The organism is Emticicia sp. BO119 (genome assembly GCF_013912375.1).
Taxonomy (GTDB): domain Bacteria; phylum Bacteroidota; class Bacteroidia; order Cytophagales; family Spirosomataceae; genus Emticicia.
The window spans coordinates 230687-288357 of the sequence record NZ_JACETV010000006.1 but is presented as its reverse complement, the minus strand read 5'-3'; the positions used below and the strand labels follow the sequence as shown (position 1 = coordinate 288357).

The 57671-nt window shown below is 37.3% G+C and carries 49 protein-coding genes (1 of these 49 cut by a window edge); 27 read left to right on the top strand and 22 right to left on the bottom strand.

Going from position 1 to position 57671, the window contains the following annotated elements:
* Window positions 1-50: 50 nt before the first annotated feature.
* From H1R81_RS19805 to H1R81_RS19795, 3 genes are all read left to right on the top strand, one after another.
* A complete protein-coding gene (locus tag H1R81_RS19805) occupies window positions 51-950 on the top strand; it encodes an AraC family transcriptional regulator (RefSeq protein ID WP_181842474.1) in 900 nt (299 codons plus the stop codon).
* Window positions 951-1020: 70 nt separating this feature from the next.
* A complete protein-coding gene (locus H1R81_RS19800) occupies window positions 1021-2007 on the top strand; it encodes an aldo/keto reductase (protein WP_181842473.1) in 987 nt (328 codons plus the stop codon).
* Between the two features lie 140 nt (window positions 2008-2147).
* Window positions 2148-3752 (top strand): Na+/H+ antiporter, encoded by a 1605-nt coding sequence (locus H1R81_RS19795; RefSeq protein ID WP_181842472.1) that lies wholly within the window; start codon window positions 2148-2150, stop codon window positions 3750-3752.
* A 50-nt stretch (window positions 3753-3802) separates the two neighbouring features.
* Here the strand turns inward: H1R81_RS19795 and H1R81_RS19790 are convergent, their stop codons facing one another.
* On the bottom strand, window positions 3803-4708 hold the full coding sequence (locus tag H1R81_RS19790; RefSeq protein ID WP_181842598.1) for an AraC family transcriptional regulator: 906 nt from the start codon (window positions 4706-4708) through the stop codon (window positions 3803-3805).
* Between the two features lie 184 nt (window positions 4709-4892).
* On the opposite strand from H1R81_RS19790, the gene H1R81_RS19785 reads away from it, so the two are divergent.
* The 3 genes from H1R81_RS19785 to H1R81_RS19775 all read left to right on the top strand — a co-directional run bounded on the left by H1R81_RS19785 (window position 4893) and on the right by H1R81_RS19775 (window position 8580).
* Complete coding sequence (locus H1R81_RS19785; RefSeq protein WP_181842471.1) at window positions 4893-5738, top strand: DUF4440 domain-containing protein; 846 nt, start codon at window positions 4893-4895, stop codon at window positions 5736-5738.
* Between the two features lie 113 nt (window positions 5739-5851).
* Complete coding sequence (locus tag H1R81_RS19780) at window positions 5852-6331, top strand: (2Fe-2S)-binding protein (RefSeq protein ID WP_181842470.1); 480 nt, start codon at window positions 5852-5854, stop codon at window positions 6329-6331.
* A gap of 2 nt (window positions 6332-6333) precedes the next feature.
* A complete protein-coding gene (locus tag H1R81_RS19775; protein WP_181842469.1) occupies window positions 6334-8580 on the top strand; it encodes a xanthine dehydrogenase family protein molybdopterin-binding subunit in 2247 nt (748 codons plus the stop codon).
* A 90-nt stretch (window positions 8581-8670) separates the two neighbouring features.
* Here H1R81_RS19775 and H1R81_RS19770 read toward each other — a convergent pair whose 3' ends face one another.
* From H1R81_RS19770 to H1R81_RS19740, 7 genes are all read right to left on the bottom strand, one after another.
* The gene (locus H1R81_RS19770; RefSeq protein ID WP_181842468.1) at window positions 8671-9489 is read right to left on the bottom strand and encodes an oxygenase MpaB family protein; all 819 of its coding nucleotides are present in this window, start codon (window positions 9487-9489) and stop codon (window positions 8671-8673) included.
* Window positions 9490-9502: 13 nt separating this feature from the next.
* Window positions 9503-9892 (bottom strand): DUF2809 domain-containing protein, encoded by a 390-nt coding sequence (locus H1R81_RS19765; protein WP_181842467.1) that lies wholly within the window; start codon window positions 9890-9892, stop codon window positions 9503-9505.
* A gap of 288 nt (window positions 9893-10180) precedes the next feature.
* Window positions 10181-11266, bottom strand: a complete 1086-nt coding sequence (locus tag H1R81_RS19760) for a hypothetical protein (RefSeq protein WP_181842466.1) — start codon at window positions 11264-11266, stop codon at window positions 10181-10183.
* Complete coding sequence (locus H1R81_RS19755) at window positions 11263-12174, bottom strand: S1 family peptidase (RefSeq protein ID WP_220275266.1); 912 nt, start codon at window positions 12172-12174, stop codon at window positions 11263-11265. Before H1R81_RS19755 ends, H1R81_RS19760 begins: the two co-directional genes overlap by 4 nt.
* 347 nt (window positions 12175-12521) lie before the next feature.
* Window positions 12522-13694, bottom strand: coding sequence for a glycoside hydrolase family 88 protein (locus tag H1R81_RS19750; protein ID WP_181842464.1), 1173 nt, complete (start codon window positions 13692-13694; stop codon window positions 12522-12524).
* A gap of 50 nt (window positions 13695-13744) precedes the next feature.
* Complete coding sequence (gene kduI, locus H1R81_RS19745; RefSeq protein WP_181842463.1) at window positions 13745-14575, bottom strand: 5-dehydro-4-deoxy-D-glucuronate isomerase; 831 nt, start codon at window positions 14573-14575, stop codon at window positions 13745-13747.
* Between the two features lie 192 nt (window positions 14576-14767).
* Entirely contained in the window at window positions 14768-15523 is a 756-nt protein-coding gene (locus H1R81_RS19740) for an SDR family oxidoreductase (RefSeq protein ID WP_181842462.1), read from the bottom strand.
* Between the two features lie 272 nt (window positions 15524-15795).
* Between H1R81_RS19740 and H1R81_RS19735 the strand changes: the two genes are divergently transcribed.
* The gene (locus H1R81_RS19735; RefSeq protein WP_181842461.1) at window positions 15796-16803 is read left to right on the top strand and encodes a LacI family DNA-binding transcriptional regulator; all 1008 of its coding nucleotides are present in this window, start codon (window positions 15796-15798) and stop codon (window positions 16801-16803) included.
* Window positions 16804-16870: 67 nt separating this feature from the next.
* On the opposite strand, the gene H1R81_RS19730 is transcribed toward H1R81_RS19735, so the two are convergent.
* The 3 genes from H1R81_RS19730 to H1R81_RS19720 all read right to left on the bottom strand — a co-directional run bounded on the left by H1R81_RS19730 (window position 16871) and on the right by H1R81_RS19720 (window position 21861).
* Window positions 16871-17431: a hypothetical protein gene (locus tag H1R81_RS19730; RefSeq protein ID WP_181842460.1), complete on the bottom strand. Its 561-nt coding sequence runs from the start codon at window positions 17429-17431 to the stop codon at window positions 16871-16873.
* 113 nt (window positions 17432-17544) lie between these two features.
* Window positions 17545-19935, bottom strand: coding sequence for a TonB-dependent receptor (locus H1R81_RS19725; protein ID WP_181842459.1), 2391 nt, complete (start codon window positions 19933-19935; stop codon window positions 17545-17547).
* Window positions 19936-20148: 213 nt separating this feature from the next.
* Window positions 20149-21861 (bottom strand): capsule assembly Wzi family protein, encoded by a 1713-nt coding sequence (locus H1R81_RS19720; RefSeq protein WP_181842458.1) that lies wholly within the window; start codon window positions 21859-21861, stop codon window positions 20149-20151.
* Window positions 21862-22053: 192 nt separating this feature from the next.
* On the opposite strand from H1R81_RS19720, the gene H1R81_RS19715 reads away from it, so the two are divergent.
* Together H1R81_RS19715 and H1R81_RS19710 are read left to right on the top strand one after the other, a co-directional pair.
* Window positions 22054-23277: a 4-hydroxy-3-methylbut-2-enyl diphosphate reductase gene (locus tag H1R81_RS19715; protein WP_181842457.1), complete on the top strand. Its 1224-nt coding sequence runs from the start codon at window positions 22054-22056 to the stop codon at window positions 23275-23277.
* Window positions 23278-23415: 138 nt separating this feature from the next.
* Entirely contained in the window at window positions 23416-23619 is a 204-nt protein-coding gene (locus tag H1R81_RS19710) for a hypothetical protein (protein ID WP_130019799.1), read from the top strand.
* Between the two features lie 41 nt (window positions 23620-23660).
* Here H1R81_RS19710 and H1R81_RS19705 read toward each other — a convergent pair whose 3' ends face one another.
* Window positions 23661-24434 (bottom strand): RDD family protein, encoded by a 774-nt coding sequence (locus tag H1R81_RS19705; RefSeq protein ID WP_181842456.1) that lies wholly within the window; start codon window positions 24432-24434, stop codon window positions 23661-23663.
* A 104-nt stretch (window positions 24435-24538) separates the two neighbouring features.
* Between H1R81_RS19705 and H1R81_RS19700 the strand changes: the two genes are divergently transcribed.
* From H1R81_RS19700 to H1R81_RS19670, 7 genes are all read left to right on the top strand, one after another.
* Window positions 24539-25540 (top strand): stage II sporulation protein M, encoded by a 1002-nt coding sequence (locus H1R81_RS19700; protein WP_181842455.1) that lies wholly within the window; start codon window positions 24539-24541, stop codon window positions 25538-25540.
* On the top strand, window positions 25506-26237 hold the full coding sequence (locus tag H1R81_RS19695; protein WP_181842454.1) for a hypothetical protein: 732 nt from the start codon (window positions 25506-25508) through the stop codon (window positions 26235-26237). Before H1R81_RS19700 ends, H1R81_RS19695 begins: the two co-directional genes overlap by 35 nt.
* Complete coding sequence (locus tag H1R81_RS19690; protein ID WP_181842453.1) at window positions 26234-27487, top strand: DUF4350 domain-containing protein; 1254 nt, start codon at window positions 26234-26236, stop codon at window positions 27485-27487. Before H1R81_RS19695 ends, H1R81_RS19690 begins: the two co-directional genes overlap by 4 nt.
* A gap of 9 nt (window positions 27488-27496) precedes the next feature.
* Window positions 27497-28480, top strand: coding sequence for a MoxR family ATPase (locus tag H1R81_RS19685; RefSeq protein ID WP_181842452.1), 984 nt, complete (start codon window positions 27497-27499; stop codon window positions 28478-28480).
* A complete protein-coding gene (locus tag H1R81_RS19680) occupies window positions 28480-29814 on the top strand; it encodes a DUF58 domain-containing protein (RefSeq protein WP_181842451.1) in 1335 nt (444 codons plus the stop codon). Before H1R81_RS19685 ends, H1R81_RS19680 begins: the two co-directional genes overlap by 1 nt.
* Before the next feature lie 20 nt (window positions 29815-29834).
* The gene (locus H1R81_RS19675; protein WP_181842450.1) at window positions 29835-30197 is read left to right on the top strand and encodes a DUF805 domain-containing protein; all 363 of its coding nucleotides are present in this window, start codon (window positions 29835-29837) and stop codon (window positions 30195-30197) included.
* Between the two features lie 90 nt (window positions 30198-30287).
* Window positions 30288-30668 carry a DUF805 domain-containing protein gene (locus tag H1R81_RS19670; RefSeq protein ID WP_181842449.1) on the top strand — a complete coding sequence of 127 codons (381 nt, stop codon included), beginning with the start codon at window positions 30288-30290 and terminating at the stop codon, window positions 30666-30668.
* 59 nt (window positions 30669-30727) lie between these two features.
* On the opposite strand, the gene H1R81_RS19665 is transcribed toward H1R81_RS19670, so the two are convergent.
* Window positions 30728-31642: an ROK family protein gene (locus H1R81_RS19665; protein ID WP_181842448.1), complete on the bottom strand. Its 915-nt coding sequence runs from the start codon at window positions 31640-31642 to the stop codon at window positions 30728-30730.
* 146 nt (window positions 31643-31788) lie between these two features.
* Between H1R81_RS19665 and H1R81_RS19660 the strand changes: the two genes are divergently transcribed.
* Complete coding sequence (locus tag H1R81_RS19660) at window positions 31789-32505, top strand: head GIN domain-containing protein (protein WP_181842447.1); 717 nt, start codon at window positions 31789-31791, stop codon at window positions 32503-32505.
* Window positions 32506-32714: 209 nt separating this feature from the next.
* Window positions 32715-35345 carry a valine--tRNA ligase gene (locus H1R81_RS19655; protein ID WP_181842446.1) on the top strand — a complete coding sequence of 877 codons (2631 nt, stop codon included), beginning with the start codon at window positions 32715-32717 and terminating at the stop codon, window positions 35343-35345.
* 67 nt (window positions 35346-35412) lie between these two features.
* On the opposite strand, the gene H1R81_RS19650 is transcribed toward H1R81_RS19655, so the two are convergent.
* A complete protein-coding gene (locus H1R81_RS19650; protein WP_181842445.1) occupies window positions 35413-36933 on the bottom strand; it encodes a magnesium chelatase in 1521 nt (506 codons plus the stop codon).
* Between the two features lie 318 nt (window positions 36934-37251).
* Between H1R81_RS19650 and H1R81_RS19645 the strand changes: the two genes are divergently transcribed.
* Together H1R81_RS19645 and H1R81_RS19640 are read left to right on the top strand one after the other, a co-directional pair.
* Window positions 37252-37821, top strand: coding sequence for an FISUMP domain-containing protein (locus H1R81_RS19645; protein ID WP_181842444.1), 570 nt, complete (start codon window positions 37252-37254; stop codon window positions 37819-37821).
* Window positions 37822-37883: 62 nt separating this feature from the next.
* Window positions 37884-38534, top strand: a complete 651-nt coding sequence (locus tag H1R81_RS19640; protein ID WP_181842443.1) for an ankyrin repeat domain-containing protein — start codon at window positions 37884-37886, stop codon at window positions 38532-38534.
* A 365-nt stretch (window positions 38535-38899) separates the two neighbouring features.
* Here H1R81_RS19640 and H1R81_RS19635 read toward each other — a convergent pair whose 3' ends face one another.
* The 7 genes from H1R81_RS19635 to nagA all read right to left on the bottom strand — a co-directional run bounded on the left by H1R81_RS19635 (window position 38900) and on the right by nagA (window position 44513).
* Window positions 38900-39934 (bottom strand): Ldh family oxidoreductase, encoded by a 1035-nt coding sequence (locus H1R81_RS19635; RefSeq protein WP_181842442.1) that lies wholly within the window; start codon window positions 39932-39934, stop codon window positions 38900-38902.
* Between the two features lie 6 nt (window positions 39935-39940).
* The gene (locus H1R81_RS19630; RefSeq protein ID WP_181842441.1) at window positions 39941-40891 is read right to left on the bottom strand and encodes a sugar phosphate isomerase/epimerase; all 951 of its coding nucleotides are present in this window, start codon (window positions 40889-40891) and stop codon (window positions 39941-39943) included.
* A 198-nt stretch (window positions 40892-41089) separates the two neighbouring features.
* Window positions 41090-41320, bottom strand: a complete 231-nt coding sequence (locus tag H1R81_RS19625) for a DUF2798 domain-containing protein (protein ID WP_181842440.1) — start codon at window positions 41318-41320, stop codon at window positions 41090-41092.
* A gap of 10 nt (window positions 41321-41330) precedes the next feature.
* Entirely contained in the window at window positions 41331-42077 is a 747-nt protein-coding gene (locus H1R81_RS19620; RefSeq protein WP_181842439.1) for an SDR family oxidoreductase, read from the bottom strand.
* Window positions 42078-42091: 14 nt separating this feature from the next.
* Window positions 42092-42586: a PaaI family thioesterase gene (locus H1R81_RS19615; protein ID WP_181842438.1), complete on the bottom strand. Its 495-nt coding sequence runs from the start codon at window positions 42584-42586 to the stop codon at window positions 42092-42094.
* 69 nt (window positions 42587-42655) lie between these two features.
* On the bottom strand, window positions 42656-43243 hold the full coding sequence (locus tag H1R81_RS19610) for a TetR/AcrR family transcriptional regulator (protein ID WP_181842437.1): 588 nt from the start codon (window positions 43241-43243) through the stop codon (window positions 42656-42658).
* Between the two features lie 139 nt (window positions 43244-43382).
* Window positions 43383-44513 carry an N-acetylglucosamine-6-phosphate deacetylase gene (nagA, locus tag H1R81_RS19605; protein WP_181842436.1) on the bottom strand — a complete coding sequence of 377 codons (1131 nt, stop codon included), beginning with the start codon at window positions 44511-44513 and terminating at the stop codon, window positions 43383-43385.
* A gap of 149 nt (window positions 44514-44662) precedes the next feature.
* On the opposite strand from nagA, the gene H1R81_RS19600 reads away from it, so the two are divergent.
* The 3 genes from H1R81_RS19600 (at window position 44663) to H1R81_RS19590 (ending at window position 49750) form a co-directional block, all read left to right on the top strand.
* Window positions 44663-45208 carry a nucleotide exchange factor GrpE gene (locus H1R81_RS19600; protein ID WP_181842435.1) on the top strand — a complete coding sequence of 182 codons (546 nt, stop codon included), beginning with the start codon at window positions 44663-44665 and terminating at the stop codon, window positions 45206-45208.
* Window positions 45209-45431: 223 nt separating this feature from the next.
* Complete coding sequence (gene dnaJ, locus H1R81_RS19595; RefSeq protein ID WP_181842434.1) at window positions 45432-46580, top strand: molecular chaperone DnaJ; 1149 nt, start codon at window positions 45432-45434, stop codon at window positions 46578-46580.
* A 188-nt stretch (window positions 46581-46768) separates the two neighbouring features.
* Complete coding sequence (locus H1R81_RS19590) at window positions 46769-49750, top strand: DUF2723 domain-containing protein (protein WP_181842433.1); 2982 nt, start codon at window positions 46769-46771, stop codon at window positions 49748-49750.
* A gap of 103 nt (window positions 49751-49853) precedes the next feature.
* Here H1R81_RS19590 and H1R81_RS19585 read toward each other — a convergent pair whose 3' ends face one another.
* Complete coding sequence (locus H1R81_RS19585; RefSeq protein WP_181842432.1) at window positions 49854-50621, bottom strand: YdcF family protein; 768 nt, start codon at window positions 50619-50621, stop codon at window positions 49854-49856.
* A 108-nt stretch (window positions 50622-50729) separates the two neighbouring features.
* Between H1R81_RS19585 and H1R81_RS19580 the strand changes: the two genes are divergently transcribed.
* The 4 genes from H1R81_RS19580 to H1R81_RS19565 form a co-directional block, all read left to right on the top strand.
* Entirely contained in the window at window positions 50730-52175 is a 1446-nt protein-coding gene (locus H1R81_RS19580; protein ID WP_181842431.1) for a TlpA family protein disulfide reductase, read from the top strand.
* 217 nt (window positions 52176-52392) lie between these two features.
* Window positions 52393-56157 carry a 7TM diverse intracellular signaling domain-containing protein gene (locus H1R81_RS19575; RefSeq protein ID WP_181842430.1) on the top strand — a complete coding sequence of 1255 codons (3765 nt, stop codon included), beginning with the start codon at window positions 52393-52395 and terminating at the stop codon, window positions 56155-56157.
* Window positions 56158-56248: 91 nt separating this feature from the next.
* Window positions 56249-56887 (top strand): response regulator transcription factor, encoded by a 639-nt coding sequence (locus H1R81_RS19570; protein ID WP_181842429.1) that lies wholly within the window; start codon window positions 56249-56251, stop codon window positions 56885-56887.
* 59 nt (window positions 56888-56946) lie between these two features.
* A protein-coding gene (locus tag H1R81_RS19565; protein ID WP_181842428.1) for a hypothetical protein crosses the window boundary here: on the top strand, window positions 56947-57671 show its 5' portion. The gene runs 31 nt beyond the window's last position; 725 of the gene's 756 nt are visible here — the first part of the coding sequence; its start codon is at window positions 56947-56949; the stop codon falls past the right edge of the window.

Below are 57671 nucleotides of genomic sequence, written 5' to 3'. Positions count from 1 at the left end.
TTGAAAATTACCTGCTTGATAAGGTAATTTTGTACTATAAATTTAAATCTATGGAAAAAGCGGAGACAATTGAAGAAATGTATCAGAGAAAGTTTGAATGGCTTCCTGAGAATATTCGTAATGAAATAGGCCATTTCAATGTTTTCAGGTTAGAACCATTGGTTGAGGGGAAGCCTCAGACAATACCCTATAAACGGCGGGATTATTATAAAATTATGCTGATGATAGGGAATAGCCAGGTGCACTATGCAGATAGAGTGATTGAAGTAAAAAAACAGGCTTTATCGTTTTCTAATCCGCAGATTCCATATAAATGGGAGCATCTGGATAATGTCAGAAGTGGGGCGTATTGTATTTTCAATCAGCATTTTTTTCATCAATTTGGTAATCTCAATCAATATGAGGTTTTTCAGCCGAATGGTACTCATATATTTGAACTGCCTAATGAGCAAACAGAAAAAGTAAGCAATATTTATGAGAGAATGTTTGATGAAATCAATTCTGATTATATTCATAAATATGATGCGCTTCGGAATATGGTATTTGAGTTGTTGCACTTTGCCATGAAAATGCAACCCTCTTCTGTATTTGATAAGCAGGAGATTAATGCCTCGCAACGAATTGCCACCATATTTTTAGAATTGCTCGAGCGCCAATTCCCGATTGATGATGCCCACCCGAATATTCAACTACGAACAGCATCAGATTTCGCGGATCAACTCAATGTTCATGTGAATCATCTGAATAGGGCAGTCAAAGAAATTACACAAAAAACTACTACTCAACTTATTACAGAGCGTATTTTACAGGAATCAAAAATATTGTTGAAACAAAGTAAATGGAATGTATCTGAGATAGCCTTTGCTTTAGGATTTACTGAAGTAACACATTTCAATAATTTCTTCAAGAAGCATGTTCTGCAAAGCCCTGTGAAATTCAGGAATGTTTGATATTCGTAAAATAGCCCGAATTAGTCAATTCAATAAAGTTTATTCAATTTTTACATAATTATTAATAGCTATGCAAAAGCGCAAATTAGGAAATAGTAAACTTGAAGTATCTACCATAGGACTTGGATGTATGGGAATGAGTTTTGGTTATGGCCCTGCAGGTGAAAAAAGTGAAATGATCAGAGTAATTCGGACAGCCGTGGAGCAAGGTGTTACTTTTTTTGATACAGCCGAAGTTTATGGCCCTTTTGTAAATGAAGAACTGGTAGGGGAAGCCTTGGAGCCATTTAAGGGCGAGGTAGTAATTGCTACCAAGTTTGGATTCAATATTCAGAATGGGAAAATGTCTGGTTTAAATAGCCATCCTGATAATATCAGAAAAGTAGCAGAAGAATCCTTAAAAAGGTTGAGAATAGAAGTAATTGACCTTTTTTATCAGCATCGGGTTGACACAAATGTACCTATTGAAGAGGTGGCAGGAACTGTTCTGGATTTGATAAAGGAAGGGAAAGTAAAGCATTTTGGTTTATCAGAAGCAGGAGCAAGTACTATTCGTAAAGCTCATGCGGTGCAGCCTGTTACAGCCTTGCAGAGTGAATACTCACTCTGGACTCGTCAGCATGAGTTAGAAATTATTCCAACTATTGAAGAGTTGGGGATTGGTCTTGTGGCATTCAGTCCATTAGGAAAAGGATTTTTAGCAGGCAAAATTGATGAAACTACCAAGTTTGCTGAAGGAGATATCAGGAATGTGTTGCCAAGATATACTGAAGAAGCGCGTATGGCGAACAAAGCATTACTGGATTTACTACAACAATTTGCTGAAAAAAGAAATGCGACACCTGCCCAAATTGCTTTGGCATGGGTATTGGCACAAAAACCTTGGATTGTCCCGATACCGGGTACAACAAAAATACATCGACTGACTGAAAATAATAAAGCAGCATTTATTCAATTAACAGCAGATGAATTGCAGGAAATTGAAAGTGCTTCAGCCCATATAAAGGTAATTGGTACGCGCTACACCGAAGCTATGGAGAAGTCTACGGGTATATAGGGTAATTTTTCTAAGCCCTGTTAATTATGTAAGCCCGATTTAACCCGCTTATTATTTTTTTATCCATAATATGGCAAATTAGGAAAAAGGAATAAATTTGCTGATATAAGCTTTATTCTGAACTCCTTATATATGAAGTTATGCATGACCAGTTTATTGAGTATGTTTACCTGCTCCTGATTATTCTGGCATTAGTAATGGTAGCTAATAAACTTCGGCTGGCATATCCTATTGTTCTTGTATTAGGGGGCCTGGCAATCAGTTTTTTATCTGTATTTTCTAATGTTACTGTTCATCCTGATTTAATTTTCTTTATTTTCCTGCCTCCTTTATTGTATGAATCTGCGTGGCAGGTATCCTGGAAAGAATTCTGGCGATGGAGACGGGTAATTATGAGTTTTGCCTTTTTAGTAGTGATTATTAACGCCGGAGTTATTGCTGTATTTTCAGTAATACTTATTCCAGGTTTTACCCTGGCCCATGGTTTCCTTTTAGGTGGTATAGTTTCTCCCCCTGATGCCATTTCTTCTTCTACTATCATGCGGCGGCTAAAAGTGCCGAAATCTTTATTAAGCCTTGGTGAAGGTGAAAGTTTGTTGAATGATGCCTCTTCATTAATTATCTTTCGCTTTGCTTTATTGGCTATCCTCACAGGTCAGTTTCACTTTCAGGAAGCAGCCACAAGCTTTTTTTTAGTGGTATTCATGGGGGTAATCATCGGGCTTTTAGTTGGATTAGTTTTTTATGGTATCCATCGATGGCTGCCTACAACTCCGAGTATTGAAATTGTTCTGACGCTTATTACACCTTACTGCATGTACTATTTTGCAGAATATTTTCATTTTTCGGGTGTATTGGCAGTTGTAAGCGGAGGGCTTTTCCTATCAAGCAGGCGGCAGAGAATGCTTTCCTATGCAAGCCGGATTCAAGGCATAAATGTATGGGGTAGCGTGGTTTTTGTTATGAATGGATTGGTTTTTCTTCTCATTGGATTGCAACTCCCCTTTATTGTTGAGCAATTGGGAGAAACCAAATTAAGTGAAGCCATTGGGTATGGTCTGGCTATCTCTTTTGTATTAATTGTGGTTCGGCTTTTATGTGCTTTAGGCGCTTCGGGTTTTTCACACTTGGTGAGTCGTTATATTACGGTAGTCGATGCTAATCCGGGGTGGAGATTGCCATTCATTTTTGGTTGGGCGGGTATGCGTGGGGTAGTGTCTCTGGCTGCTGCACTCTCAATTCCATTACTGACCAACGAAGGTCAGCCGTTTCCTTACCGTAACCTAATTTTATTTGTCACTTTCATTGTCATTCTGATCACTTTGGTTTTACAAGGGCTTACTCTCCCTTGGCTTATCAATAAGGTACATATGGTAGATAAGTTTGCAACCATGTCAGAACATGAGCAGGAAATACTTATTCAAAAGAAAATTTTACAATATTCTATTCAGCATTTAGAAAAAAAATATGAAGAAGACGGGGCTCAGAACAAACAATTGAACGACCTGCTTGAAAAACTGAGAATAGAGCTGAGACTGTTTAACCAGACCTTAGAGGAAACAGATGAAACGCAGGAACATCCCTATAAAAACTATCAGTATGTGTACCTTCAATTATTGGAGCATCAACGGGATCTACTCAATAAAATTAATCTGAAAGCAGAGTTTGACGAAGAGCTTGTCAGGAAATATCATTCGTTAATTGATATTGAAGAGTTTAAAGTAAGGGAGAAGATGCTGGAGTAAAGTCTTAGCGTTGTTAAACGGATGCTTGGACGGTTCTGCAATAACAATTATTATAGGATTAACTCATTTGATATTCTGTATTCTTTTGGAGCCATACCAACATGTTGCTTAAAAAAACGTGAGAAATGTTGTGGATATTTGAAGCCTAATTCATAAGAAATTTCATTCACAGTTTTGTCATTGTCAAATATCTTGTTTTTAGCTATATCCAGTATTTTGTTTTGTATATACTCCTGCGGAGATTTTCCTGTCTCTTTCTTAATTAAATCTCCAAAATAATTGGCTGATAAATGCAATTCATCGGCACAATATGCCACAGATGGTAAGCCAATAGTCTGAGGTTTTTCAGAAGTAAAATAACTATTCAACAATTCTTCAAATTTTTCTAAAATACCTTTATTGGTCTTGTCTCTTGTAAAAAATTGGCGATCATAGAAACGATCGCAATAATTTAAAAACAATTCAATATTAGAGGCAATCAACTTCTTACTGTGCTTGTCAATAGACTGTTGTAATTCAAATTCTATTTTTAAAAAACAATCTAAAACCAACTGCCTTTCACGTTTTGAGAGATGCAACGATTCATTGGTCTGGTAACTGAAAAAGCTATATTCATGAATACTTTTAGCAAGAGGCATTCCATGTAACAAATCAGGGTGAAATGCCAGGCCATGTCCTGTCGGCTGATAATATGCTTTATTTTCTACATCAACAACCTGACCAGGCGAAATAAAAACTAAAGTGCCTTCCTGATAATCATAATAGTTTCGCCCATACTTTAAATCACCGCAATCTACATCCTTTAAAATGATACAATAAATCCCAAAATTCATTCGGGAACCTGTTCTTTGATTAGCTTTTGAAAAATCTAACACGCTCACTAATGGGTGCAACGCTTCATGATTATTAAAAGCATTGTATTCATTTATTGTATTAAAGTTAAATACCTGTTTCATATTTTCCATATTTCCTAAAGCAAATTTATACACTTCAATACTAAACTATAACAATATAAACGGCTCAATCAGTAATAATGGTAGATAATACAGTAATATATATAACATTTAAGACATTGAATACTAAGAAGTTTGTAGCGTATAAAGATGCAAAAGAAATTTTTAATATTTTCAATCGAAATCAATGAAAAAAATACTGTCTTTAGCAATTGTATTATCAGGGTCTATTATAAACCATTCAGTAGCACAGGAGGCTTCTATTTTTCCTGAAGGTGAAATATCAACTACCGATAATCACACAGGAACTATATGGCTTAAAGAATTAAGCGAAGCAGATAATAACTTTAATTATAGTCTGGCTTTTGCCACTTTTGCCCCAAGTGCTAAACTGGACTGGCATTCGCATCCGGCCGGACAAATCTTATTGATTACTAAAGGCACAGGCTATTATCAGGAAAAAGACAAACCTATACAAATAGTTCGTAAAGGAGACGTAATCAAATGTCTTCCGGGTGTAGAGCATTGGCATGGGGCTTCACCGGGCAGTACATTTTCTTATATAGGCGCAACACCTACCCAAAAGGGAAAAACTGTATGGGCAAAGCGAGTAACAGACGAAGAATACAATAGTGTTATGCCTCCTGTTGGGAATAGTAGTAAAAATGAAGAGCAGGAAATTATCACTCTCTCCAAAAACAAATGGCAATGGATGGCTGATAAAAATGTAGAGGCTTTGAAAAAACTATTTGATGGAAAGTCAGTTTTTGTACACATGGGAGGTTCGTGGGGAAAAGATCGGGAAATAGATATTATCAATAGCGGAGGTATTCATTACAAAAAGGCTGATATTCATGAGGTATCTGTTAAAATTATTGACAACACCGCTATTTTATTGAATAGAATTACGCTTTTGGCAGTAGTCGGTGGCAACGAGGTAACCAATCCATTTATGGTAACAGAAGTTTATATTAAGCAAGGTGGAGAATGGAAAATGGGCTCACTTTCATTTACCAGATTGACTACTCCCTGATTTGTTTGATTTTAGTAGCATATTGTTTGAATTGTGTAAGTTTTTCTCAAAATATTCTATTTTATTTACATCTTTTCTCCTGTTAAACTATTGATATTCTACAACATATATTTATGGCAAAATATAATCTGAAAGTTAATGGAAAAAACCATCTGATAGACGTTGACCCTTCAACGCCTATGTTGTGGGTTTTACGCGACCATCTTAATCTGCAAGGCACAAAGTATGGTTGCGGTGTAGCTATGTGTGGCGCTTGTACTGTTCATCTGAATGGTTCAGCCGTTCGTTCATGCCAGTTGCCTGTATCGGCAGTTGGTAAGCAGGCAATTACTACTATTGAGGGTTTATCGGCTAATGCTACTCATCCGGTACAAAAGGCCTGGATTGAGCATGATGTGGCTCAATGTGGTTATTGTCAGGCAGGGCAGATTATGAGCGCTACTTCATTACTGAAAGACAACCCGCACCCTTCAGATGAAGATATTGATGGGTATATGAGTGGCAATATCTGTCGTTGTGGTACATACCTTCGTATCAAGGAGGCTATTAAAACAGCTGCCAAAGCTTCAAAAACTCAACCTCAAAAGAAATGAATATGGAAAATCCAAAGACATATAGCAGACGCTCTTTTCTTAAATCGTCTGCATTGACGAGTGGCGGTTTGATGCTTAGTTTTACATGGCTTTCTGGTTTCAGACCTGCCGATAAAATGGCTGAACTGAATCTGCCTGAACAATGGAATCAAGTGACAGGATATATTCAGATAACGTCAGATAATATGATTAAAATCTTTTGTCCAAATCCGGAGTTCGGGCAGAATGTAATGACTTCACTGCCAATGATAGTGGCTGAGGAATTAGATATAGATTGGAAAAATGTGGTGGTTGAAATGAGTACTCACGATAATGTAAAGTTTGGCTCGCAGTTTACAGGGGGTAGTAATTCGGTAAGAATGTACTGGAAACCCCTTAGAGAAGCCGGCGCAGCTGCCCGGCAAATGCTTTGCCAGGCAGCCGCAGATACATGGGGTGTACCATTAGCTGAAGTTACAACTAAGGCAGGGATATTATCTCATTCAAGTGGCAAATCGGCAAAATATGGTGAAATGGCAAGCAAGGCGGCCACTATTGCTGTACCAAAAGGCATGAAATTAAAAGACCCGAAAGATTTTGCAGTCGTAAGAAATTCAAAGAAAAACGTTGAAGGAGAGAAAATCGTAACGGGTAAGCCCCTTTTCGGGTTAGATTATCGAGTGGATGGTATGCTGATTGCCATGATTCAACATCCACCTGCTTTCGGGCTGAAACTAAAATCTTTTGATGCTTCTCAAACCCTCAAAATGCCTGGTATAAAAGATGTTTTTACATTAAAATTGTATGAGGATGGTTTCCAGCAGGGAGGCTTTGACACCCGTACATTTAACGATTTACTGGTGATTGTAGGAAACACAACCTGGGAGGTAATGAACGCCCGCAAAAAACTAAAAGTAGAGTGGGAGCAGGCTGGAGATGTAAAAGACACTTTAACTGGAAGAGGTGGAAAACGAGAGGTGATTATTCCGGGAAGGCTTGAGTCCAGCTCTAATCAGTTAGAAATGATGCAGGAGCGTGCCAAACAACCTTCTACAGTTTTAAGAAAAGACGGCGACCCTGAAACAGCTTTCAAAAATGCTTCCCAGATTATTGAACGTACCTATAATGCGCCATTTTTAGCCCATAACTGCCTGGAGCCAATAAATTTCTTTGCCCATGTAACCGATGAAGAAGCCTTGCTGGCAGGGCCATTACAAGCACCCGGCTGGACAGAACCTACACTTTCAAAACTATTAAACCTGCCAGCTGACAAAATTGAAATTCAGATGACACGCATGGGTGGTGGCTTTGGGCGTAGAGCTTACGGACAATATCTCTACGAAGCAGCGCTTATATCTAAAAAAGCTAAGGCACCCATTAAGCTGATGTACACTCGTGAAGACGATATGACTTATGGTATTTATCGACCAATGTACACTGCTACCTATCGTGCGGCATTAGATGCCAATAAAAAACTCATTGGGTTTCATGTCATAGGGGGAGGAATTCCTGAAAATCCGGTTCATGCTAATCGTTTTCCGGCTGGAGCTATTGATAATTATTTAGCAGAAGGCTGGGAGATTCCATCAAATATTACCATCGGTGCTTTCCGTGCGCCTCGTTCTAATTTCAACGCGGCAGCCGAACAATCGTTTTTAGATGAAGTAGCTGAAGCAATGGGAAAAGATCCTATTGCGTTGCGTCTTGAATTACTGAATCGTGCCAAAGACAATCCGGTAGGTAAAAATAATGATTATGATGCCAAAAGGTATATTGGTGTTCTTGAACTATTGCGTGAGAAATCAGGCTGGGGTAAACCCGAAAATAGTGGCAGAAAAAGAGGCGTTGCTGCCTATTTCTGTCATGCTTCGTATGCTGGTCATGTGGTGGATATGGTGATGAGAGACGGACAACCCTATGTGGAGCAGGTTTTCAGTGCAGTTGATTGCGGTGTAGTAGTGAATCCTGATGCGGCAATTAATATGGTGCAGGGGGCTGTGGTTGACGGCATTGGCAACTCATTGTATGGAGCTTTGACCCATAAAGATGGTGCTCCCGAGCAGACCAATTTCCACAATTACCGAATCATTCGCCACAATGAAGCACCTAAGAAAATTGAAGTACACTTTGTTGAAAACGATATTGACCCAACAGGTTTAGGCGAACCGCCATTCCCGCCCGTTTTTGGAGCAGTAGCCAATGCGTTGTATAAGACTACCGGTAAGCGATATTATAATCAACCTTTTGCAGTTGATATGACAAAGTCGTAAGAATTTGTCATATCATTTATTTATTCATAAAACAGACAACTCCTGAAAGTTGTCTGTTTTTATTTATCATACTGTACTTAAATAAGCTTTCTATAAGTGTAAGAATTGCATTTCTGTGGTTTTCAATTCTTTATGTATGGGCTTGGGAGAATAGCTATGATTCAAATCATTTATCTGCTCACTATATTCAGCCGGAAGAAGAATGTTTTTAACAAGATTATCTAATTTGAGTTTTCGACTGAATAAATAAAGGTTCAGCAATATTTTACCCTTGAATGAATTGCCGAATTTTAATAATTCAGACACCCTTGCCGGAACAATTAATTTCTGACACTCCAATAAAATCAGGTAACGGGCCGAGCCTAAGTGTTTTTTGTATTGCAGATACAGGTCTGCCGTATAATGGCCATTAATTAAGTCTTCTTGCAGATGTGCTTTACGCGAATATTCCCAGCTTGAATAGTCTTCTGGTAGTTCGCTCAGACCCATTCTCAGGCCAACTCTTTGGAAAACATTGAAAACCTCTTCTTTTTCTTCCGGAGTCAATTTTCTTTCAAGCAGTTCATAAGAGATAATCGCATAATCAATTAACATATACAATACATCTCTATATGCCCAGTCAGGAATACGGGCCCCGCGGCTTTGTTCAACTCCTTGATGAATACTATTGATTTTATCAATTGCTCTGAGCGCATTCTCACTATCAGCAAAAACAATCATCTTTGCATAGCGGACAGTTGAGAAAAGCCTTCCTAATGGGTCAGAAGGGATTTTTCCGGTAAAATATAGCCAGTCTACTGCTTTGTTTAAAGCAAATTCTGCCGCGGAGCCTGCAAAGATGAATAAAATTACATCCGAATTGCTCCATATCTTTCTTACTATTGAGTTTTTGTCAACGAAGTCATTCATATTCTCTCAAAGTTTATATGCTTTGTTTCTGAGGAGATTTTATTCTCCAATATTCTACTAAGAGTATGGTCAGAAAACCTAAAGTATAAGCTATCATATCAACCCATGAAAAGCCCGTGCCCAAAGCAACTGCAACGATCCTGTATTTTTCCCAACCCATATAATGTACAAAATGAAAATATTGTAATGTTTCAATCAGATAACAGAACAAGAGTACTGCTATAGCGGCCTTCACAAAATCAGTATTATAGAAAGTGAAAACAGCACAGTACACCAGAAATACCACCAGATAATCGCCTACAATTGGCCTAATAAAAGAATCGTGCACATATAAGGCAATGAGTACTTCTATAATGAAAAAAACAATAGCTAATAATCCGTACTTAGGTCTGAATATAAACATTTTTGGTATTTAAAAGTACTTTGAAAAACAAAGTTAATTGCTTGATTGAGAATAACAAAATATTTTTCAGTATTTTTTGTTGAACTCTGTACTTGCAATTATTTGAAATAAGCAAGAATACATACCTGTTTAAACTGGAAGTCAATTCCTATAATAGTTGATGAATCAGTTAAAAAGCCTGAACAAATATGTGTTTGTTCAGGCTTTTAGGAAACTTTCATTAATTAAAATTCGACTAAAAATAAGATAGGAAAAGTGGTTTCTTTGTTTAAATCTTATACACTTGATTTATTCTTCTGAATCTTTAGCTTTTTTAAACGGATTTTTGTTAAATCTATATGATAGACTAAAAAATACGTTTGGCATATATCTACCAACATGAAGCTGGTCAAAATTAAGATTTTCCTTTACTCTCTGATTAGCGCTGTATTCTCCTCTTAAAACGGATGATTTAGTAATACTAAGCCCTAAGCTAATTAATACATTCTGTTCTATAACAAGACTTGGTGCTATAAAAGCAGAAATTTCTTCAAGATTGGAGCCTAACCCTGATGTAAAACCAAGAAAAACAGATGAGAGTTCTTTATGTTTAGGATAGTAAGTTATAAATACTGTTGGATAGACATTTAAGCCTGATAGCCCTTTCATCTTTGTTTTTTCAGCAATAAGATAAGTACTACCTGTATCAGCTTTTGAATAATATTCTTTATTACTTGAAAGCCCATTTAATTTAAATGCAAAGCCGTAATTTAATTCCCAATTACCTTTAGTATCTGTGGCTATTTCAAAAGCATCAAATTCTTTTCTCTCAATATTAAGAGCTGGTGTAGCCTCTCTAACAATTTTCAAAGTAATCTTCTCCCCAACTATTAAAAATTTATTTCCACCAGAGTCTAATTCTTCTAAAGAAAACTCTCTTTGTGTTAATCCAGGAATACGTATAAGTTCTTCTTTTATTGTTGCATTTGTTATAATATCTCTTCCACCACAATCAAATATCTTTTTTTCTAATTCACGTAAGTTTGCTCCCAAATCTAATTCTGTGGTGGAAGTATATACCTTTTTGAAAATAATCGCTTCTTGGGCAATCTCACACACATCTTTTGTAGCAGATTGTTTACTTAAAAATTTGTCTAAATCTATTGGAGGTACTCTGGTTGATGTTCTTTCAGCTATGATTGAATATTTAGTAAAAGGTAAAAAATTTATTATCTTAATTTTTATATCTCTTTTATGCGGTACTTTAATTTTAAGTTTTTGTTGACTTTGTGAAAGGTCAATTGTAAGAACGCCAGTGAGGTCGTTAAAACTTTGTCCATTTGCAATAATTGAATTGCAGAGGAGATAGAGAGTAATAAAGAAAAGATTTTTCATTGTAAGTGAAGAAGATTAGTGTCTAATTTTAAAACTGAAAATATTCTATGTATGCTTGATGCTAGTGCATTCTTATGTGTAATAGGATTTCCCTGAATATGCAATCCTACAGCACATTCGCTATCCCTGTCAATCCAGATAGCCCCAGAGTCTCCAAAATCGCTTAGGATAGTATTATTAATACTTTTAATTGTAAATGTTTCTGAGGTAGTTGGAGATATATCATCGATTGTACCTTCAGTAAAACCAGTTGCACAGCCTACTTTAAAAACCTGCATACCAAGACTTGGTGGTATAACCCCCTGAATAGTTATTGGTGTATTACCATTTACTATTTCTTTTTGAAATAAATTTCTTTTGGTATTTAGTAGTATTGTACCTGCATCTAATGGCGTATTAATTGAATGTATTGTTCCAATAAAATCATTGACATTTAACGGATCTAAGGATGGCTGATAAACTTCATCTCCAGTATTTCCTATTTGTCCGCTTTTTAAATTATGGGCTGCTGTCAATCCAATCAAATTCCCTGTTATCAAATCAGTGAAAATACCTCCAAGTGTACCTGCTAATTTTACTATCGGATTAATAATCTGAATACCTCCGCGCAGGTCGGAAAATCTCTGTTGTAAATGGTTAGCCTCATTTACCCATAAACTTTCTATTACATCCGTAGGTATTCCATTTACTGATTTGGGAATAATTTCATCAGGAAAAATTTCTGATTCTGCCCTTTTTTTTGTTACATGCACCCTTATGGCTATTTGTTGGGTATCTGGTATACCATTAATTTCTTTATACCCGATAGCCACATAATTAACACCCCTTATTCTGATTAATTCTTTATAAATAGAATTAAACATTTTCTTGCTTATCTTTTTCATTTTATAAAATGTAATTTTACCCACATGATTTTTAAATTCTAAATCAAATTTGGAAAGAGAAAAAAGATAAGTATAGTTGAATTTATCTATCGGTACCCTTTTTGATTTAACGGTAGCTATTTCTTGTTTTATTATTATTTTACCTTTTGAGAAAGATTATAAGGAATATGCTTTTATTAGCTAAGGATGAAAAAATTGCAGACACAGTAATGCTAAACCAAATTAATAGAAGATAAGAGAGTGATTATATTATTGTTCTGTCGAGATGTATAAATAGAGAGAAAATTTTTTACCTCTTCAGGTACAACACTAACAAAAATGCCCCTGAAAAGGGGCATTTTTGTTAGTGTTGGGTTTTGGAACACTATAGCTTATTTCTTCAATTTCTGATAGCGCAATAAACCTTCTAAGAAATAATAGTCAGCATAAACGAGTGGCACATCAATTTCTGATTTAAGAGGTTTGGCACCGACAGAGTGTTTCAAAATAAAATGATTATTTTCACCTAAGTTGGCTTTATAGGTTGGGCTTGCCAGACTTTCTAACATGGTTTCGGCAGCGGCAAAATAGAGTTTGCTTTTGGCTTTGCTTACATAAGTGCTTAATTCCAGCAGGGCTGAAGCAGTAATTGCACCCGCAGAAGCATCGCGCTCTTCATTCGGGATATTAGGGGCATTAAAATCCCAATATGGAATTTTATCTTTCGGTAAATTAGGATGACTCAGATAATAGTCAGCTATTTTCTCTGCTTGAGCCAAGTACTTTTTGTCTTTGGTTTCTCTATACATATCTGTATAGCCATACAATGCCCATGCCTGACCTCTTGCCCAAGCAGACTCATCGGCATATCCCTGATGTGTCCCTTTCTTCATCACCTCACCGTTTTCGCCATAAGCTATTACATGGTAACTACTCCCATCTGAACGGAAATGGTTCTTTAATGTATTATCGGCATGAGTTACGCTGATATTATAAAATTCTTTATTGCCAGATTCACGCGCTGCCCAGAATAAAAATTCAAGATTCATCATGTTATCGACAATCACAGGATATTTGTAGCCCTTCCAGTTATTCCAGGATTTGATCAAGCCCACTTTAGGGTCAAATCGGGTAGCTAAAGATTTAGCTCCGGTAAGCATAATTTCTTTGTACTTCGGATTTTTGGTCAACCGATAACCATTTCCGAAAGGGCAATACAGCATAAAGCCTAAATCATGCGTACCTGTGTTATACTGCTCTTTTTCAACAGCCATTGTCCATTTGTCGGCGGCCTCTTTCCATTTCTGGTCTTTGGTTTGTTCAAAAATGTACCATAACGAACCGCCAAAAAAACCACTGCACCACCAACTGGTAGGCATATCTCTTGGTGAACCATCAGGATTTGTTGACTGAGGTGTCCTGGTAATATCAGGGTGGCTTTTCAGCATGCCTTCATACTGTTTGGCAGCGAAGGCAAATTCTTTTGTTACATCAATCTTCTTCTGGCCAAGAACGATTGACGTAACAAAAAGCAATAAAATAATCAAATTAGAGGTAAGTCTCATTTTATAAAAAATTGAAAATTAAATAATTGTATGAATAAACAGGTATTGCGTCAGCGTAACTCTGAAATAGGTATGAAGTCCATATCTGAAAAAGATTGGTTTTCGCCTGCCATACCCCAGATAAATGAATAGTTAGAAGTACCGCAACCTGAATGCACCGACCAAGGTGGAGAAATAATTGCCTGATGATTGGCTATCCAGAGATGACGGGTTTCTTGCGGCTGCCCCATCAGGTGTAGCACACCATGATTTTCAGGCACATCAAAATAACAATAGGCTTCCATACGGCGGTCGTGGGTATGTGATGGCATGGTGTTCCAGACACTACCCGTTTGCAATACTGTCAAGCCCATTACCAATTGACAACTTCTGATACCATCTAAATGAATATATTTATAAATTATCCTTTGGTTGGCTGTTTCTACTGCTCCCATACTTGCAGGAGAAGCTTCTTCTTTGGTCATTAATCGGGTAGGATAGACGGCATGTGCAGGAGCTGAAAGGATAAAATATTTTGCAGGGTTATGAGTGTCAACGCTTTCAAAAACTACTTTCTGGGCACCTCTGCCAATATACAAACAGTCTAACTTATTAATGTTGAAGGTTTCGTCACCAACTGTAATTTTGCCATTGCCTGCCACATTGATAATTCCGATTTCTCTTCTTTCCAAAAAGTAATCAGACTTCAGCTCATCATAATTACCCAACGCTATTGACTCATTTTTAGGCATAATACCTCCTAAAATCATACGGTCATAGTGAGAGTAAACAATATGGACCTGGTCTGGTGTGAAAAGCGTCTCTACAAGAAAATTGCTTCTCAACTCGGTCGTATTCATACCCGCAGTTTCCTTAGGGCTACTTTCATATCTTGCTTGCATATCTTTAATAATTTAATGATTGAGTGAGTGATTTAGTGATTATGTCTTGAATTTTGATTTAGCTGATTGACCTGATTATCATGAAAGGTGTTTGACTATATACAACTGATTATGAAGGTGTTCTTATAATCAGCGAAATTATTTAATCAGTTAAATCATAATTCAGAACCAATTTCACAATCACTTAAAAAATTACCTTCCCATCCAACCGCCATCTACGGTTAAGACTGTGCCATGTACATAATCCGCAGCTGAAGAGGCTAAGAATATTGCAGGACCTTTGAAGTCTTCAGGCTCACCCCATCGTCCGGCTGGAATACGGGCTAATATGGAGGTACTTCTGTCAGGGTCATTTCTTAATGCTTCCGTATTATCTGTGGCAATATAACCGGGTGCAATGGCATTGACATTAACGCCTTTTGATGCCCATTCATTGGCTAAAGCTTTTACTAAACTTCCAATGGCTCCCTTACTGGCGGCGTATCCAGGTACGTTAATGCCTCCCTGAAATGTCAATAATGAGGCAGTAAAAATAATTTTTCCCGATTTTTTCTCTATCATTCTTGCACCGATTTCCCGGGCTAAAATAAATTGAGAATCCAGGTTAATTGTCATTACTTTATCCCAGTACTCATCAGGGTGTTCGGCGGCGGGTTTTCGCATGATAATACCGGCATTGTTAATAAGAATATCAATAGCAGGGAAGTCTGTCTTTACCTGTTTAATAAAGGCATAAAGACTCTCACGGTTTCCGAAATCAGCCTGATAAGCCTTGAAATTTCTTCCTAATCCCTTGACGGCTATCTCAACGGAGCTATTTTCTAATTCGATACTGGCAGATACACCGATAATATCTGCTCCAGCTTCTGCAAGCCCAATGGCAATAGCCCTACCTATGCCTTTATTGCAGCCTGTTACAAGTGCAATTTTGCCTGAAAGATTAAACATTTTAGGAGTATGATAGAATTATTCTAAGATAAAGCTTTTGATTCAACTTATATAATCAGTCAAATATACCTACGAAGATGCAAATTGAACATAGGAAGAAACAAATAAATAATTGACTTTATTTATGCAATCGTTGTCGGGAACGTTACCAAAAGAGCTTAAGGATATTATTGATAAAGATAATTTTAATATCTTTGATTGTGGGCTATACCTATAGCTACTTGTGTATTTTGCACGGAGCAAAATAAAATTGTATTTTACTTGTACTTATCTTGGAAGCTATAACAATAAAAGATATTGCCAAAGCACTTAATCTCTCTACTTCTACGGTTTCGAGAGCCTTAAGAAACAGCTATGAGATTAATCCCGAAACAAAAAAACTTGTTCTTGAATATGCCGAGAAAACGAATTACCATCCGAATCCGATTGCTTTAAGTCTAAAGGAGAACAGGAGTAAAGCAATAGGTGTAATTGTGCCAGAAATAGCTAATAATTTTTTTTCACAGGCCATTAATGGGATTGAGGCAGTAGCTTACAATAGAGGTTACCATGTAGTGATTTTTCAGAGCCATGAGTCCTGTGAGCGGGAGCGTAGCAATATCCAGCATTTAGTAGGGCGTAAAGTAGATGGTGTGCTGATTTCTCTATCAGGTGAAACTACTGATGTGAGCCATTTGCAGGAAATACAGAACAAAGGAGTACCATTGGTGATTTTCGACCGGATTTCTAATAAGATTGAAGCTAATGAAGTAATTGCTGATAATTTTCAGGGAGCGTTTCAGGCAACTGAACATCTGATACTATCTGGTAGAAAGAAAATTGCCCATATTACTAGTCCCTCGCTGCTTTATACAACCAAAGAAAGATTGGAGGGCTACAAAGCAGCGCTCGAAAAACATGGAATACCCTTTGATGAGGATTTAGTGCACTATTGCGGATTTGCACCGGAAGAAGCCCGGCAAGTGATTTTTGAATTATTAGATAAGCAAAAGCCTGATGCCATTTTTACTGCCAGCGACCGCCTTGCCTTAGATAGTTTTGCAGCCGTAAAGGCCAAAGGCATCAATATCCCTGAGCAAGTGGCTTTTATAGGTTTTACTAATTTACAGGTAGCCCATTTGTTAGACCCACCTTTAAGCACCGTTGTACAGCCTGCTTTTGAAATAGGCAGAACAGCCGCAGAAATGTTGTTGAATACTATTGAGAATAAGCAAAGTATTACTGCAGTAAAGACAATAAAGATTCCTACAGAGGTAAATCTGCGTACTTCATCCAACTAAAAATCCACAAACCAAAGGCTCGTGGATTTATTGACCTAAACTAAACTTTAAGAGTAAAACTTAAATATTATTGAATATTGACATTAAAATCTAAGTTTACGTCATCGCTTCCGGGTATTGGAGTACCATCTTTCACTTCTTTCCCGTTCACAGGTGGTTGATGCCGCAATTGTACTTTTAATTTACCTGTTCCTGTGGCTCCGGTTTGTAAAGTTCCGGTCAAGCCAATCGGGAAATTACGCGCGTCTTTGTCGCCGTAGGTATAAGTGAACAGGCTTGCCGGCGAAGGTGTAAAAACAAATAAATGCTCATCACTTTCCTCTTTTACTTCTTCTGTAATACTTTCCGAAGGGTTTTTTGATTCGTCTAATAACTCAACCGTAAGTGTATAACTTGTATTGGGTTTAAGACTGATATTATCGAATTTAGTTGGGGCATTCCCTCCATCACCATCAGGGTCATTGAATACAAATGTCTGCGTGGTTCCTCCAGAAGTAAAATTTAATTTAACAGTAGTAATGGTTTCGTTTTCTTCTTCTACATCTACCGAAGTATCTTTACAAGCTACCAACGAAAACAATAGCGCAAAAGCAAAGAGACCGGAAATGGTGATACGATTTTTTTGCATGGGTTTTATATTTAATGATGAATCTGTATTTGCAACAACGATGCAAATATAAATCTATATTTTTGATTGTGCAACAATATTGCAAAAATAATATTTAACCAAAAACAATTATTTTAGAGCGAATATTTAGCTCTTATTACAAAATTTCTACCGATTTCGTCAGCAAAATACCTGAATCGATTCAGGTAATCCCGATAAGAAGTGTTCAGTAAGTTGTTTACTGTCAAGGATATATATATACCATTCCGGTTATTAAACTTTAGTTGTTGAGTAAAAGCAGCCGACCAGAGCATATATGCTGATGGAGGAGGTGCGAAGTCGCCACCGTATTGATTGAATATAATTTCGTCTGTAGGAATTTCACTGAAAATTACTTTTGTTGGCACACGGCTTTGTCTGGCTACATACAAATTAGTGAGCGAAATTCCACTCTTTTTCCATTCATAGCGAAGGGTATTTTCCCAGCGATTCGGTGGAATCATGATTAATGGTTGTGTATGGGTAATATCCTGCGCTTGTAGATAAGATAATTTAGAATTTAGAGAAATATGCTTATGAATCTGAAAATTACCACTTAAGTCTATTCCCCTGAAACGTGCATTAGTTTGTGCATACCAAAACTCTGGGAATGCTCCACGGATAGTAAGTGTTGGCCGCCCTGTTGGAGACAGGAAGATAAAATTACGGATATAATTATTATACAGATGTAATTCAAGCTGAAACAGCTTGGTAATATAATTAGCAGTAAACGACAAATTGGTAGCTACCTCGGCATTCAGATTTTCATCGCCTTTTTCATAACTGGCTGCACCATGATGCACGCCATCGCTATATAATTCGTTGACAGTAGGAGCCCGCCAGGCCGAACTAAGATTAAACAGGAAATTCAATTGTGAGTTAGGTCTGAAATTCAAACCAAAAGTACCAGTAAAATTTTCATTCTGCTTTTTGCTTTCTACTTTAGCCTGCTGCCCTCTTGGAATTCTATACACATCTAAGTTACGGAAATCATAACGAAGCCCCCCCTCAACTTCCCATTGATTTTTAACGATTCTTTCAATCAGAAATACACCTCCAGTCAGATTCTGAAAATTAGGGATTAATACAGTTGAAGAGCGTGGTTCCCGTAAAGTGCCAGTTGTCAGATTCTGCTGAAAATTAGTGTTGATCCCCACTGAGCCTGTCAGTAATTTAAACAGGGGCTTGTGTTCAAAGAGTAATTCTCCGGTGTAGGTGGTCAGTTGAAAAAGCTGAATTAGGTTTTTATCTCCTCTCAGAATATCCACTTCTTTTCTGTAGTTGTACTGTCTTCCCAAAGTAAGCGACAGCTTACCGCTCTTTAGCTGATGAGTAGATTTTAGTTTCATCAAATTATGTTGTACGTCCTGATAAGGTCTCCCAATAGTATAAGTGAATTTTTCTGGTGTATAGATATTCAATGGGCTGCCACGTTTAATCGCTTCTATCAGATCTGTTACATTACCGATATGTGAGCCTGCGAATACACCAATCTGGGTATTAAACTGACTGAAGAAAATCTCTGACTGCCAGTTACGTCTTTTATAATCTGCACTTACCGAAAAATTGATTTCAGATACACCCGTATTGGATAACCTGTAATCTGGTGTAGAAATATCACCGCCTCTCTTAAAAGTACCTTGTACCCGATACCCAAACGACTGCGGAACAGCAGCTTTTTTCGGGCGAATCCCGCCTTCGAATATACCTGAGGTTACAATCTGGTTACCATTAGTAAAATATACTGTATTTATCTCACCACTCATTCTGGTGGAATCTGGTAGGGCTTCAGGTTCAAGCATGATAACGCCTGCTATGGCATCAGAGCCATACCGTACACCTGCTGCCCCTTTTAGTACTGTAATTTTCTTGGCTACAAACGGGTCAATTTCGGGGGCATGTTCGCTACCCCATTGTTGTCCTTCCTGCCGTACCCCATTATTCATAATCAATACACGGTTCGAGTGCATACCGTGAATAACAGGTTTGGCTATAGAGCTACCTGTCTGGAGTGTAGTTACACCTGATATTTGTTTCAAAGTTTCACCTAAAGATTGCCCTCTGTTCTGGTCAAGCGCAGCATTCTCTAATACATTTTTGGTTTGAGTCAGGTTATCAATCTTTTCTGCTTTAATATCTATATTGGCTAAGTGTAACTCACCTTCAGAAAGTTTAATTTCCTGCTCGGCCTCATGTAAAAGTTTAATAGTATAGGTTTTTTCCTGATAGCCAACAATCCGACCTACAACAGTATAAGTTCCCTGACAAAGATTAGCAATATGATAATGTCCGTTAATATCGGTGATAGTACCTTTATTTTGCTCTTTAACAAAAACTACTGCCCCAACGATGGGTTCTTTGGTAGTGTTGTCTAACACTACACCATGTATAAAGCAATCACAGTGGACACCCGGTGTTTCTTCTTTTGTTTGCGCAAAAGAGGATAAATATAGAAAATAAATAAATATAAGAAGGCTTTTCTTCATTGGGTCAATCATACTATTATTTGATTGCACTATTATAAATGCAACTATATTGCAAAATTAAAAAAAAAGATGAAGAAGCCGTGAAAATAAGATTAAAAGTAGATGAAAACGATAAGAATGTATTTAAAAACCAAGATTAGACCTGCAATTGAAAGTCTATCCTAAAAAACTTATCTTATTCATGAATAAAGAATAGCGCATTTGAAATAGGCTTTAAAACAATAGCTGTTTTTTGCCTATATTCCATCTGATTCCTAATGAAAATATATTACTTGAGGTATTTTCGGAAGTTTCAGGATAATCTACTTTTCTGTTCTGGAAACTGGTGTCTATAAATAGGTTATGTCCTAACATATAAGATGCTCCTATTTCGATATTCTGAATATTTGCTTCATTACCCTGCCCAATAAAATTATTGTAATCGTATGGGCGAAGCAGATTGTAATTGCGCTGAATGTTTCCTCCCCAGTTAATAAAATTATAATCCTCGCCATGCCGGGCCATCATAAAATTATAATTCAAAGTCAGTCTTGGTGAAGGCTGATACCGGGCAATAAACAAAAATTCACGAAAATTAGAGCCTAATGGGTGAGCTAAGGGCAAATTATAGTGTACAAAATTACTGTAAGACGAATTATGGCTATAGGTATATGGCCGGGCTAAGTTATATTCAGTCAGCAAATCAAGGTTTTTAACGCCTAAAGCGTCAACATAGCGGAGGCCGATCTGGGTAGCATATTTAGTAGCCCACCAGCCTTTTCTTTTAAAATGCTTGAAGTTAAATTCGTCTAAAACCAGTTGTCCGTATAGGGAGAAGCGGCGCAGAAAATTATACTTAAAATCGGCTCCAACAATAGAATTATCTACGCTACCTAAGTGCCCTTCTACATAACGGTAAAAAATAACAGGATTCAGATAATTAATGTCAAATCCAACTTTACGTTGCCCGAATACCACCGTTTCAAACAGACCTATGTTGAGGTTTTTGGTAACATTAGCACTCAGATGGTGAAAAGTAAAGTATTTTGGTGGTATTTGCTCTGTACCGTCTTTGGCAACAGGAACTTGTTTGTTAACAGCTTGTGCAAATATATTGATATACTGAAACCTGCCGACTTGCGTAATTGCTTTCAGATGCAGGTAAGGTGCTGAGAAATCAGATAGAATCAAAGACCGAATGCCTGAGCCTATAAAGTTTTTATCATGCCCAAATTGTAAAGTAAGATTTTTTAAAGCCCTGAATGTAATATAACCTCTTGCAGAAAAAAAATCGGTTATCATACGGGTTGAATCACTGTCAACGATTTTGGTGAAGCCCTCATATGGGAAACCATTATATAGTCTGGAGTAATTCCTGACGTATTTTGGATACGAAATCTGGTTTTCAGTAAGCATTGAGTAGAATCCTAATTTTTTATTAAGATTGCCTCTGATTTCTATACCACGTGTATTAGTAAACGGGGCATTTTTTGTCAGATTATCTCCACCAATACCAAACTGAAAAATGGGACTGATATGGATATCAAAATCTTCGTTGTTGAAGTAATAAAAGTCTGATTTCTTTTGAAGGAAGTATTTGAAGAGTGGTTTTTTTGTATTGTTCTGAGTAATTTTACCTTTGCTCATTCCATCAGGGTAGCTATCCTGAAGCCATTCCCAACTATCATTTTGCAGGTAATTGATATTAAAATAATCAACTTTCGAAAGTTTTGCTGTTGAGTCGTTTTCTAAGGCGACAGTAAGACTTAATAAATCTTTACGGCCGACGGGCTTAACATTGCTATAAAATTTATTTGAAAGTTTTCCGCTTTTTATTTCATAGCGTTCGATAAAATGCAAATAGTCGTTATTCAGCGGAGTAAACGTACTTTGTGCCGAAGAACTAAAACAAATTACTCCCAAGAGAAAAATAAAACTCAAACGCATTAAAATATGTTCTTTTATATAGCGGATGCTATCTGGTGCGAAAATACGTATAATTCCTTATTTTATCTTACAGATATTGTAAATTTGTGTAATTAATAGGCAGAGCAGGTATATATTTGGCACACTATATGATTAACAATTTATGCCGTTTTTTGTTCAGTCAAATTGATTATTAAAATAATTATAATTTTTATGAAATCATTTGTTATTCCGGAGATTTATAAGAGTACTATCATCAGTAAAATAAAGGAAATTCGTCGGGCAAAAGATCGGCTAAAGAAAGATTTTGAGCCTACACTAATAGATTTGGGGCCTGTAAGTTTCTTGATTGCGCGTCATTTCGGTTTTTGCTATGGAGTAGAGAATGCAGTTGAAATTGCTTATAAAACGGTTAATGAGAATCCAGATAAGCGTATCTTCTTGTTAAGTGAAATGATTCATAATCCTGATGTAAATGCTGATTTGTTATCGCAAGGTGTGAAATTTCTAATGGATACAAAAGGGAATCAATTGATTGACTGGAATGAGCTAAACCCTGATGATGTAGTAATTGTACCTGCCTTTGGGACTACCTTAGAAATTCAGCAACAATTAGAGTCATTGCAGATTGACCCGTATAAATATGATACGACTTGCCCCTTTGTAGAGAAAGTATGGAACCGGGCTACGCAGATAGGAGAGAGGGGATATAGCATTGTAGTGCATGGCAAACCCAAGCACGAAGAAACCAGAGCAACTTTCTCGCACAGCAAAGAAAATGCGCCGACCGTTGTAGTGAACGATATGAAAGAAGCAGAACGCTTGGCTAAATATATAACCAAGGTGTTGCCCGGTAAACAGTTTTATCTGGATTTTGCAGGACAATATTCAAAAGGTTTTGATCCTGAAAAAGATTTGACTCGTATTGGCGTTGTAAATCAGACAACGATGTTAGCTTCAGATACGCAGGCTATTGCTGACTATCTAAAACAGGTAATGACTACTTATTTTCAGTTACAGCCACAAGAAGTTGAAAAGCACTTTGCCAATACTCGTGATACCCTTTGCTATGCTACTAACGATAATCAGGAAGCAACCTACGCCTTGCTCAAAAACGAAGCTGATTTTGCTGTAGTGGTAGGCGGTTATAATAGTTCTAATACTTCGCATCTTGTTGAGTTATGTGAAGAAAAACTTCCGACTTTTTTTATTCAGTCGCAAGATAAAATTTTAGACAAGAACTTAATTCAGCATTATGACCTTCATAATAAACAGGAACTAACAACCAACTTTATTCCTGAACAAGAAAAGACAACTATTATGCTTACCTGTGGTGCTTCATGCCCTGATGCAGTGATGGAGGCAGTAATGCTAAAGATTTCATCTTTTTTTAATATTAAAAAAGAAATAAGTGAAGCAATTGAGGCGTTAGAATAATATAAAATGTAAATATTACTGAGTTTAATTGAACTATTTTTAATAAAAAATTAAACTTTTTATTGACTTTAATAAAAAAAAATTTAGTAAATTTACATTTATCTAATCGCTATAACCATTCTAACCAACTAATGATTTATGAAAATGTTAGATTACGTGAAAGTGATCCTGGAAAAAGTAAGTTTTGAAAGTAGTTTGTTTGAAAAAGAATTAAAAAAAGCATTAAAACTATTGTCTTTCCGAGAAGTACGTGAATTGAAAAAATGGTGTTACGAAAAATTTGGAAGTATTTATCGGGGAATTCTGAACAAAACTTTCCGACGGACACAGTTAAGTGTATAGAAAAAATCCTCTCAGCCCACTGAGAGGATTTTTTAATGTATCTACTTTACCTCATTTATTGCATAGTAATTATAATCATTCAGCAATTGTTTCAGAAAATCATAGTTATTATCAGTGCTTTCAATTTTCAGTAGATTCTTTATGTGCTTTGCAAGCTTGTTGGCGATTTCAGGGTTCAACGTTTCACTTCCTCTTTCTAATAGAAATTTTATCTGATTGATGTCTTTGTCGGACAGCCTCATAATTTCAGGATACTTTGGCTCATACCCTTTATTTTTTGTAGCATAAGCATAAATTGTATCTTCAATGTAAATTTCTTTTTGCCTTGTATTTATCACAACGGTGTTGGCAGCCATATCGCCAAAGCGTTGGTGCTTTTCTGTAAGGATAATCAATAGCCCTCCTATAAGTGGACTAAAAAGTGCAAAAAAGTAAAATGACACATGAATAAATACGAATAACCAGATCAGCCAGGTATCTGCCCCTAAAAACAACCATCGCACAGCACACTGATAGATAGACGGATAATTGCCATCAATGCCCACCACTCTGATTTTTAAAAAATATTTTCCTAAAGACTGTCCTTTATTGAGCCACTCAAAGAAAAATGAATAGAAGATAAGCGGCAGATAGATAAAAAATGAGAGCAATACCGAACTACCCCCAAAAGTAATACTTGTAGCAGAAGAAACAATTACCAGGTACAGGCACTTGATTATCCAGTCGATTAAATAGGCACCAAAGCGTGTACCAACATGGGCTAATTCAAATTTGAGGTCAATATTCAGATAAGTCGGGACAAAAATTGCTTTCATTTTACAATGCTTTAGTTGCCGGATAAAATTAATTTTTTATTTTCAAAAATATAAATTATCAAATATATTTTCTAATTTGCTTCACCGAGGTTTCAAATAATGCTATGCGAGAAAGTAATTTTATTGATAAAAATAATAAGCGATGGGAAGAGATTGAAAATGATCTTAAAACAGATCCTGATGAGATTTCATCCGATTTTATCGATTTAATGAATGATTTGTCTTATGCTCAGACACATTATCCTCATAGCAAAATTAACGAGTATGTAAACTCTCTTTCATCAAGGGTTTATAAGAAGATATTTCTACAGCAAAAGCAAGATAAGAATCCTTTTTATCATTTCTGGATAAAAGACTTTCCTGCCGCAATTGGCCATAATAGAAAAGTGCTCTGGATAGCTACTGCAATTTTTTTTACATTCTGTATTTTAGGTTATATCTGCTCTTTTATTGATACAGATTTCATTGAGGGTATTCTTGGGAAGGATTATGTAAGAATGACCGAAGAAAATATTAAAAATGGAGAGCCATTTGGGGTATATGATTCAAAATCGCCTTTAGAGATGTTTTTATCAATTTTTTCCAATAATCTTCGGGTAGGCCTCATTCTCTTTATCTCAGGTATATGTTTAGGTATTGGCAGTTTTTATTTTACATTTTCGAATGGAGTGATGGTAGGTGCTTTTCTATCACTTTTTATTCAGAATAACCTTGGCACTGATGCCATATTTGTGATTATGCTGCATGGGACTTTTGAACTGATGGGTCTAATACTTGAATGTATGGCAGGGTTTATACTGGGTTTGAGTTTTCTGTTTCCGGGTACATTAACCCGAAAACAAGCTTTCAGAAAAGGTTTATCAGAAAGCGCAAAAATCTATATCGGAACTATTCCCTTCACTACTATAGCTGCGCTGATAGAGAGCTACGTAACTTATCTCGGAAAGCAAGGCTTTCAGAACAATAATATTTTAATCATGCTGTTTTTGTCGCTGATTTTTATAGGAAGTTGGCTCGTGGTTATCTGGTACTTTTTTATTTATTCTAAAAAGCTGACTGAAAATTATACTTATGAAAAATACCTTGAAGACATTGTTCATAAATAAAATAATTATATCAGGGTTTATTTTCCTGTTTTCAAGTACAATGTCTTTTGCTGATAAGGGGGCGTTATCAAAGAGCCACGTTGATTCATTGAAAAAAAGTGAAGAAAAACTATGGTATGTAGATAAATTTAAAAGCGAAAAAAAAACAATACCAAAGAAAATACCAACACAGCAACCCAAAATTGGTAATTTAAGTAAGATTTTTGAAATAATTGCTTCTGTTTTTCAAGTCTTGGTCTGGGTTATTATAGGTTTAGCTATTCTGGGTGCTTGCTATCTTCTTATTAAGAATCTGAAAGGTTTTAGGTTTAAAACTAATCCTGAAATTCGGGTTACTACCAGTGAGATGCTAACAGGAGAATCTGATATTAAGGCGGTCAATGTTGTCGATTTAAGTAGTCAGATAGAAAAATGTATCCTGGATAAAAATTATCGGCTTGCTACAAGGTACTACTACTTATGGGTAATGAAAATGCTGAATGAATCTCATCTGATAGAATTTAATATCGATAAAACCAATCAGGATTATACACGTGAACTAAGCAAAAGAGATATTTTTTCAAAAGAGAGACTGGGGTTGTTTATTGAATGCACGAATTATTATGAATATTTATGGTTTGGGAATTTTGCTGTTTCTGAACCGGCATTTCTGAAAATTGAAAAAACTTTTAAAGATTTTCTGACTAAAAAAGCATGAAAGGTAGATCAATTATAGTTGGGGCTATACTGATAATAATAGTAACTTTCTTAGTCCTTATTCTGAATAAATTATTGAATTTGGATAAAAAATTCGATAAGTCTTTCACAGTAAGCCGTTATTCATATAAACCGTATGACTCCAAGTTCTTTTTTGATGAACTCAAGCAGAATGCAGGAGGAGGGTTCAAGGAAAACAATGTCAGTTTTGAATTAACCGGTTTAGGCTTGGGTGAGACAGTTAATACAACTTATATGATTGTGTCTCCCAATTTTTATCCTAAAAGTCTTGCTATCAATCATTTAAAAGCTTTTGCCAGTAAAGGGAACAATGTCTTTATATGTGCTTTCGGTTTTACTACCGAACTGATAGATTCGCTATACAATTCTACTCGAGTTAATAAAATGAATGGGGCATTTCCTCCTTTTTTAGCTGAAAACCGTTGGAGTATTAAGTGGAATGAAGAAGATAGCACTCAGACACAATATCATTTATGGGGACATAAGCCTGTTACAGCGATATTAGATTCTATTTATCTGCCCGGTAATGATCTGATAACAGATATAGATACACTTATTACGGATGATAAGAACAATGTGCAATTGCTTGAGATTGAATGTGGATATGGTCATATATTTCTTTGTAACAATCCGATATTGGTGAGTAATTATTTTCTGCTTTATCAGGATAATTATACGCTTTTTAATAAAATAGCAGATAAGATAAATCTTGCAGAAAATAATATTATTTGGGACGATTATTACCGGAAGGTAAATAGTGCTGATGATGCTTCATCGACAGATATTGGAAAGAGCGAAGTGTTTAGGGTAATCTTCGAAAATCCACCATTAGTGTGGGCTTTTTATACTTTCTTGATTGGTATAGGCTTATTTTTATTGATTTATTATAGAAGAATCCAGCAACCAATTCCAATTTATAGTACCCCTAAAAATAATAGTGAGGCCTACATTACAGTTGTAAGCGGTTTATATTGGCAGCAACAGAATCATAAATCTATTGCTGATAAGGTTATTACCCAGTTTTTTGAATACCTGGTACATAACTTTCATATCCATGCCAAAGATTTTCAGGAATCGGAATTGGAAAAAATAAGCCTGAAAACAGGAAGGAGTTTACAGGATATTCATGAGATTTTTGATGAAATTAGCCTTATTAAATCGCAGGAAGAAATTACGAAACAAAGCCTAATGAATCTATATCAAAGAATTAACTCATTTTACAAAGCATAAACATTATCGATGGAAAACGAAGAAGAAATCTTTAAAAATAGAATAGACCTTGAATTGGTTACCAAAGCTGTGAGTGATATTAAACACGAGCTTAATCAGATCGTTTTTGGGCAGGATGAGGTAATAGACCTGATATTAATAGGGATATTGAGTGATGGACACATATTAATAGAAGGAGTACCAGGGGTGGCTAAAACCATGTTGAGCAAACTATTGGGTAAAGTATTAGACATTTCATTTAAGCGGATTCAGTTTACACCTGATTTAATGCCTTCTGATGTATTAGGTACTTCTGTTTTTAATCCGAAAACATTAGATTTTGAGTATAAGCGAGGACCTGTTTTTGGCAATATTGTACTGATAGACGAAATTAACAGAGCTCCGGCAAAAACACAGGCAGCTTTATTTGAGTTGATGGAAGAGCGTCAGATAACTATTGATGGTAATACATATCTGATGGATATGCCTTTTATTGTACTGGCAACACAGAACCCCATTGAACAGGAAGGCACCTACCGGCTACCCGAAGCACAATTAGATCGCTTCCTTTTCAAAGTGAACATCGGATATCCGTCGGCTGATGATGAAGTGTTAATGCTGAAACGTTTCAATTATGAAACCTATAAAGATGTGGTTGAAAACCTGCAACCAGTTTTAAGCATCAGGCTTTTAAAAGAACTTCGTCAGATTGTCAGACAAGTAATTATCGAAGATCATATACTCAAATACATTACTTTACTTATACAGGCAACGCGAAATTATAAATTACTTGAGTTGGGGGCTTCTCCTCGTGCTTCAATTGCTCTTATGTTGGCTTCTAAGGCAAAGGCAGCTTTATCTGGCAGAGATTTTGTGACTCCCGAAGATGTAAAAAGTATGGCAAAACCGACGTTACGGCACAGGATTATTCTGACCCCTGATGCCGAAATGGAAGGAGTAAATGAAGATGAAGTACTTGACAACCTATTTTCAAAAGTAGAGATTCCACGGTGATGAATTTCTTTAAATCGTTTTATCTGACCCCGAGAGCATTTTTTGTCCTTGGAATCTGCATTGCACTATTTTGTATTGGGCTGGTGCTTGATCTTAGTTTTACATTGGGTAAGTTATTGCTGTTTATACTTTTTTTAATTGTACTAATTGAAAGTATTCTGCTTTACAGTATATCAGAGCTGATTAGTAGCGTAAGAATTTTACCTAACAGACTAAGCAATGGAGACGAAAATCAGATTGAGTTGCAAATCAGAAATAATTCGGCAATAGATTTATCTTTGACTATCTATGAAGATTTACCAGATTTATTACAATTGCGTATCTGGAAGCTTGTAATTCTATTAAAAAAAGCAATAAGTCAGAAGGTTATATATAAAATAAAACCCACTCAGAGAGGAATTTATACCTGGCAAAACACAAATATCTTATGTAGCGTTTCGTTTCTGAGGTTTGTGGCTCGGAGAATGATTTTTGAAAGTATTACTTCTGTCAGTTGTTATCCATCTTTTGAGCAGTTTAAAAAATTGCCTATTAATGCCTTGACCAATAATTTTTCGCAGATTAGTACAACCAATATACGCAAAATAGGTCAGAGCCTTGAATTTGAGCAGATAAAAGATTATGTAAACGGCGATAATTACCGACACATCAACTGGAAAGCAAGCGCCAAACAGGGGCGCCTGATGCTGAATCAATATCAGGCTGAAAGAAGCCAGGATATTTACATGGTGCTGGATATGGGGCGAAGCATGAAAATGCCTTTTAATCGGCAAACATTGTTAGACTATGCCATTAATGGCACCATAGCCTTAACCAAATCAATCTTAGATGTAAAAGATAAGGCCGGATTAATTACTTTTTCATCGAAAAACTGTGCTTATCTGTCAGCAAGAAGTGATTATAAACAGTTTGGCATTATAAATGATATGCTATATAATCTCACCACCGATTTCCTTGAGTCTGATTTTGAAAGATTATATAAATTTGTTCGTTTTAAAGTAAGGCAGAGAAGTTTGTTAATCATATTTACAAACTTTGACTCAATTAATAGCCTGAAACGAAATTTGCAATATCTGAAGGCTATTGCAAAGTATCATCTTGTTTTAGTAGTCTTTTTTGAAAATTCAGAAATTGTTGAGTTGGTCAATCAACCGGTAAACAACCTTCGAGAGGTTTATTCAAATACAATAGGCAAACATTTTTTGAGCCAGAATGAGTTGATACTGAAAGAGTTGGTTAAATCAGGTATTCAGGGTTTAATATCCCAACCGCACCTGCTTAGTATTGAAGCTATTAATAAGTACTTACAGATTAAAAGAAGGCAGATGATTTAATTATTTAAACTCATATCAATATGTTCCAAGCACCTTTTTCATTTGATGGCAGAATACGCAGGACAGAATATGGGCTATCCTATGTTGTCTATATGGTTGTTATCTTTTTTATTGCATTGATTTTACCCAATACAGGAGCAGAGATCATAACCTTGATTTTATATATTCCATTGGTTTGGTTCATGCTTGCACAAGGAGCAAAACGCTGCCACGATGTAGGTAATAGCGGCTGGTATCAGATTATTCCTTTCTATTTTCTTTGGTTACTTTTTCAAGATGGCGAAGCAGGTGAAAATGGCTATGGCTTAAATCCGAAAGGTATAGGGAATGAAGCCAGCTACGATGATCAGATTGATGAAATCGGGAAATCTTTAGAGTCATAATATAAATAAGAGTGTTTCAATAGGGTAGGCATTTTCTTGATCAGAATCTGTAGGTATCAAAATAATTTTTAAAGCTGGGTTACTAATTTCATGTTTAAAGCACCTTTTTCTTTTAGCGGCCGGATCCGAAGAACAGAATATGGCCTTTCCTGTATTATTCTTTGTGCTGTGAATTTCTTCTGCAATCTGATAATCTTATTTGGATTGGGGTCAAAGGGCAACGAATGGCTTGTAATATTCATTATTCTTTATATTCCTATGTGGTGGTTTAGCCTGGCTCAGGGAGCTAAACGGTGCCATGACCTGGATAGAAGTGGCTGGTATCAGATAATACCTTTTTATGTGCTTTGGATGCTTTTTCAGGATGGAGAAGTAGGTGAAAATGAATATGGTTTAAACCCAAAAGGTATTAGAAATGACAATAGTTATGATGAGCAAATTAGTCAAATCGGGAAATCGTTAAAATCATAAATTAAACGGGGGTGTCGCTCCACAGACGACTCCCTCGTTTAATACTTATAAAATCGATGTTAATATCCCCTTACTAATTCGGCTGCTCCAAATACCCCCGCACTATCACCCAATTTAGGTTTTAAGAAAGGTGTTTCTACTACCCGGCTATTAAATATATAATTCTTTAATTCTTCCGGTCCTTCGGTATATACTTCGTCAATATTACCTACACCACCACCAACCACAATGGCATCAGGGTCTATTACATTGGTAATATAAGAAATAGCCTTACCAAATGATTTGGTTAAATATTTGACTGTCGCAGTGGCATGAGGGTCATTACCCTCTTTAAAATTCTGGTAAATTTCTTTCATGGTCAAAGTCTTACCACTTAATTTCTCATAATAACGTTGTAAGGACGGGCCTGAAAAAACGGTTTCGTTACATCCTCTTTTACCGCAATAACATTCATAGCCATCGTCTTCCAATACATTATGTCCCCATTCGCCACCAATGCCATGTCTGCCATTGAGCACTTGTCCATTAATTACCACACCTCCGCCAACACCAGTGCCTAATATAATGCCAAATACTACCTTAGCATCAGGCACTACATCTTTCACGATGCCCATAGTTGCTTCTGCCAAAGCAAAACAGTTGGCATCGTTAGCAATCTCAATCGGCACCCCAATGGCTCTTTCAATATCTTCTTTCATGCGTTGTCCATTCATGCAGGTAGTATTGCAGTTTTTCATTGTCTGGGTACTGGGGTCTAATGCTCCCGGTGTACTAAAACCTACCGCTACAGGCGATAGTTTTGTTTCTTCTTTAATCATATCAATCAATCTAGCAATCTGACTGATAATATGCTCATAACCTTTAACGGCTTCGGTAGGAATTCTTTTTCGTAATAATACTTCGTTTGTATTGGCATTCATTACAACGCCTTCTATTTTGGTACCGCCCAGGTCTACACCCCAAAGTGTTTTCATTTTTTATATTGCTTAGATAAGGGAAAAACATCACTGAATTGTCTTTAACAAGTCATTAACACTTTACCAGACAACTTTATGCAAACATATAGCATCTAATAGTTAAAGACAAAAAAAACTTAGAAAAAGCTAAAATCGCAACTAAAATGAAACGTACACTAATCTTTGTTAGCATAATCCTGTTGGGAGTGGTAGGATTATTATCTTGTAATATTTATGAAGAAACAGGAAATGGCATCATAGAAACCGAATACCGTCGTGCAGGCTATTTCAATCGCATTGAACTGGATTTTGGTGCTGAGGTAATCCTTACCCAGGGTCCTGCCAGAGATATTCAGATAGAAGCAGAGGGTAATATTATTCCTCGTATTATCACCCGTATCAGTGGTAATACATTAATTCTGGATGCGAACGGAGGTTTTTATACCAATAAAAAAATCAAAATCTGGATTCAGACCCCTGATATTTATAGTATTGATGTCGCAAGCAGTGGAAGGATAATCAGCGATAACAAAATCTATGGTAAAAGCATTGATTTGCGATTATCAGGTAGTGGCTTGATTGATGCTGCTTTAGATATGAAAAATGATGTGAATGCACAAATAAGTGGCTCAGGCTTGATTTACATGGAGGGAGATGCAAAAAATGCCGTCTATACCATGACCGGAAGTGGGAAAATTGAATCTTTTGGCCTGCATGTCGATAATTCTGATGTCGATATCGATGGTTCTGGCCGTTGCGAAACTACAGCTTATTATAATCTTGATGTATATATTACAGGTAGCGGAACAGTTTGGTTTAAAGGCGATCCAAGAATCAGCCGTAAAATTTCAGGCTCAGGCAGAATTATTGATGCCAACTAAACAATAGATTTTAAATATTCAACCCTGACTCAACCTGCAGGTCTGGCTAACAGATTTGCAGGTTTTTTATATACGTACCAAGCACAAATTCGGCAAAAAAAACGTAATTTTGCACTCCTTTTAGCAATGAAAGAGAGGAAACTGAGATAGTCGTACAACTATCGTGAAATACACAAACTAAGTTCGTTCACTACGAACACCAGATAAGTATGATAAGCAAGAACTACAATCCGAAAGAAATCGAAGACAAGTGGTATCAGTATTGGACTGATAACAAGTACTTTAAGTCGACACCGAATCCTGACAAAGAGCCATATTGCATCGTGATTCCACCGCCTAACGTCACAGGCGTCTTACATATGGGACATATGCTGAACAATACTATACAAGACGTATTGACCCGTAAGGCCAGAATGGAAGGAAAAGAGGCGTTGTGGGTGCCAGGTACTGACCATGCTTCTATTGCTACGGAGGCCAAGGTGGTTGCTATGCTGAAAGAAAAAGGAATCAATAAAAGTGACCTTTCTCGTGAAGAATTTTTGAAATATTGTTGGGAATGGACAGAGAAATATGGCGGAATCATCTTGCAACAGTTACGTAAATTAGGTGCATCCTGCGATTGGGATCGTACGCGTTTTACGATGGAGCCTAATTTATATGATGCCGTAATTGAGGTTTTTGTTGATTTATATAATAAAGGTGAGATTTACCGTGGATACAGAATGGTAAACTGGGACCCTCAGGCCAAAACTACGGTTTCGGATGAGGAAGTTATCATGAAAGATATTCAGCAGAAACTGGTATATATCCGTTATGATGGAGATGAAGGAAGCGTAACGATTGCAACCGTTCGCCCCGAAACCATCATGGCTGACTCGGCGATTTGTGTAAACCCAACTGATGAGCGTTATCAGGATTTAATTGGTAAGACAGTTAGAATCCCGCTTATCAACCGTGAAGTAAAGATTATTGCCGATGATTATGTAACGGTAGATTTTGGTACAGGTGCCTTGAAAGTAACACCTGCGCATGACCAGAACGACTATGCTTTGGGTCAAAAACATGGCTTAGCCGTGATTGATATTCTGACAGACGAGGGCAAACTGAATGAAAAAGCCCGGATTCTGGTAGGAGAAGACCGATTCGTAGCACGTAAGAAAATTATCAAAATGCTTGAAGAATCGGGCAATCTGGTAAAGGTAGAAGACTATAAATCAAACGTTGGTACATCAGAGCGTACGGGTGCGGTAATTGAGCCAAAAGTGTCTTTGCAGTGGTTTTTGAAAATGAAAGATTTATCAGAACCTGCTTTGAAAAACGTAATGGACGATACCATTCAGTTTATTCCGCCAAAATTCAAAAATACCTACAAGTATTGGATGGAGAACGTAAGAGACTGGAATATCAGCCGCCAGCTTTGGTGGGGACATCGTATTCCGGCTTACTATATGCCAGATGGTACCTGCATTGTAGCAGTCAATAAAAAAGAAGCATTAAAAATTGCCCGCAATAAATACCAGCTCTTTGCGCTAAGTGAGCATGATTTAACGCAAGATGAAGACGTATTAGATACATGGTTTAGTTCTTGGCTATGGCCTATGTCGGTTTTTGATGAGTTCAAAAATCCTGATAATGAGGATATTAAATATTACTATCCGACTAATGACCTGGTGACAGCTCCTGAAATTTTGTTCTTCTGGGTAGCACGCATGATTATTGCCGGATATGAGTATAAAGGCACTTATCCGTTCAAAAATGTGTATCTGACCGGTATTGTAAGAGATAAACAAGGCCGTAAGATGTCAAAATCTCTAGGTAATTCTCCAGACCCGTTAGTTTTAATTGAGCAATATGGCGCTGATAGTGTTCGTACGGGTATGTTATTCAGTTCACCTGCCGGAAACGATTTATTATATGATGAAAAGTTGATTGAACAAGGCAGAAACTTTAATAATAAAATCTGGAATGCTTTCAGATTAGTAGAAGGATGGGAGGTTTCAGAAACTGAGACTCAGAGCCCGGCTTCTGCTAAGGCGATTCAATGGTTTCAGTCAAAATTTAATAAATTATTAGCTGAAACGCTTGACCATTACAGTAAATTCAGAATGTCAGATGCGCTAATGAGTACCTATAACCTTATCTGGGATGATTTCTGCGCGCAATATCTTGAAATGATTAAGCCTGCCTATGTAGATGGGAAAAGTTTACCTATGGATAAGCAAACATACGAGGCTACGCTTGAAATATTTGATGCGTTAATGCGATTGGCTCATCCTTGGATGCCATTTATTACAGAAGAAATCTGGCAGAATATCAAAACAAGAGAAGCTAACGATTCAATATGTATTGCGCCATTCCCAACGGTAGGAGCAATTGAGGAGGAAATTTTAGGTGATTTTGAGATTTTATCTGAAATCATATCAAACGTTCGTAATACTCGCAATGCCAAACAGATTTCACCTAAAGAAGCCTTGCCTTTAGCCATTAAAACAAATAATAAAACACGTTATGAGGCACTGGCAGGATTGATTCAGAAATTGGCAAATATCTCAGGCATACAATACGTAGAGGATAAAGCCGAAGGTATCAGTTTTGTCATTAAAGGTGATGAGTTTACAATTGATTTAGGGTCTAATATTGATATAGAAACCGAAAAAGCCAATCTTACTAAAGAACTGGACTATACACTAGGTTTCAAAAAATCAACGGAGGCAAAATTGAGCAATGAGCGTTTTGTACAAAACGCCAAGCCTGAAATTATAGAAAAGGAGCGCCAGAAATTAGCCGATGCAGAAGCTAAAATCAAAGCTTTGGAAGAGGCTTTAGCAAAGTTGGGGTAATTTTAAAGCAGAATTATAAATAAAACAGGCTCATATTCATGAGCCTGTTTTATTTATGGATTAATTATCAAAACCGCTTAAAATCATCTTCATCCTCATCATCAAATTTCATCTTATTCGGGTCAAACATACTATCTAACAGGTCTTTGAATTGCAAGCCTGTGTCCAAAGCCTGTTTGCTGATTAATGAATATTCCGCTAAGCCATGCAAGGCAAATTCCATCATGAAAAGTTTATCATTTTCGTTCAGTCTTGGATGGAAGTTTTCTACTAATTCATCTAAACCGTCAATGGTTTTCAATCTTGCTTTATATTCACGGTCAGTAAGGTCATTTAGGAAATCAATCACATTGCCCTCCCCAAACCAGGTTGATACCTGCTGGAAAGGATTTTTACCCGATTTCTTTTTCTTTAATGTTTCTGGGTTCGGGAAATACTTTAAAAACTCTGTGCGCATCGCTTTGCCAATCAAGCTCTGCGCTACATAAACCGGGCCTTCAACTTCTCCCTCATATACCAGCTCAATTTTACCATTAATGGCTGCTATCGCCCCATAAATATCAGATACACGCGCATTTACATTTTTCTCACCATTAATCAATGAACGTCTTTCTGCTGAACTCAGGAGATTTTCGTAAGCCGAAATTGTCATACGAGCCGAAACCCCACTTTTGGCATCTACGTATTCACTTTGGCGGGCTTCTACGGCGATTTGCTCAATCATGTCTTTCAGTATGTCGTTGACAGCAATTTTCTTTTGCTCAGTTTTAATGATAGCTTCCTGTTCGGTAATTCTACGTCCTGTCTCAATTGATTTAGGATAGTGTGTCACAATCTGGCTATCAATACGGTCTTTCAGAGGTGTAACAATACTACCACGATTAGTATAATCTTCCGGGTTAGCTGTAAATACAAATTGAATATCCAATGGGATTCTCAATTTAAATCCACGAATCTGAATATCGCCCTCTTGCAGAATATTGAATAGAGAAACCTGAATGCGTGCCTGTAAATCGGGTAATTCGTTAATAACAAAAATACAACGGTGCGAGCGTGGAATCATACCAAAGTGAATAACACGTTCGTCAGAATACGGAAGTTTTAAAGTAGCTGCTTTAATCGGATCAACATCCCCAATTAAATCGGCAATGGATACATCAGGGGTAGCTAATTTCTCGTTGTAGCGTTCTGAACGTGGTAACCAGCTAACAGGGGTGTTATCGCCCTTTTCTGCAATCATATCTTTCGCAAAACGTGAGAGTGGTTCTAATGGATCATCATTCAATTCAGAGCCTTCAACCACAGCCACGTATTCATCTAATAGATTTACCATCAGACGGGCTATACGTGTTTTGGCTTGTCCACGAAGCCCTAACAGATTGATGTGGTGCATAGACAAAATCGCTTTTTCCACTTCGGGAATCACAGTGTCTTCGTAGCCCCAAATGCCCGGAAATACTACTTCTTTATTTTTAAGTTTCTCTATTAAGTTGTCGCGAAGTTCTTGTTTAATAGATTTCGGGTTATAATTACTGACTTTCAGTTCACCCAGGGTTTTGATCTTTAATAAGTTTTTGTCGAATCCCATAATGCGTTTGCTGCTAATTTTCTTTAGTTTAAGATTAGAAATCTGCCACAGGTATCAATACCCTGTCAGAAGTTTGTCATTCACAAGATAAAATTTAAAAATACTCGTAATAGAATAACGGATTTAGATAAGAAATGGTTTGTCTATAGATTTCATTTCAATAAAATAACTTATATGGCTAAAACAACCTTAAGCACAAATTATTCATATCTTAATCAATTTTGTAGTACTATCCAGTTCGTTTTTAAGTATTTCAGAGGGTATATTATAGTTTTATTCTGGATAGCTTCTGAGTGATAATTATGCTAATTTTATAAAATGAAAAAGTGCATTTATTTCTTGTTTTTTGTAGTTATCTTTTTAGCTATACCTAATCAAAGTGAAGCGCAGCTATTTGAAAAAATGTCTCATAATAATAGGTGGACAATAAAAAACCTGAACGCGGATATTCCGGGTTCTTATTGCTACAATGACTCTTCGATTTATTATCAAAAATATGGCAGACTTTATCCCTATAAAGCTGCGCAAAGTGTGTGTGTTTCATTAGGCGAAGGCTGGCATTTACCATTAACTGATGAATGGCACATTTTATTGAATCACTATAATGGCGAATTTAAGGAATCCGCAAGTACAGGAAAAGAGTCCTTTGAAAAACTATTAAGGAAACAAAAACCAAACTTTGGAATGACGCTCGCAGGCAATAGAAATATTGACGTAACTTATAGCAGAATAGAGGGTCACGGCTTTTACTGGACTTTGACAGAATTTAATAGTGACAATGCCAGCTTCCTTAATTTTGCTAATGGTAGAAAAGTACTTTTTTTACAACCTGATATGAAAAAAATCGGGGCGATTTCAGTGAGATGTGTCAAGAAAGCTCAATGGTAGGTAATAATAGCATTCTCTCAATTCTATTAAAGTAAAAGATCAAAAAATCTATTAGAAATACGATGGGAAATTTAGATGGAAAAATGCTCGACGCAGCTTTAAATGGTGATTTAGCTACCGTTGAAAAGTTAGTGTCAGAGGGTGCAGATATAAATTTTAAGAATCAATGGGGTACCACTGCGGTCTTTTCGGCTGCATGGGAGGGCAACATAGAGGCATTGGATTTATTTTACAGTTTAGGAGCGGATATTACATTCGAGCAGACTAATCTTCTATGTAATGCCGCTTTTAATGGGAAAATTGAGTCAGTAAAATGGTTATTGGAAAAAGGAGAAAAAGCGGATTTTGCTTTTGCCAATACAGGCGAAAACGCCCTGCATTATACGATCTGCAAAACAAGTGAAATGGAGGAAAGAACTGAAATTGTAAGACTATTGATAGCTGCTGGAACAGATGTCAATAAAAGAACCATAGCAGGAAGCGAAGATGGCCTCTGCTTTATGCGAGATGTGCGCCTTAGAGGGGAAACTCCTTTGCATAGGGCAGCAGCCTACGCTAATCTTGATATTGTAAAAATGCTTATTAATGCAGGTGCAGATATAACCGTAAAGGATACTAACGGAGATTCGCCTATTGCGTGGGGAAGCTGGCATTTGAGAGACTCGGACTTGCTACGGTTATTGGTTTATGACGGAGTGGCTTATATTCATTAACAGCAAATTCTTTAACAAAAAAAGGTCAGTTCTAACAGGAGTAGAACTGGACCTTATATGAATGCATAGGAATTATTTTAGCTGCATTGCCCTAAAATGACCCATAAAATAATGAAAACGATAATGGTGCCAAAGCAACCGCCTCCTAATTTCTTTGCGCCATAACCGGCCAATAATCCTCGCAGTAAATTGTTCATATTTTAATCAATTTTGTGGTTTATAATATCATGTATATACGACAGAAAAAATCAGACCTATAAGCTTTTTTCTATTAATGGGGTATTACCTCCACAAATTGTATATCATAAATTGAAATTGATTTTTTTTCGGGTTTTTTGTGGAACAAATTCCCGATTGTGATGATATTAATCGAAATTAAGCCCGTATTTCTTACCTAATTGACGCAAAGATTCTTCGGTTTCTGGAAGTAAGTCAAGACCTTTTATCAATTGTTTTTGCTTTAATTCCAAACCCCTTGCACCGGGCATTCTTACTGGTTTTTCAGGGTTAACAGGTTCTGAATTGAGACATTGGTTTTTTAAATATTCAGTTTCTCTTTTAAATGCTTCTTCTCCTGAAAACCCCAGTGGACTGATAACCTGTAAATATACTGAAGCACCCCACAATGTCGGTATATCAGACCTGCCATGCCCACCCAGGGCACTTGTAAGCGCCTCTACCATCAAACCTAAACCAAAACCTTTGTAACCGCTATCTAAACCACCCAGAGGAAGTATTGATCCTGGGGGGGTGTCAAAAAAAACGGAAGGGTTATTACTTATATTCCCCTGATTATCTAAGAGCCAGTTATGAGGGAGTTTCTCCTCATGACGATGCGAACGAGCTACCAGACCATTAGAAGTAGCAGACATACTTACATCAATCATGATAGGGTCTGTGTCTGTCGGGATGCCTACTGCGAGAGGATCCGGGCTATAAGTAGGGGTGAGCCCACCGAAGGGTGCAACTGTTTTGTTTCTTGGGTCTGAGCAGGCCAGTAAAATCATAAATCCTTGTCGGGCTACTTTCTCTAAATAAGCAGCCAGACAGGCAATATGGTGAGATTTTTGTATGGTAACAATACCTGTTCCGTATTGTGATGCTCTTTTGCAGGCTTCTTCAATGGCTTTATTGACTAACCAAGGGCCAGGCAGATAGTTGCCGTCTAAAGCCAAAACTGCTCCCATATCGTTGAGCAATTTAGCTTCGCCCGATTTAGTCATCATATCTTTTTCTAACTCATCCACATAAGCAGGCAATAACTGAAGACCATGCGTGCGATGTCCCAACAGTTCTCCTTCTAATAATATATCGGCTGTATGAAAAGCTTTATCTTCATCTAAACCCGCTCTCTGTAGTATATTCTGGCTGAACTGTAAAAGTGACTGCGAATCTTTCATACCTGATTAAGCAATAGCTTTAGCTACAGATGCTTTCATTTTTTCGATACCCAATTTAGCTGCCACCAAAGCATCCATTTTCCAGTATTCTTTATTAAATATTTCCAGCGACAATACAATGGGGGTCTTCTTATTGTGCAATTCTTTTAATATCTGAGTAATTGGGGCAATACCATCACCCGGTAATATACGGTCACCGTCATTAATGGTTTCTCTTGGGGGTACTCCCGGATAATCATTCATATGGAACATCTGAATGGATGAGCCACTTGCGGTTTTTAAGCTATTGAAACTGGAGCCTCCTTTATGTAAATGATATACATCTGTTAATACACACGCTTTAGGGTGGCCACTTTCAGAAGCAGCAAATAAGACTTCTCCTACCAAGTGGAGATTAGTAGAAAATCCCCACATCTCTAATTGAGGTGTTACACCAAAATTATCACTCACCTCCAATAATTTACCATATCTTTCGGCTACTGCCTGTAAATCGAGCACCTTACCTGTAGTCGCTCCAAAGGGAGGAGCGGCTATACGCTTACAACCGATTTCAGCCAGCATAGCCATTTCTCTTTTGTTTTGCTCTAAAGCTTTTTCGCGTTCTGAGGCATCGTCGACAATCCATTTAGAAAAACCAATGGCATCTTCAATCGTAATGCCTAAGTCAGCGGCTTTTTTCTTTACATCTTTCAGATTACCACCCTGCTGTACAAATTTTTCTACAGTATTTACCCATACTTCAATGGCATCATAACCTGCCCTGGCTGCTGTTTCTATTTCTCCCATCAAGCCAAGGTTTTGTTCTCTGATGGTACTGGTATTCAAACTGAATTTGAAATTATGTGCAACTTTTTTCTCCGAACCTGCCATTGCATCAGGTAAGCCCAAGCTTAAACCTGCTCCTACGGTCAATGAGCTTTTCAGTAAGTTTCTTCGAGAGATAGCATTTGTTTCCATTGGTAGTCTTTAATAAGTATAATATGATTGAATGATAGTGGGGTAAAGATAAGGCTATAAGATTGAGTTTTCAAGCAAATTGATTTTTAATGTAATCATAGAAGTGTAAAACAGACAATTGTTAAAAGTAGAAAGCTTAGAAACAATAAGGCACGAATATTTTATATCCGTGCCTCACCCGCAAAAATGGGATACCTGTTATTCATCAATCAATGCTTTTTCCGGGAAAGTCGTATTGACAAAGACCTGTACTTTTGGCCCAATGATCAGGATACAAGGGATTACTACTGCATAAGAGGTAGCCCAAGATCTTAACCAGATGCTCAGAAACTTTTCTACAAAACCTATATTGATACTAATGAGAGTAAAGGAAATGATTCCTGTAGTGATAATGCCCATAATTAATGCAAAGGCTATTCTTTGTTTCATAGCTGTATCATTAAGCTTGTAAAGTAGGATTCATAGCATATAAGGCATCAGTCGGCGAGCTATGGAATAGCTTGTAAAATTCGGCCGTACGACCCACGTGGATTTCGTAAGTTTCAGTTTCAAAAGATTTCAATAAGTCTTCTGCTACAACTGCTGGAGAAATTCCATTTGCCCCTCCAATCACCTGTGAGAAACCAGTATTCACTAACGGAGGCATTAATTCAAATACTTTGACAGGTGTTTTAGCCAGATACAATCTTAACGATTGCGTATAAGAGTGTAATGCAGCCTTACTTGCACCATAAGTAGACAAGATATGATTTGGGGCAAATGCTACAATTGATGACACATTCACGATAGCTGCTTCTTCCTGCTTTTGGAGCAGAGGCAAAAGCTTTTCATTCAATCTGATGATTGACAGGTAATTTGTAAGCATTTCAGTTTGTGCTTTTTCAAACGTACGGTCAGTCTCCAATAAGTTGTTCAAAAAGGCACTTCCTGCATTATTGATTATCACATTCAACCTCGGGAAATCAGCATAAAGTATTTTTACGAGTGTCTCTACATCTTCTTCTTTGCTTACATCTCCTGCCAAGGGAGTTACATTTTGCAGTTTCGCGGCCGCTTTGGTTAAGCGTTCTTCATCTCTGCCTACTATAATTACATGATTGCCTTGTTTGCTAAAAAGTTGGGCTATTTCAAAGCCGATTCCAGCGCTTCCTCCTGTTACAAGGATAGTATTCTGTGTTGTTTTCATTTTTATTCTTTGGTTTAGTATTTCAAAATCAGACAAGTGCTTACACCATGTGCGTAAATTGTATTGTCATTGTCGATTAGCTGAGCTTCTACAAGGGCGGTGCGTCCACCTGCATGGATGATTTTGCCTACAGCATGAAGTTCTTCTATTTGGGTTGTCACAACTTTCAGGAAATTCACTTTTAATTCTAAGGTTGTGTATCCGGTGCCTGCTTCAAGAATAGAGTGTAGGGTGCAACCCATTGCAGAATCAAGAATGGCAGAAATAACACCCCCATGAACGCTGCCTATTGGATTATAATGAAATTCCTGAGGTTGAAACGAGAAAATGACTTTCCCTTTTTCTAAGTGTGAGGGCTTGAAATCAAGGGTATGGAGCAGAGGAGGGAAAGCAATTCTGCCTTCGTTCATGGCCTGTAAATAGTCTATGCCTGATAGTTTCAGGGCTTGTCTGGCAGCTTCTAAAGGTTGTGTCCAAGTAAATGTTCTTTCTCGCTTGTCTGTTTTCATAAATTTATACCGATTGGTATTTTTTTGTTAAAAAAAATAGTATATGTTCACTTATCATTTCAACATATACTAAACTAAATCCTTTATAATTTTTTCAACTGATTTCATCACGGCTTTCCTGTAGTTCAGCTTGCCGGTCAGTTTGGTAATCATGATTCCGCCCTCTATCATGGCAATCATGGTTAAAGCGGTTTGTTCCGCATTTGTCTCTGGTCTGAATTCCTTTGCATCAATGCCTTTTTGTATTAATGAAATCAGCTTGTTTTTCCAGCCATTAATGGCATTTGCCGCCTTTTCTTTTAAGGCAGGGTGTGTATCATCAGCTTCAATCGCAGTATTCAGAATAGGGCATCCGCCTATTGGAAAAGGGTATTTTAAGAAATTTTCATAGACATTGGCATAAACCAGGAGCTTATCCTGAAAAGTTTTCTGTTTTCTGATTTCCTGACTGATAATTTCCTCTACGCATTGCAGGTTATAATCAAAAGCGGCTAAGGCTACGTCATCTTTATTAGTGAAATTGCCATAAATGCTACCCTTGGTTAAGCCTGTGGCATCAGTAATGTCATTCAATGAAGTACCAGCATAGCCTTTTATATTAAAGATAGGGGCTGTTTTTTCAATAATAAATTCTCTTGTCCTTGCTGCTTTACTCATATCAGTATCAGATTGGCAGTGCCAAATTATACCATTCGGTATAATTTGGCAAGTTTTTTTTATTGTTTTTTATCAGAAAAAATGAGGTTTTTACATGAACAAAACGTTTTGTTAGTGTAATTTATTGATTGTCAGGCAATTATGAAATGAGTAAGGGTTCAAAATGATGTAATGCCTCATCAAAAACTACAAACTTCGCCGGAAAGCCAATGGCAATCTGCCCGATGCTTTGTTCCATGCCTACTGCCTGTGCAGCGCGAATCGTTGCCATTTTAATTGCCTCTTCCGTGCTGATACCCACTTGCTGAACAGCATTTCTCAACCCGTCAGCCATTGAGATAGCTGCACCTGCCAGATTACCTTCCGAGTTGCGGTACTGCCCATCTTTCAGATAAGCATCAAACTCTTCCCATTGAAAGTGCGTTACTTTATCTCCCACAAAAAGAGCATCAGAAATCAGGAATAATTTGTCTTTTTTAATTTTGTAGGCAATACGTGCCGCAGCATAGTCGCAATGGAAACCATCCATAATAATAGGGGCATAAACTTCAGCATTATCAAAAGTAGCACCTACTACTCCTGGCTCACGGTGTCCCATCTGGGTCATGGCATTATAAAGGTGTGTACATAAGGTAATACCCTTCCGGTAAGCATATTGGGCTTGCTTATAAGTGGCATTAGAATGTCCTAAGGAAAGTTTGATGCCACTTTCCAACAATAAATCCAATTGTTCCTCAGTAAAGTTTTCGGCAGCAATCGTCATGATTTTTATTACATTTTTGCCGTATCTGATAATCTCTTCTAATTCGGCATTGGTAGGTTTTCTGACGTAAGCGGCTAAATGCGCACCCCTTTTGGCTAAGTTCAGAAAAGGCCCTTCCAGGTGCATACCCAATACCCCTGAATCCGGGTTTTTCTGCATATAATTTTTGGTCACTTCTATGCCTTTCAGAATATTTTCTAAGGGAGAAGTTATCAGGCAGGGCAATACATGAGTAGTACCTAAAGCTAAGCTCGATTCATAAATATCCTGGATAGTTTCTTCCGTAGGGTATTGAGTAAAATAATATTTTTCTCCACCATTGATGTGTGTGTCAATAAAACCTGCGGCAATGTGTTTGCCTGCTAAATCTATGGTGCGTGTATTTTCATGGCTGAAATTCTCAATAGGTTCTATGGCTTTGATCTTGCCGTTTTCAATAATAATAGTATGATTTTCGAGGATTTGTGTGCCTGTATGAATTGTGGCATGGGCAATAGCTGTCTGCATAGGAGGATTAATGCTGAATTTTTTGGCAAGTTATAAAAAAACTGTCTGAAAGCAGGGTCTTATATGAGATATAATTCTGCCATCTTGTCAGTAAATTTCGGATTGGCAAAAAAATTGACGAATTTTGCAAAAACAAAATTGTTTGAAAAATGGCAGAGAATAAAGAAGGACAAGAAATAACAGACGAACAAGTAGAAAATTTGGCAGAAGAAACAGTTGCAGAAGGTGCAGAAACGGCTGAGGCAGAAGACAAAGTAGCTCAACTGGAGGCTCAGGTGGCCGAAGCAAAAGATAAATACTTACGCTTGTATGCTGAATTTGAAAATTTCCGTCGACGCACAGCTAAAGAAAAAATTGAAACGATTCAGAATGCCTCAGAAGGTTTGATAAAAGAATTGATTCCGGTAATTGATGATTTTGAACGTGCCAACAAGTCTTTTGAAAGTGTAACCGAGGTTGAACCTTTAAAAGAGGGTATCGCTTTGATATTTCATAAACTACAGAAAACTCTGTCGGCTAAAGGATTGAAACCGATGGAGTCGAAAGACACAGATTTTGATGTGGAATTGCATGAGTGTATTACGCAGTTTGCTGCCGGAGACGACAAAAAGGGGAAAGTGATTGATGAGGTAGAGAAAGGGTATTTTCTGAACGATAAAGTAATTCGCTACGCAAAGGTAGTAGTGGGGAGTTAAGATATAAGATTTAATAGATATGAGTATGTTCGAAAAGCAAAGGCTTCAAGATTATATTTTACAAATTAAAACCCCATCCCTAACCCTTCCCCAACAGTAGGGAAGGGGATTAAAGTCCCTCTCCCCACTGTTGGGGAGAGGGATTTAGGGTGTGGGGTTTTTCAAAGTTTTTTTGGAGCAAAAACTTTTAAAACACCCTCATGCGCATTTATACACAATCATTATGGCACAAAAAAAAGATTATTACGAAGTATTAGGGGTAAGCAAAACTGCTACAGAAGATGAGTTGAAAAAAGCCTATCGGAAGTTAGCTATTCAATATCACCCTGATAAAAATCCGGGAGATAAAGCGGCAGAAGAGAAGTTTAAGGAGATAGCTGAAGCCTACGGAGTATTATCAGATGCCGAAAAACGCCAACGCTACGACCAGTTCGGTCATCAGGGTATGGGTGGTGCCAGCGGATTTGGTGGTGCCGGAGTGAATATGGAAGATATTTTCAGTAGTGTATTTGGTGACGACAGTCCGTTTGGCAGTTTCTTTGGTGGTGGTGGCAGACGCGGTAGTGGGGGCCAACCTGTGCGTAAAGGTTCAGACCTTCGTATCAAGCTGAAACTGGATCTGGAAGAGATAGCCAATGGTGTAGAGAAAAAGATAAAAGTAAAACGCTATGTATCTTGTAATGCCTGTACAGGGAATGGCTCAAAAAATGGTAATTCTCAAAAGACTTGTCAGACCTGTAATGGGTCAGGGCAGATCCGTAAGGTGGTAAGTACCATGCTTGGGCAAATGGTTTCTACCAGCACCTGTCATACCTGTCAGGGAGAGGGTAAGGTGATTGTTGACCGTTGTGAAGTTTGTTTTGGTGAAGGCCGTGTATTGAATGAAGATTTAATTTCTATCAAAATTCCGGCAGGGGTAGGTGAGGGTATGCAATTATCGATGACTGGCAAAGGGAACGTACCCACCCGTGGGGGAGTAGCCGGAGACTTACTGATAGTGATTGAGGAAGAAGAACACCCGGAACTGAAACGTGACGGGAATAATATCATTTATGATCTGAAGCTGAACTTTGCGGATGCTGTATTAGGTAAAGAAGCCGAAATACCAACCATTGGCGGCAGAGTAAAAATCAGTATCAAAGCAGGTACGCAACCAGGCGAAATCCTGCGCCTGAAAGGCAAAGGTTTAAAAGAAGTAAACAGCTATAGCACTGGCGATCAGTTGGTACACGTAAATATTTATACGCCAACCAGCGTAAATAGTGAAGAAAAGGCAATCTTAGAAAAGCTCCGCGAAGCACCAAACTTCCAGCCAAGAGCCACCAAAAGCGATAAAAGTATATTTGATCGGATGAAAGATTTCTTTCATTGAGATATAAGACGAATTAACCCTCCTGAACCCAGGAGGGTTTTTTGTTGTCTCATTTCTGGCATTTAACATAATTTAAAGTCAAATTTTTCTAAACTCTGCCCTAAATTCTCTATTTTTGAGCCATCGTTCTGATTTGGGAATCGAATTCACCCCCTGAACTAAGCATTTATACATTTACTCACTATCAAATGAACAATTTTAAAAGGCTCAATAATATCGTTGGGTGGGCAGTATTTGCCATTTCATTGATTTCTTACACACTAACTGTTGAACCTACGGCAAGTTTCTGGGATTGCGGCGAGTTTATTGCCTGTGCCTACAAACTACAAGTTCCTCACCCTGCCGGAGCGCCCTTTTTCTTATTAATCGGCCGTATGGCTTCTCTGTTAGCCGGAAGCGACGTAACCAAAGTGGCATTGATGATAAATATGGTGTCGGTTATTTCGAGTGCGTTCACCATTCTTTTTATGTTCTGGACAATCTCATTGCTGGCAAGGAAGGTATTTGGTAAAAAAGGGGCAGAACTCAACTCAACAGAAACCATCTTGGTATTAGGCGCAAGTGCAGTGGGTTCGTTGGTATATGCCTTCTCTGACTCTTTCTGGTTTTCGGCAGTTGAAGCAGAGGTATATGGTATGTCATCATTCTTTACAGCTATTGTAGTGTGGGCGGCGTTCCGTTGGGAGTTAATCGAAGATGAATCAGATGCCAACCGCTGGCTGATATTTATTGCCTATTTAGTAGGCCTTTCTATCGGAGTTCACTTATTAAATCTGGTTACGATTCCTGCTTTAGCCTTAATTTATTATTATAAAAAGACCAAAAAAGTGTCATGGAAAGGTGGTATTGTTGCCTTTTTGATAGGTATGGTAGTACTGGGTATTATTAATGTAGGGGTTATTACCGGTATTCCGTCATTGGCTTTTGGCTTTGAAAAACTCTTTGTGAATACCTTTGGCCTGCCATTCAGTTCGGGTAGTTTGTTCTTTGTGATCTTGTTAATTGGTAGTTTAACTTATGCGATTTTCTATACCAATAAAAAAGGTATGGTGGTTGCCAATACGGCTTTAGTCGCATTTGCCTTTATCCTGATTGGGTATTCGAGCTATACCATTGCCCTGATCCGTTCAAATTATAATCCGCCCATTAACGAAAATAACCCGAGTAATGTATTGAACTACGTTTCGTATCTGAAACGTGAACAATATGGTAGCCGCCCTTTGTTATACGGTCCTGTATTTACTGGCAAATTAGAGTCTATCGAAAACGGTGACCCAATTTACAAAGTCGGTAAAGATAAGTATGAGATATATGACCATAAACCGAATTATATCTGGGGGGCGAACAGCGAAAGTTTATTGCCACGTATGTGGAGCACTGATGCCAATCATCAGGCAGTGTACAGACAGGAAATGGGATTGTCGCCCGAACAAAAACCTACGTTGATTACCAATGTAATGTATATGTTTAAGCGTCAGTTGGGGTATATGTACTGGCGCTATTTTACCTGGAATTTCTGGGGGCGCTCGAGTGATATTGAAGGTGCAGGGCCAACTAATATTTTTGAGACAAAGAATAGTTTACCTCCAGCTGTGAAAGAAAATCGTGGTAGGACCAACTTCTATGGCTTGCCTGTTATTTTAGGAATTCTGGGTTTACTCTACCACTATTTCCGTCGTGAGCGTGATGCGCTGGTGCTCCTTTTATTATTTATTTTTACCGGGGTTGCCTTAGTAGTATTTCTGAACGCACCACCAATTGAGCCACGTGAGCGTGATTACATCTACGTTGGTTCGTTTTATATCTGGGCTATCTGGATTGGTCTGGGAGTGATGGGTTTGTTTGACTATGCATTGAAGTTTATAAAAAATACACAGGTAAGAGCCATTTCTGCGACTGCTATCGGTTTAGTAGTGCCGCTTATTATGCTTCCGCAGGCATGGAGAGGGCATGACCGTTCGAACCGTTATCATCAGGTTGATTTTGCCAAAAACCTGTTGAACTCTTGTGCTAAAGATGCCATTCTGTTTACAGGTGGTGATAACGATACTTTCCCACTCTGGTATGTGCAAGAAGTGGAGGGCTTCCGCACAGATGTACGTGTTTGTAACCTGAGTTTATTAGGCACAGACTGGTATTGTGAGCAAATGAAACGCAAAACGTATGAGTCTGACCCACTACCGATCAGTTTCTCAACCGATCAGTTGTTAAGTGGTATCAATGATCAGATTCCTTATGTTGAGCGTTTGCAACAACCAATTAACCTGAAAGAGTTTCTGGAGTTAGTAAAGAAAAATGACCCCGCTATTCAGATTCCACTAACCACAGGCGAAAGCATAAACTCATTGCCATCAGACAGTCTGTTTCTGACCTACAATGTAGAAGATATAAAGAAAATGGGCTTTGTAGGAAAACAATACGAGCCTTATCTGACAGGGCAGATGGTATGGAACATCGGCAAACGTGATTTATTGAAAAACGATTTGATGCAACTGGAAATGATTGCCCAGAATAACTGGAAAAGACCTATCTATTTTGCAGGTACTCTGGCAACCGATAACTATCTGAACCTGAGAGATTATATGCAACTGGAAGGCTATGCCTATCGATTGATGCCGTTCAGATTATCTCCGGGTGATGATGGCTTTGTAAATACAGATGTAATGTATGATAATATGCTTAAGAAGATGTCATGGCGTGAAATGAATAATCCAAAGGTATATTATGATTCAGAAACTTACCTGAAAGTGCCTGTTATTACAGCCCGTCTGGCTTTCTTGCGCTTGACCGACCAGTTGGTAAGAGAAGATAAAAAAGTAAAAGCAAAAGAGGTATTAGATTATGCAAACAAGGTTTTGCCGGATAATACCATTCCGTATGATCAGCTATGTACAAACTATGTTATGTATTATTTTGAAGTTGGAGATAATAAAAAGGCGATGGAAATAGCAGAGGTTATGACCAAACGCGCTGATGCTAATTTAGCTTATTTTACAGAAAAAGCGCAAAGAACGAGTGCAGAATGGATGCCTGATAATGTACAACAGTATATCGAGATTAACCTGCGTAATCTACAGATTCTGGCTAATGTATGTAACCGTAACGGGCAAGCAGAAGCCGCCAAGCGTTATGAAGCTATTTATAATAAATATTATTCAAAATTGAGCTGATTTATTGAATGAATAGTCCTGAAGAAACGATACAGGATTAATAATATTTGGAATCAGATTATTAAGCAGTAGTAATTAAATAATTGCTGCTGCTTTTTTGTTTTTATATCCAGCCAAATACCCAATAAGTTATATAACCGATTATTTCACGCAATGTTAACTGTAGATAGCCTATTGCATGACCACTTGGGAGAAAATAAGTGAGTACCCATTGCCGCTCAGACGACACGTAATTTGCACCGTATGGAGTAAGCTTAACACCCACTTTTTTAAAACAACCGATAGCTCTTCTCAGATGAAAGCCAGAGGTAATGAGAATATAACTTTGATCAGGGAATTGTTTTTTTAAGATTTTTGAAGTATTTACTGCGTTTTCGTGAGTATTGGTTGAACGATCTTCTAAATAAATGTCTTTTCTGGTTACTCCGTTTAGAATTAAATACCGGGCAATCTGATCTATTTCCCGTGTGGTGGTTTTGCGGAGGATAGGGACATCTCCACCGCTGATAAGTATTTTTTTTATTTTACCAAGCTTGTAGAGTTGTAATGTTTGTCCGATTCTGTCGCTTGTACCTGTTAAATATATATTTTCGGCAGGTTGTCTGGTGGTATTAATGGTATTGCCTGTCAGGATAATACCAATATCATGTGGCTTAACTGTTGAAATAGCCGTTGGGGGGATTTCCCACAACAATAAAATTTCGTTGACCAGGAAGGGATTTGTGAAAAGATAGAAAAAAAACAATGTAACAATAATTATTTTTTTGGATTTGGTACGATTTTTTGTAGAGATAGCGTAAATCAGTAAAATAAAGATGATACCGGCTGGCATCAGAAAGAAAGTAAGTATCTTTGAAACAATATGAAACATAGCTTTTCGTTAGAGTTGTATTTGAAGTATTAACAAGTTTTTAACAAGAACCGATAAATTAAGCACTTATCTTTGTTAATTGTAAAGAAATAGACTAAAAATAAAAAAATGCTTTTGAAAAATTACCGAACACCCTTACTCATACTTTCACTTTTCTTTGCGATCAGTGGAGTTTCTGCCCAACAACCCGGACACTCAATCAAGGTTCGAATGAAAGGCATTCAAGAAGGCAAGACTTGTCATTTAGCCCATTTTTTTGGCTACAATCAATATATTAAAGTCGATTCGGCCAAAGTAGAGAACGGCTTATTGAATTTTCAGGGTAAAGACCCTCTGAAGGGTGGAATTTATCTGATTGTTTTGTCGCCATCTAAATATTATGATTTTGCTGTTGATGGCAAAGAGCAATTTATGGAAATAGAAAGCGATACTACTGATTTTGTAGGGCATGTTAAGTTTAAGGGCTCAAAAGAAAATGATTTATTGTTTGCCTACCGTAAGTTTTTACAAGATAAAAGTAAGGAAGCAGAGGTAATTTCTATGGCTGCCAAAGGTAAAAATGATCCGGTAGCGCAAGAAGCAACCCGTAAGCAGATGGAGAAGATTCAGGCGGATGTGGAGACTTATATGAAGGATTTTACCAAAACGAATGAAGGTACTTTTGCAGCCAAAGTTATTAAAGGTAATATGGAGCCGGAGTTACCAAAAGTATTACCTAAAAAAGCAAATGGCCGCCCTGACTCGACGTATCTGTTTAATTATTATAAAGGGCATTTTTTTGATAATATAGACTTTACAGATGACAGAATGTTGCGTTCCCCTTTTTTACATAGCCGTGTAGAGCGTTATTTTAAGGATTTGGTTTATCAGGTAACGGATTCGATTAACAGAGATGCAGATAAGGTATTGAAACTGGCTAAGCCTAATCAGGAAGTATATCGCTTCGTATTATGGCAAATTACCAATAAATATGAAAATAACGAAATTGTGGGTTTAGATGGTGTTTTTGTGCATCTGGCTGAAAACTATTATTTGAAAAATGCACCCTGGTTGGACTCAACACAGAGAGCTAAATTCAAAGAGAGAGTGGATATTCTGAAGCCTTTACAGACAGGCCTTGTATTTCCTGAGTTAATTGTGTCTGACTCTTTAGGTAGAGAGCATTCGCCTATGCAAAGCAAGACCAAATACACTTTAGTACATTTTTATGACCCCGAATGTGGACACTGTAAAGACTCTGCCCCTAAACTGATGGAGTTTTATCATGCCAACAAAGGAAAAGTTACCATCTATAATGTAAGTATTGTCTATGACAAGAAGAAGATAAGCAATTTTGTGAATACTTATAAAACAGGAGAATTACTGAACCTGTGGGATGCTAAAGGCAGGTATTATTTCAGAAATAATTTTGATGTGTATTCGACACCTACAAATTATATTTTAGATAAGGATAAGAAAATAATAGCCCGACGTATTCCGGTTGATAAATTAGAAGATTTTATCAGTTTCTATGAGCGTCAGCAAGTACAGAAAATGGCGAATGAGGCTAAGTAATTGACTAAGTCAGGGATTAAGTAATTATTGCAGTATATCAATTGTTTTGTCTGATACTGGAATTAATATTTTTTAAGACTTAACAAACATAAAATATATTTAAGGGCTGATACCTGTGGGTTCAGTCCTTTTTTATTGGGCTTATTTGGTAGCAAACACAGTTTTTTGTAATTTCAATTATATATTCTGCTAAAAATCTGAAAATTAGCCACATACCATGCCATTCCCAAAGATATTATTATTCAGGTGGGTTGTCTTGTCAGGAGTATTTCTGTTTGATCAGGGTTATGCCCAGAAACTGAATTACAGGATTGACCATTATGGTACTGAGAAGGGGCTTTCGCAGGGATCGGTACTGGCTATGCTGAAAGATTCAAGGGGCACTATGTGGTTTGGTACACAAGATGGATTAAATAAGTGGGACGGAGGGGCTTTTACGGTTTTCAGGCCTTCAAAAAAGAAAAATAATAGTATTGATGGTATTGAAATAAAGAAAATCATTGAAGATGAAAAAGGTGATTTATGGATAGGCACAGAAAGTGCCCTGAACCACTATAATTATACTTCAAATAATTTTAAGGCTTACACTATTACAGACAATCAAGGCAAAACTGTTAAAAGCGAGGTTTTCCCGATTAAAGCTATGAATGGTATGGTCTGGTATTGGTCGGCTTTAGAGGGTCTGGTAAAACTTAGTGTTAAAACTGGTCGGAAGTACCTGATATTACCTAATCAATCTTTTAAAACGAGTTATTTCCGCACTGTTAATTCTACACAGTTTGACAAGCAGGGAAAATTATGGATTCATAGTTCTGATGCGATCATCAGACTGGATACTGCTGTTGATAAGAAATATAGTATTGAATATTTTTTTTCAGATCATCCTCAAAATAAGGCAGGGAAGCCTCTTGAAATTATTAAGATTCTTCCTGTAGATCAACTTTTATGGATTGCTACCTCTGAAGGCTTGGTGCGTTTTGATTATAGCCATAATGATATAAAACTTATAAGTGAGTTTGAAAAAGATAAGTTTATCAATGTAGTATTTGATTTGGATACAGATGGAAAAGGTAATTTGTGGCTGGGTACCGAAAAAAACGGATTGCTCAGATACTCGATAGCCAGCCAGAAATTTGCACAGATTAAAAATGAAGGATTTTTAGATAAAAATAACCTGTACATCAATGAAATAAGCCAGGTATATGTTGACTATGACGGGATTATCTGGGTTAATACTGACCCTTATGGCATTGACAGAATACAGATTCTTCCGAATAATTTAAGCAGTTTCAGAATTCCGTTTCCTAAAGATTTTCCAAAGCAATTATTAAACTACTCTGTAAGGTTTATTATTAAAGATGAAAAAAAACAACAGTTGTTGCTGGGTACACAACAAAGCGGCTTATGGATATTGAATGATAAAGATTTGAGTATTGTAAAAAGTTTTTATAATGATAACAAGCAATATCCGCTTCCTTCTAATACCGTTAGGTATATGAAAAAAGATTCTTTAGAAAACTTATGGATTGGTACTTCTCAAGGATTAGCTCTAATGAAAGGTAATACTATTCTGAAACTGAACAATAGCTACGGAAAAGATGCTGTGCTGTCGAATTTTATCAGGTGCATTGAAGAAGACAGAGAATCAATGGTTGCAGGGACAGAAGGAGGTATTTATTTTATTAATAAGAAAAATTACAGGTTTCAGGAAAAAGTGGTTTTACCTAATAAAAGAATTTCTCTGATAAAGAAAGTAGAAGAAGGTAAATACTTTGTTGGCGTGTATAACGAAGGACTCTGGCTATTGGAAAGTAAAGACAATTTTGCTCATTTTACTATTATAAAGATTATCCAGGAAGGGATACCCATCTGTGCTCAATTAGCTAAAGACGGGTCGGTCTGGTGGATTGGTACGAGTAAGGGTCTTGTAAAGTATTTGTTAAGAGAGAAAACTATCCAAACATTTACTACCGAAGATGGACTACCCAATAATTTTATTTATGCCTGCGAGATTGATAAAAAAAATAATCTTTGGGTGAGTACCAACAGAGGAATCGCACGATTTGATAATAAACAGGGGAGATTTATTGCGTTTAATCTGAATGATGGTCTGCAAGCGTATGAGTTTAATGGTTATAGCTCTTTTCAGACTTCAGATGGAGAGTTGTTTTTCGGAGGCGTGAACGGTGTTAACCGGTTTTATCCGGATAATATTACCAAGAGTATATTTACACCTGACTTTACATTAAATAAGGAAGAAAATCAGTTATTTGTGGGCAACCGCTGTAAGGGATTTATCGATGAAAATAACCAATATACAAGACCGTTATTGGAAGATAAAGCATTTTTGAGCCGATTTAAACCTACTTTAAATGATATACCAAACTTTGGTTATTCGGATAAAACAGTATGGCTTATGATGCGTGTGATGAATCTGGCGGATAGACAATGGTTAATGGAAATAGCTAATAGCAGGGTCAATGAGATTGATTTATTTGTGGTAGAGAATAACCGTATTATTAATTCAAAAAAATCAGGCGACCACTATCCATATCATCTGAATACTATTAAAGATGCCAATCCTATTTTTAAAATTGATATGATTGAAAATCAGGAGTATGTTATCTTTCTGAAATGCAAAAGTACTGAAGATTTAAAGTTTCCTGTTTATTTCTGGCAGGAGTCGGAGCTTTTTCAGGCTATGTCGAATCGCAAGATTATCTGGGGCATTTATTTTGGTTTTATATTTCTGATTGTATTATATAATTTCTTTCTCTGGCTGGTTATCCGCGAGCAATCCTTAGTTTTTTATATTCTGTATGTTTTGTGTTTCGGTGGGCTGCAAGCAGTACTTTACGGGTTCTTTTATCAATACGTATGGTCAAACTCGTGGTTGAATGACAGAGGACATCTCTTATTTCTGAATATTTCTACTTTTTTCATGATTTATTTTACGATTGAATTTTTAAATCTGAAAGTAAATCTCCCGCATTTAATCAAACCGATTCGATGGCTTTCCTATATAATCGCTTTATTCAGTCTTATCTTATTAATCCATTATGACTGGTACTCTAATTTTATCAGTATCGGGCTTACCTTCTTTTTGTTGTTAATACAAGCATATATGGTTTACAATTATGTTTCGCGCAATATCCGTATTATATGGCTCTATGCTTTAGCGATGGTAAGTATTTCAATAGCGGCTATTATCGTAGCTTTAAAAAATCTGAATGTTATTTCAGCCATGAATCAGGAATATTATCTGATGGTGGGATCGATGCTTGAGATTGTTTTATTTTCTGTGGCTTTTGGTGACAAGTTGCGTCGAAGCCAGAAAGAACAACAAAGACAGCAGATGCTTAGAAACGAAATCTCGACTAACTTACACGATGATTTAGCCGCTTCATTGAGTAGTCTGACCATGTTTTCTGAGTTAAACCGTATGAAATTCCAGAAGTCTGTACCTGAAACATCCGATATATTCAGTAAAATCAGCTCTCGTTCAAGAGAAATGATGCGGCAGGTAAGAGAGGCGGTCTATGACATGAACCCGGAAAATGATGACTCTGCCGAATGGATTGACCGTATGGTGCAATTTGCTAAAGAGACACTTGGATCAAAACAAATAGAACTGAACCTGAATATTGATGAAAGCATACCTGCCTTGCCTTTATCAACTCAACAGAGGCGTAATCTGTACTTTTTCTTTAAGGAGGTTATTAATAATATTGCAAAACATTCAGAAGCCAGCGAGGTGAAAATTGATTTCTGCCTAAGTTCATCTGCTTTTGGTAAGCATGGTAAACTGGTAATTTCGGATAATGGTAAAGGTTTTAATACACAAGATATGCATCAGGGGAACGGACTTCTTAATTTTCAGAAAAGAGCCGAAGCATTAGGGGGTAATGTAGTGATTTGTTCGGAAGCTGGGAAGGGGACAAAAATAGAACTGAATTTTGTTTTTGATAATACCGGCGCATAGAGAATCGATAGCAAATGGGTCATCCTACTAATTTTAGTAGTTGTCAGGCACAAGGATTATCGTGAATTTTACAAAAACTCTCTCGACTACGATGATACGTGTAACCATTTTTGAAGATATTAGAGAAATCAGGGAATTACTTGCTGAAACAATCAGAGTAGCAGAGGAACTATTGTTAACGGGGGCTTATCCGAATGCAAACGAGGCTGTTAAGGTTATCCGCAAGGATAAACCCGATGTAATACTGATGGATATTCAGATGCCTGGTATAACGGGGATTGAAGCAGTACAGCAAATCAAGGCAGAATTCCCTGAGGTGCAGATTCTTATGCAAACTGTTTTTGAAGATAATGCACGGATTTTTGCCTCTATTTGCGCGGGAGCAAGCGGGTATATTCTGAAAGATTCAAGTCCTGAACAGTATATTGACGCCATTATTGAGGTTTCTCAGGGTGGCTCACCAATGCCACCTGTGATTGCCCGAAAAGTATGGACTATGTTTCAGCAGCAGAATCAGACCTTTGCCAAAGAGGAATATAAGGAATTGTCGGTGAACGAACAGAAAGTTTTAGACTGTCTGGTAAAAGGCATGAGTTATAAACTTATTGCCGATGAATGTAAAATAAGTATCTCTACCGTTAATTTTCATTTGAAGAATATCTACAGGAAATTACATGTAAACTCTGCAACAGAGGCTATCTCAAAAGCAGTAAAACGGCAGATTGTTTAAATATATTTTATCGCATAGACTTTCGAGACCGCCTCGATGGTTTTAAGTTAAACACGACCATGAAATACATTATACTGATTCTCTTCTCTATAAGTAATTATGCTACGGCTCAATCTTTTGCGGGAGTCTGGCAAGGAAATCTGCAAAATGCAAATGGGACACTTCCGGCTGAAATGAACCTGAAAGTAACAGCCACCAATAGTATTGACGGGCAACTCAATGTTATGGTAAATGGTTCTAAGGATGATTATGTATTAAAAGGCAGTACCAGAGGTGCGAGTGCTACAGGAATATTAACCTATAAAGATGGGACAGTATTTAATTTTTCGATGCAGATTACAAATGATCAAATTTCTCAGCAGGTCAGCTATAACGGACAGGTGATTTTAAATGGTACATTCAATAAAAAGACAACTCAGATGAATACCGTCAGCTCAGATGGACTGTACAGAGACCCGACGCTGGTTGGTAAATGGGTGATTGAAGAAAATTATTCGAGTGGTGGCGGTTTTTATGGAGGTTCGAGTAGTGGTATTATACTCAATGCAGATGGTACTATTGATGATGGAGGGGGAAGCTCGTACGTGAGTGGGCCAAATAGTTCGGGTAGGTCAGAGAGTGGGGGGAATCAAATGATTGCTGAAGCAAAGGCTTTAGGAGCAAGGTGGTACACTAAAGGTAATATATTTTACTGGAGATTAAAAATTAACGGGAAGGTAACAGATATAGCTAACTCAAAATATTATATAGAAAAAGGGGCTTTGCTACTGACTGACTTGAAAAC

Excerpts from the sequence above, each read along its gene's own strand:
- H1R81_RS19635 (WP_181842442.1), bottom strand. The coding sequence starts at position 39,934 with ATGAAAGATTCGCAGTCACTTTTACAGTTCAGCCAGAATATACTACAG.
- H1R81_RS19615 (WP_181842438.1), bottom strand. The coding sequence starts at position 42,586 with ATGAAAACAGACAAGCGAGAAAGAACATTTACTTGGACACAACCTTTA.
- H1R81_RS19790 (WP_181842598.1), bottom strand. The coding sequence starts at position 4,708 with ATGAAACAGGTATTTAACTTTAATACAATAAATGAATACAATGCTTTT.
- H1R81_RS19725 (WP_181842459.1), bottom strand. The coding sequence starts at position 19,935 with ATGAAGAAAAGCCTTCTTATATTTATTTATTTTCTATATTTATCCTCT.
- H1R81_RS19655 (WP_181842446.1), top strand. The coding sequence starts at position 32,715 with ATGATAAGCAAGAACTACAATCCGAAAGAAATCGAAGACAAGTGGTAT.
- H1R81_RS19660 (WP_181842447.1), top strand. The coding sequence starts at position 31,789 with ATGAAACGTACACTAATCTTTGTTAGCATAATCCTGTTGGGAGTGGTA.
- H1R81_RS19575 (WP_181842430.1), top strand. The coding sequence starts at position 52,393 with ATGCCATTCCCAAAGATATTATTATTCAGGTGGGTTGTCTTGTCAGGA.
- H1R81_RS19765 (WP_181842467.1), bottom strand. The coding sequence starts at position 9,892 with ATGTTTATATTCAGACCTAAGTACGGATTATTAGCTATTGTTTTTTTC.
- dnaJ (WP_181842434.1), top strand. The coding sequence starts at position 45,432 with ATGGCACAAAAAAAAGATTATTACGAAGTATTAGGGGTAAGCAAAACT.
- H1R81_RS19645 (WP_181842444.1), top strand. The coding sequence starts at position 37,252 with ATGAAAAAGTGCATTTATTTCTTGTTTTTTGTAGTTATCTTTTTAGCT.
- H1R81_RS19700 (WP_181842455.1), top strand. The coding sequence starts at position 24,539 with ATGCGAGAAAGTAATTTTATTGATAAAAATAATAAGCGATGGGAAGAG.
- H1R81_RS19590 (WP_181842433.1), top strand. The coding sequence starts at position 46,769 with ATGAACAATTTTAAAAGGCTCAATAATATCGTTGGGTGGGCAGTATTT.
- H1R81_RS19705 (WP_181842456.1), bottom strand. The coding sequence starts at position 24,434 with ATGAAAGCAATTTTTGTCCCGACTTATCTGAATATTGACCTCAAATTT.
- H1R81_RS19720 (WP_181842458.1), bottom strand. The coding sequence starts at position 21,861 with ATGCGTTTGAGTTTTATTTTTCTCTTGGGAGTAATTTGTTTTAGTTCT.
- H1R81_RS19730 (WP_181842460.1), bottom strand. The coding sequence starts at position 17,431 with ATGCAAAAAAATCGTATCACCATTTCCGGTCTCTTTGCTTTTGCGCTA.
- H1R81_RS19710 (WP_130019799.1), top strand. The coding sequence starts at position 23,416 with ATGAAAATGTTAGATTACGTGAAAGTGATCCTGGAAAAAGTAAGTTTT.
- H1R81_RS19805 (WP_181842474.1), top strand. The coding sequence starts at position 51 with ATGGAAAAAGCGGAGACAATTGAAGAAATGTATCAGAGAAAGTTTGAA.
- H1R81_RS19760 (WP_181842466.1), bottom strand. The coding sequence starts at position 11,266 with ATGAAAAATCTTTTCTTTATTACTCTCTATCTCCTCTGCAATTCAATT.
- H1R81_RS19680 (WP_181842451.1), top strand. The coding sequence starts at position 28,480 with ATGAATTTCTTTAAATCGTTTTATCTGACCCCGAGAGCATTTTTTGTC.
- H1R81_RS19770 (WP_181842468.1), bottom strand. The coding sequence starts at position 9,489 with ATGAATGACTTCGTTGACAAAAACTCAATAGTAAGAAAGATATGGAGC.
- H1R81_RS19585 (WP_181842432.1), bottom strand. The coding sequence starts at position 50,621 with ATGTTTCATATTGTTTCAAAGATACTTACTTTCTTTCTGATGCCAGCC.
- H1R81_RS19715 (WP_181842457.1), top strand. The coding sequence starts at position 22,054 with ATGAAATCATTTGTTATTCCGGAGATTTATAAGAGTACTATCATCAGT.
- H1R81_RS19630 (WP_181842441.1), bottom strand. The coding sequence starts at position 40,891 with ATGGAAACAAATGCTATCTCTCGAAGAAACTTACTGAAAAGCTCATTG.
- kduI (WP_181842463.1), bottom strand. The coding sequence starts at position 14,575 with ATGCAAGCAAGATATGAAAGTAGCCCTAAGGAAACTGCGGGTATGAAT.
- H1R81_RS19750 (WP_181842464.1), bottom strand. The coding sequence starts at position 13,694 with ATGAGACTTACCTCTAATTTGATTATTTTATTGCTTTTTGTTACGTCA.
- H1R81_RS19740 (WP_181842462.1), bottom strand. The coding sequence starts at position 15,523 with ATGTTTAATCTTTCAGGCAAAATTGCACTTGTAACAGGCTGCAATAAA.
- H1R81_RS19780 (WP_181842470.1), top strand. The coding sequence starts at position 5,852 with ATGGCAAAATATAATCTGAAAGTTAATGGAAAAAACCATCTGATAGAC.
- H1R81_RS19620 (WP_181842439.1), bottom strand. The coding sequence starts at position 42,077 with ATGAAAACAACACAGAATACTATCCTTGTAACAGGAGGAAGCGCTGGA.
- H1R81_RS19695 (WP_181842454.1), top strand. The coding sequence starts at position 25,506 with ATGAAAAATACCTTGAAGACATTGTTCATAAATAAAATAATTATATCA.
- H1R81_RS19800 (WP_181842473.1), top strand. The coding sequence starts at position 1,021 with ATGCAAAAGCGCAAATTAGGAAATAGTAAACTTGAAGTATCTACCATA.
- H1R81_RS19610 (WP_181842437.1), bottom strand. The coding sequence starts at position 43,243 with ATGAGTAAAGCAGCAAGGACAAGAGAATTTATTATTGAAAAAACAGCC.
- H1R81_RS19625 (WP_181842440.1), bottom strand. The coding sequence starts at position 41,320 with ATGAAACAAAGAATAGCCTTTGCATTAATTATGGGCATTATCACTACA.
- H1R81_RS19580 (WP_181842431.1), top strand. The coding sequence starts at position 50,730 with ATGCTTTTGAAAAATTACCGAACACCCTTACTCATACTTTCACTTTTC.
- H1R81_RS19665 (WP_181842448.1), bottom strand. The coding sequence starts at position 31,642 with ATGAAAACACTTTGGGGTGTAGACCTGGGCGGTACCAAAATAGAAGGC.
- H1R81_RS19640 (WP_181842443.1), top strand. The coding sequence starts at position 37,884 with ATGGGAAATTTAGATGGAAAAATGCTCGACGCAGCTTTAAATGGTGAT.
- H1R81_RS19650 (WP_181842445.1), bottom strand. The coding sequence starts at position 36,933 with ATGGGATTCGACAAAAACTTATTAAAGATCAAAACCCTGGGTGAACTG.
- H1R81_RS19690 (WP_181842453.1), top strand. The coding sequence starts at position 26,234 with ATGAAAGGTAGATCAATTATAGTTGGGGCTATACTGATAATAATAGTA.
- H1R81_RS19685 (WP_181842452.1), top strand. The coding sequence starts at position 27,497 with ATGGAAAACGAAGAAGAAATCTTTAAAAATAGAATAGACCTTGAATTG.
- H1R81_RS19600 (WP_181842435.1), top strand. The coding sequence starts at position 44,663 with ATGGCAGAGAATAAAGAAGGACAAGAAATAACAGACGAACAAGTAGAA.
- H1R81_RS19670 (WP_181842449.1), top strand. The coding sequence starts at position 30,288 with ATGTTTAAAGCACCTTTTTCTTTTAGCGGCCGGATCCGAAGAACAGAA.
- H1R81_RS19675 (WP_181842450.1), top strand. The coding sequence starts at position 29,835 with ATGTTCCAAGCACCTTTTTCATTTGATGGCAGAATACGCAGGACAGAA.
- H1R81_RS19795 (WP_181842472.1), top strand. The coding sequence starts at position 2,148 with ATGCATGACCAGTTTATTGAGTATGTTTACCTGCTCCTGATTATTCTG.
- nagA (WP_181842436.1), bottom strand. The coding sequence starts at position 44,513 with ATGCAGACAGCTATTGCCCATGCCACAATTCATACAGGCACACAAATC.
- H1R81_RS19570 (WP_181842429.1), top strand. The coding sequence starts at position 56,249 with ATGATACGTGTAACCATTTTTGAAGATATTAGAGAAATCAGGGAATTA.
- H1R81_RS19785 (WP_181842471.1), top strand. The coding sequence starts at position 4,893 with ATGAAAAAAATACTGTCTTTAGCAATTGTATTATCAGGGTCTATTATA.
- H1R81_RS19775 (WP_181842469.1), top strand. The coding sequence starts at position 6,334 with ATGGAAAATCCAAAGACATATAGCAGACGCTCTTTTCTTAAATCGTCT.